The following is a 57,671-nucleotide window of genomic DNA, read 5'->3' as shown; positions in this document are numbered from 1 at the left end:
AAAAAAAACTATCACAGGGATAGTGTAAGTAATAATAGGCTTAAATTTATCAGAGACTGAGTATAAACTAATTTTTAATTTAAAGCTTAGAAAGTATCCCCCTGCAAATCCACATTTTATTTGGTTTAAATATTAGAATTTACATTTACTTATGATAGAGTTCACCGTAACGTTGGATAGGATAAAATTAATTTATAAAGGGAGATACCCAAGCCCAATTAATAAATAACAAATTGGGTTCTCCCTAATGTTTATGAGTTTAAGTAGAGGCAGATGGATCTTTCATATCTGATCTAGATAGAGTTACAACAGTAGGGTGCTCAGCAATAGTAACTAACATTTCCAAAATTCCTAATAAAAATTCATCAATATATGACCATTTTAGTTGAACTAGGTTACCTGATGTAAAGTTATACGTTATCCTACCATAAGTAATATTCTTAGTAGCATTACCATAGACCCCATTACTATGAATCGAATTACGAATATTTCTAATTACATCTAAAAGATTCATGTACTCATTTTTTTTCGTTGGGTTCAAATTATTCAATAATTCTTTATATGTATCATAAAAACTATCTTTCTCTAATCCTAATGCTCTAGCTATGACTCTAATCGTACTCTCTATTGACATATGCAATGAAAGAAAAAGGCCTCTTTTTATTCCATGATGAAATTGATTTAAAATACTCTTTTTGACTTTATTCTTCTCATCCTTTTCTAACTTTTGATCTGGTAATAAACTTCTTTCTGGAATCCTTTTATAATACCTAGCACGACCAAGGTAAAGACCCGTTCTTGCAAAATCTAATGAATTTGCTACTTTGCTTAATCCAGTTAATCTTATATCCTCTCCTGAATCCCATCCATAAATAGAAATTAAACGCTGATGTTGTATATCGAATTCAATACGAAATTTAGTTAATCTATCAGCTATATCCAATTGGCTAGAATCTACCATAAATAACATCCTCTCAAATTATTCAAAAACAAAAATAAGCCTTTAATTTCCTATCTTAATAAGGAAGTTGTCTAGCTAGTACCTGCGACATTCTCTTAATAGCAAGCTCTTTCAAGTGTTTTTCTGTTCTCCAACGTCTTGGATGAGAATATCGATTTTTGTCATCTATAGCTACTATTAATCTATCTGAAAGTGGCCGTGACCATTTGATTATATCAGAAACATTATTAGAAAAAACTTTATCCACAAATCCCATAATTACAAATTGCGATGATATACAAGTATCTATAAAAGCTTGCTCATTATTAGTAACAGGATCCGTTATTAGGTTTTGATCGAACTCATTACTTTTTTCTATAAGCATTTTTACCTTTTTATGATAATCTTCCGCTTTTTCACCTTTACTTTGAACCACATTGGATATGTTAAAAATTTGAACTATACCATCTGGAGTACCAAGATTTGCAGATTTATAACCTTCTCTGATTACTTCAATTATATTTTGTATAGTAAGGTCTGCATAATCTTCAGCGTCAAAAACTTCGAGGTGACCTTTTCCATTTTTGAAGTCGTCCCATCCCTTAGAATTCTTAAAATCAAAAGAGCCAGGGTTGGTCATAATAACAGTGCCTATTATAAAAGCAGACGTACCGAACTTTATATTTGTATGTTGACGGATGAGAAAAACTTTTTTCTGATTTAAAATACGTATCATTCGTGCAGATATTCGCTCTGGAAATTTCCTTACCATGAAAATCACCCCTTGAATATTGTTTATTTTAGTATTTTTCATGGTGTACTTTCTTGATTGGTAAGTTAAAATCCAATAATATTAATCCACTGAAACTAATTGCCCATACTTACAAATCTCACAAACAATTAACAATGCCTCAGTATCTCAGTGTGTGACAAGTTTGGTGACCAGAATATTTTTTATTTTTACATTTAAATTTCATTGAATATATGATTATCTTCTGTAAAAGTTTTCCTTAGAGGAAAAATCACTTAAATTTAAATGTCTCTTCATATTGATTTTTATTTAATTTCAACTTGAAAAACCATATTTTTTCTCCCTTTGAGAAAAAGCATCCACGCCACCCTCTAGAATTTCGCAGACATGGGATCTAATTCCCTTTGAACTAATTTTTGTATTATCCCTTGTATTAAAATCACATTCAAGAGCACCATTAATATATTCAAATCGATGGTGTTCATTTTGAATTAGCTGGGGATCTTGGTTAGCCACTATTACATTTTCACTATCTGTCAAAACCACAAGATTTGCATTATGGGTTACAATTATTATTTGACGATTTAAACTTTTATCACGAATAAATTTAACTAAATCAGTGGTAATCGTTCTATTATCTAAATTATCTTCTGGTTGATCAATAAGAATAGGGTGGCTCTCATCACTTATATTCAAAAATAATTCTATTAAAACTAAACCTCGTTTCCCAGGTGACATCTCCGATAAAGAATCATTATCTTTTTTTAAATCGAATATTACTTCTATATAGTTTTCAAATAATGCTTGAATGGCTTGTTTCTTTGAATATCCTTTTTTTAATTTACTTTCATCATTTTGTAAGATTGATAAGAGTAGAAATTTAATTTTATCAATAAAGTTTTCCTCATCAAAAATAAAGAAACCATCGGTTGAAAAAACATCATTATCATCACACCGGGGAAAAGTATTACTCATTCTTCCTCGTCTTACAAACTTACTTAGAAAATTCTCTTCAAAAAATTCATCTTTAAAGGTAATCTTTGTATTTATCTTTATATCATTTAAATAATCCGAATTATTGAAGTGTTCTAAAATACTCCTATTTATTCTTAGAGATTCTTCCTCAAAACCTATTAAACCATTTATAATTGACTCAATTTGACTATCGATACTATTTAATTTATCTCTTTTTTTTAATATTTGGGTTAAAGATTTTTTCTGTATCTCAAGTTTACTTCTTAAATGCTGTATTTCTTCTCTATTTTTTGCTTTTTTAATTAACGGGTCTAGTAAATCTTGTATTAGTGATACTTTTTCATCAACTTCCACTTTATAACCATCTAACCTACTTAGTCTTTTCTGCATATTTAGATGTGCTTTTATAAATGATTCACTAATTTCTTGACGTAATTGTTCAAAAATAACTGCCAAATCCTCATCTATTTGATCAATTTGTTTAATGTTTTCATTTACTTGATCATAAATGATGTCCAATCTCTTTTCAGCCTTTTGTGTGTAAATGCTTTTAAAATTTATTGATTCTAAATCTTTCTGAAGTTCACTTTTTAATTCTTCTTTTTCTTCTATATATTTTTCATCATCATCATTCAATTCAGATAAAGCTATTTTTTCTTTTATATCTGCTTCTAATTTAGTTATTTCAAGTTGAACCGAACGTTCATCTCCTATTTTATCTATATCCAATAATATTTCGTTTTTGTTTTCGAGGTATTCGAATAAATTTGTGATTGCTTCAGTTTTTTTCCGTTTGTTATGATTTAGTTCATCCTTTTTTTCATCCATAAAAGTACTATTCTCTGAGTTTTGTAGCAGAATAGAAATTATTTTTTCTTGTAAAACATCGTTAGCCGTATCTTCCGACAATGAATTAATATACATTTGAGGAATATAGGTAACTTTTCCAATTTGTTCATCAGAATTGTTTTTAGTTGTTGAACCATTCCTCCATTTCACTTCAAATTCTGTCTCTTCAATAAATGTGTTTGTATATGGGTTTCGCCATAGTTCTTCTTTTTCTCTGACTTCAATTTCTTGCTTAGAAATTGACTGAGCAATTTTATATAATAATAAAGATTTACCAGATGACTTTCCACCAATAATTGTGTTTAAACCAGGATTTAATTGTATTTCCCTTTTACTGAAAACATTAGTATCTGATTGGAAACTAATAGAAGAAATTACATCGTAGTCATTTTTCTGGTCTGGATTTTGAGTTTGTATAATTACTCTGCTTTTAGGTTCGTGAACAATTTGTTTTAACCCTTCAAAAGTTGGTTCTGATTTAATCCAGGTAAATCTATCGTCATCCGGACTACCGATTTTTTCAAAAGAGTGTGCGTCCGAACCGTGAATACATGGCATTATTTTTCCACACTGTTCAATAGTTTTTTCCATGTCTGTCTCACCAAGAAAAAATTCACGATCTCTTGGATTACTACTAAAAATCATGTCTGAAAAATGATATATTTGTCTTCTTACTGCTAAAAAAGAGTCATCTCTAAGCCCTGAATTTCCATCGACATTACTATTTGGAACAACTATTAAATATTTATTATGGAATTTACTTCGATGCTTTTTTAATACTTTGTCTATCATTTCAATAGAAACTTTGAACTGTTTCATTCCCGATCTTAGTGCTTTTTCCTCAGAATACTCTTCATTTAAAAAGATTTCACCTAAGCCAATTAAATCTCTTCTAACACACTTATATATTGCGTCTTGATATTTAAATTCGAGCTCACCTAGAAAATAGCTTTCTATATCTTCTGGATCTATTTCAGGGTCAAAGAGGATATGGATGTTTATCGGTTTTCCTCTATGTGTTGTTTTATCTAACCTAAGTTCAATATTTGGTATTATTAGATCTATATTTTGAACTCTACCATCTTCTCTAAATTTTTTTATTTTTTTATATCCTTCTATTGAAAAATAGTCAGTTATTCCAATTACACTAAAATCTGTGAGGTTTTCCAAGGTTTCCAAGTATAGATCCCAATTCCCTGAATACTCACTATGCAAAACTGACTCTGGCGTATGTATATGTAAATCCCATTTCCTCCAGATTGATCCACTTGTGTTTAATAAACTTTCCATAATGCACCTCTACATTTTATCCAAATTTATTCTATCATTTAACTTAAATCCTTTAGTAGCAGGCCTTATTTACCGTTACAATAAATTCGTCAAGCTTCAATCAAACTATTAACTTTATTAAGTGGGTAAATATTACGGCTTCTGAATTCCCACCTTTTGTGGAATAATCCTTTTAGTAAGTTCTTGACTGATTTTCTCCGCACGTTGATCGAAGAAAACGTCGTAATCATCTTTCCAAATACCAAAAGCATCCAGGTCATCTATAAGGTGTGTTTTCATTACTTTATCAAGTTCTTTGTTCTCTTTCTCAAAAGTTTTCATGTATTTAGAAGGTGCTTGTGCACGAATTCTATTCTTATTTAAGAAGTCATCGACGATTGTGATATTTACTATATGATTAATATAAAATTCATTCTCACCACGATTTTTTAGATAAGCACGCGGGAAGAAGTGATGGTAATTTCGACTATTTGCTTGCTTTAGCCAATCATTATTAATTCTTACAATTGAATTGTCATTAAATGATTTTGGTTCCTGATACGCCATAAGACACAATATTGCTTTAATAAAGCTCCGATTTGCACTAAACCCACCGTTATTGATAATGTTTTCTTTACTTGTATCCGGTTGAAAATCATAGTTTGGTAGTCTACCTTTAAGTATTTGATCAACCCTTTTAATATCCTGAGCTAATTTTGTTTCAACACCACTTGAATAACGTTCTGATAATGAAACACGCCAGAAGAAGTCGTCCAAATGCTTCCTCATTTCGTTTACTGGTTTAACTGGATGGTGGTAAAAGAAGTATGAAAATGGCACTATCAAAGCATTATATGGTAGTATTTTCGAAACAGGTATACGATAATAATTTCTAAAATATTCAACTGCCTTTTCAATTGCATCAACTGCTTCATCCCAAATGCTAATTAATGCTTGTTTATCTAATTTTAATATATTTTTTCTTGCACATTCTCCTACAAGTAAAATAGAAATTGTTTGCAAAACCGTACTATCTGAAATTGTCTCATAACCGACCTGTTCTAGCGTCTCAATCAGCCCTTCAAACTTTTCTGCTAAATCAAACTCTAGTTCCGCATCATATGTTTTGGCAACCATAATCTCAAATACAGTTAAACTTTTTCCACCAACATTTAGACGCGTAAATACTTCAGTTGCAACGTCAATTGAGGCACCTCTAAGTAGAATAGTTGAGAAACGATATGTATATAAACGGTTTTTATAGTCTTCTAATTTTTGATACATGGTTGCAGGATATGCAGCTAATACAGAAATACCTCCATTGAGCAAATTTCGTAATGAAATTACTTCCGATGGATCCCGTTCTTCAATAGATGTAATAATGATTGGATCATCCTCATTAGCAACTAAATCTACATAAATGGCTGAGAAATCATCCAATCCTTTATCTCTTTTTACTTTTAAACCTTTTAAACTAGCATACAAACTGGTCATACGCTGCTGGCCATCTAAAACATACTGAACCATAGATCCTGTAGGGGTATCAGGTAAATTTGCTCCACCTATATTTCGTACCGATCTGAGCTTTTCTTGAGATTCCCAAAGAATAAACGTTCCGATCGGGTATCCCTTAATAATACTGTCAATTAATTTTGCCGATTGATCAATAGACCACACAAAGTCCCGTTGAAATTGTGGTATTTTTATTATTCCTTTATCAATTTCATGAATTAAAGTAGAAAAGGTTATTGACTGGGGTTCCGGTTGATACACTTCCATTTCCTCCTAATCTTTTTGTTGGTTAAATTTACTTTCGTAATACTCAAGAAATTGCCTTTCCAATTCTTCTTCCTCAGATAACACTTCTTCAACAGGCAACTTAATTTCTTTTATATATTTTTGTTTATCTCCCGTCTCAGATATAAATTCAAATTCATTAACGATTGATAATCCTAAACTTTTATTTATTCTAAATTTATGTATTAAAAAACAATAGCCAAATGTTATTTCTGACTCAAATTGAATTAAATTAGTACCATTAATGAATCCTACTTTAGTATGATCCTCATAGAGTTTAAAAGTAGTACAATCATACAATGTTACTTCATATTTTTTTAGCTCTCCTTCGAGAAAACTTAATATATCTGAATCAATGTAGTTTGCGAGAAATTCCTTGAAGTTTGGTTCAATAGATTTTTTGAGGTAAACATAATTAATTTTTTCTACTTCAGTTACATCCATAGTTTCTGAGGAATCTCGGAAATATCCAATTGAATCTTTGTTCTTATATTCTCCATCTGACATACCCTTAAACATAAGTTTCATACCATCTGTAAGCAAAATATTAGTATTGCTTTTTTTATCAATAAAATAAACTTCCAAATTTTCATGATCAATACTAATACTACCTGTAAGCCACATTGGCTTTTCTAAATCCTTTTTTAGCATTAAAATGTCTTCCCTCCATTCACCCCATAAAAAAGCCCTAGCAATAATAATTATAACTTATTGCTAGGGCAGGGTTGTATATCTATTGTATAAAATTAGAAGAATTTGAGTAATTAACCAACACCCAACGCTTTATACACCGCATCAATCGGATCCGAAAAGAATATTGGTTGAACTTTAATTAACAAATCCGCTGGAACTGTTTGAAAATCCACTACTGATGATGCTGGAATTAATACTTTTTTAGCCCCCGCATCCAGGCAAACTTGTAAAACGTTCGCAAGTTCCTCTACCTTTTCAATTGTTCCTCCAACAGTCATATTTCCTAAAATAACGGTGCTTTCTTGTACAGGCTTTTCTAATGCTCCGGAACACAATCCAATTAATTCAGCAATCGCTAATTGTGGAGTTAAACCAATACCTCGTAGATCTGCAATATGCATGAGGTAGTCTTTTGTTTTGATTACTATTGAACCGCTGATACTCTTACTGTTAGCAGTAAAGTATCGGTAAGCTGTATCTAAACTTTCTTTAACGGATCGATTAGACCCAACTCCCGACTTTTCAAATTTCCCAGAGCCAGATACAACCTGGTTTTCCAATTTAAAGACTCCAATCATTCCAGATTCACCCACACCGACTGTGTAAACGTGTCCTGGTTTGCCCATGCCTTCAGGAATCAATTTGCCTCCACCCTGCTCAGGAACAGATACATATTCCTCTTGCAATGTTTCCCTATCTATATAAGAGAACATAACATCGTAGAATTCCATGCCACCGATCTTCTTTAGTTGTTCTTTTACACGTCTACGACCTTCAAGAGCATATTGAAGAACTTCTTCAACGTCTTCTCTTGTGTATTCTCCATGTGGATATAACAGCTTCATAAAACCTGAAACTGTTTTTCTTACAGCGATAACATCACGCTGATTCAAATTATTTCCGAGTTTAAAAAACTGGTCAATAGAATCACCGAAGGATCTCTTTCTCATTTCTCTAAAATACTCAGCTAAATAATCGACAATGAACCCATAACGATCTGTGAAGAAGTCTGGTCGCATCTTTGGAATTTCCCATCCTGGAAGGTAGTAGTGCATCCGATCAAAGAAAGCAGAATCGTTATTCATCTCTTCAGGAAATGGTGCAAATAAGTGTGATGTTTTGATTAAAGAATCAACACTTTGATTAATATTTCCGACAAAAACCATAGAAGCAGATGCCGTTTTCTCTTCTTTTCCTCTGGCAAAGGAGCCACTTGCCATAAAGTCTTTCATTATCTGAATTCCGTCTTTATCCTTGAACCTGATTCCAGCAACTTCATCGAATGCTACCGTATCCCACATCCCTACAAGACCAACTGTTCTTGAAGACATATTGTAAAACAGATTAGCTACAGTAGTTTGTCCACCAGACACTAAGATGGAGTTTGGCGAAATCTCCTTATATACATGTGACTTTCCTGTTCCTCTTGGGCCGAGTTCGCACATATTGTAGTTATTTTCTACAAGCGGTACGAGGCGAAGAAGTAAATGCCATTTAACACGATCATTTAGTTGAGTAGGCTCCATACCAGTAGATCGGACAAGTATATCAATCCATTCATCCTTGGTAAATTCCTTTCTCCCCTCAATGATTTCGTTAAGATCCATATTCGGCATTTGAATAGGTTTTAGATTGCTGATGCTAAATGGACTCATATTCTTTTGCTCTTCATCATAATAGTAGTCCATTTTTAACATACACCAAATTCCACCAGCCAAGAGCTTGTCATATTCCTTAACGTAGTTGCTTGAAATCGGCACATCCTTTAGACCTAAGTTAGAGAACTCCGCTTCATATGTGTCTTTCTTTGGATTTAATCGGACTGACACCTTATCAATTATGGAATACTGACCTATCTCTCTAATCTTACTTTTAATCTTTTCTGCCTCATCTGGTCTTACAAAGTTTTCTGAAAGGATTTTCTTAACCCTTGCCACACCTTCTTTGATACTTTCATCATCATCAGTGGCCGCATACATACCTAATAAGTATTCAAGTACATAAATAGGTACGTTAGCACCTTCTTTAATGAGCTTTGTAAGATCTTTTCTAACCACACGGCCTGCAAATACTGAATTTAGCTTTTTATCTAATTCAATCACATTCACTTCATTCATGTTTTCCAAAGGACTCCCTCCCTTACTTTAGAAATCGAAGTCGCTGACAATACCCAAATTAATGTTAAACGGCATCTTTTCCAGGACTACACCAGTCTCTATGTCTTTTATGGTTAGGTAATAATACTTGTTTTTATCATATGTCGTCGTTTTTAGGGCAAATCGTAGTTTAAATGTCCGTTCTTCAGGGTTTTCAGATGTTCGATCACCGATGATTGTCTCTTCATTTGAAATAACCGTATCATTTCCATCTGCCATAAAAACTAATACCGTTCTCGGAACAACCTTATCTTCTACTTTTTCCGTTTGGAAGAAAGAAAGATGGAATAAGCTATTCGTAATTTTACGTAAAGAGCTTGTCAACTTGATATCCACTTTAACAATTTCTCTGCTGTTAGCTTGTCCCTTGCGAATATTTTTGTAATTGATTAAAGGAACAACAACTTCCTGTAGACTTGCTCCCCCATGAACAAAATTCACACCAGAACCCTGTATCTTAAAACGGATGGTTGATTTCGGAACATGAACCCTTAGTTGATGATCATTTTTAATGATAGAATCCATATTTATGTTGAGAATCCCATCCATCTGTCTATTTTCCTTTGAAAGAATGTATCTTCTTTTCAATTCTATAGCCTGGATATCCTCTTTTTCAATTTTATCACTTTCTACTAACGGCTCTCTTTGATAGACAAATCCATGATCAGCTGTTATTAAGATGTTTGTTCCAGACAAATCATCTCGAATGATTTTTATAAGTGTGGAGATTTCATCGATCGCCTTTTCAACCGCATTAAACGTATAGATTTCAGTAGATGCTTTGTCCCCCATGGCATCGATTGTATCATGGTAAATGTAAATCAACTTTTTCCCTTTAAAATGCTCTCTTCTGCCTGCTTTGTTCATGGCAAACACTTCTTGTGCATGGATGCCAACACTATCTGCAACTGTAGATTCAATGATTGCCTTCCGATTATCCAGACCACTTGATGACTTTCCATCAACCAAAACCCTTACGTTTTCATCGATATCTAAAACCTTGTGCGGTAACAAAGAAGCCATGCCGAGTTTTGTAACAGAAGGAAGAACACTAAGGATTGGTTCGATCTCACACGCACCTAACGTTTCTGCATTCAGCTTCTCCACTATCTCTACTCCGACTTCGTATCTTAAAGCATCTGAAACAATGACAAAAGTCCGTTCACCCTTATACACTTTTGGAGCAACATATTGCTTATAAAATCCCTGCTGATTTGTAATCCCTGGAAGAACCCACTGATCTTTCATATCCGTTTCTACAGCCATAGACCAATGTGAGCTTAAATCTCCCATATACCAATTAGTATAGAGGTTTTCTACCATTGTTTTTAACTTCTTCAAAATCTCACTATTTGGCTCATTATCGAATGCCACATAAAACTTACGATAATATGTATCCATGGAGTGATACTCGTTCACATAGTTCTTCCAAATATCAATCGCTGATGCTTTTGGAATGCCTGAGCTGTATTTCTTATGGAACTCGTACATCTTCACTGTGTAGAATAACGCATCAAAGATGTATTGGTATCTTTCGTAAAAATGTCTCACTCTTCTGAGATTAATGAGTTTGGTGTATTCCTCATAGTCTTCGTGCAATGCTTCAAGACTATTTGCAATATAAATGATGATAGCTTTATCGAAATAAGGGAACGTATCTGCCTTCTTAAACGATTCAATCGGAAGTTGGCGAACAAGATCCGATAATTGTAACTCTTGCTCTATCATTTCTGCCAATTCATTGTAGATCGCATAGTCTACCTTGTGGTGCATCCAATGATCAATAAATACTAAGGAATTTGACTTGTTTCTTTCGGCAATAAAACTCTTTACGTTTGTAAGCATTGACTCCTCAACCGAATGACTAAGTGCAGTAAGAGTTAGATGCATAAAAAGAGTCTTTAGAGTCTTGTTTTCCCTATCGTAGTCATATAAATAAGAGACGTACTTCCAAAACACATTAATATCAAAATACTTCACCATTGAAGTTATGTACTTATTTTCTTCTTCTGAAAGGCTTTCCTTTAATACTGTTTTTAGCACTTCTTCAAAATCAGGTGTTTTTAAATTACACAAAACACTCATGATGGCGATATCAATGATCTCTTCCGAATAGACCTGAATCCCATAGGACTTAAATCTATGTGTATTCTTTTTGTTGAAAAATTTCTCATACTTCTTCACAATCGCTCGCAAGGATGGATCAATTCCCAAGTCGCTTAACAACAAAGATATCTTATCTGCATAAAACGTCTTTGAATAGTAAACCGTATCCATAAGCCAATTTTCTTCCCCACTCAAATCATCGTTGGTATAGATAAGGTAATGGGATGTCGTATCTTCCTCTTCAAGCAGATATTTTGTGTAGAAGTTGTTCTTTTCCGTTAGCTGATGAATCTTTACCTTATCGAGAAATACTTGTTGGATTTCCTCAACAAATTCCCTATCCTTATCCAACCAAAAAACAATCTTTCTTTGTTCACCATCATTAAGCGATTCATTAAATGTGGCTGTTAATGTGGCAATCACCTGTTCTAAATTCAAGTCCACTCACCCCTCTACAATAAACTCCATAAAACAAGGATACACCAGTCATCACTGATATATCCTCATGACTGCTTATATTTTTGCTACAAGACCTTTAAACATTTCATAATTTTGCACTACACCTTCATCCAAATCAATTTCGATTTGCATATCAGCCATGTGATGCAACAATTCATCGTACTCTTTTAGTTCTTCTATCTTCTTGTCTAATACCTTTAGTTCCTTCTTAGCATTACTAATCTCTTTTGTTGAATAATCGCCTTCAATTATGCTTAATAGATCCTTCTTCTCAGCGTCAAGCCTAATTTGGTATTCGTGGAGATAATCAGTACGAATACGAGATAAAGTTGTCTTGTCATATCGGTGCATATAAATTAGGCAGTTAAATGCCTTCTGTTTACCAGAAGTAAATAACCAGTAAATCGGACGCTTTTGATATGTTTTAACATGATCCTTGAAGAAATCATTTAAGAAATAACGTCTAATTGTTTCTTTTGCGGTCTCACCTTTTTTCTTCCCAAGTATATCTGCAATAAATTCAAGATTTTTGAACAAATTTCCTTCACCAAATGTTACTTGAACAAATTCAATGAACCTTGAAACAATATCATCTTCAAAATAAGTACCTGGTAATACAGGGAGTATATTGTCTTTATCTGCTTTGAATAGTTCATATTTATTATGCTCGAACTCTCCACCTGCATATATTAGACCATCCTTATCTAAAGAATACCGACCAAACATACAGCCAACAGAATAAGAAATGAAAGCCCTTATATCACGCTCTAAATCAGCATTTCGAATTGTTAAGTCTTCATGATTAACTTCTGGTTTATAATCATTTTGTAAACCATAAATATTAATAAATATTCTATTCAACTCTTCCTCATTATTTTTAAGCAGTTCAAACTGATCATCGGTAAAATTCTTCCATTCATTAAACGCATCTTGTAGAATTATTCCTTCTCTATACCTACGTACAAGAGGGTTGCACTCAAAATCCCAACTTGTTTCAAAGCTATCCCAATCAGTTTTGGAGATACTAATGTTTTGATATGTCAATTCCAAGACTTTTTCTTTAAATTCTTCGTTTATTATTATTGGTAGCTTTGCAATTTGTCCTACTCCATAATGGATTGTTGGTGCTATGAGTTTACATATTTCCTCAGAAACAATACTATTCCCAAATCCAAGTAAATATATCAGATCGTCTAAATTCCCAAATATACTGGGCCCAGCATCATTAAAAATCTGCCCTGCTTTCTTATATCTAAATGAAACTTTTTTAGAAGTAATATCATTCCAAGTAATACATTCTTTAAAATAATAATCTGAATTCCTAATTACTGCATTTTTATAATTTTTCAATTCACTTCCATCTTTTCCCCAATTTACAACATATTCATTATTGCCATACCATTTACGATATTCTCCTCCTTTGTTAAGAGGAAACCATTTTTTGTTACTTATTTTTACTTGTTCATTACTATAACAATTAAAATCCAAATTATTAGTAGATACCTCAGTCCAGAGCCTTACATAAACTGCATCATTAGCAGTAGTTAATCCCTTTTTAGGATTCACAATATCATCTAATCTGTTAGCATTCTGAAAAATATTTATTATTCTATCGCTTACCCAGTATGCAATCGGATTTCCTGGGATTTTACTGAAATCATTAAGGTCAAATGAATAGCGATACGAAACTTCTGGATTTTGAACTGCTTCTAAAGTTTTTTTAGGTTGATTCTCAGCACCTCTAAAATCAGAGAGTCTAATATATTCTCCTTTTATAGAACTATGATAATTACGCATTGTAAAGGTACATATAGGCACAGTTGCTTCATTGAATCCTGAATATTCTAACTGCACCAAACTACTTATAGACTTGTTATTTATTATGTTTTGACGTAACTTTTCATAGGATAAAATAAACATCCATACAAAAGGAGTCATAAAACCTATAAGGCCATGTCTTTTTGTAGAATAAAAGCTGTTTTCAATAAAAGCTGAAAACATATCTGCCTTTACTTCTGAATAATTTTTTGCCAAATAGTCTGATGCTTCATTGTTTAAATATTTGTTGGCTAAATAAGGCGGATTTGTAATAAGTACGTCATATTTTTGCTCTATAATTATTGCTTGCTTTAATAGATTATCTAATAATCCTTGCGTTCTTTCCCTAATCTCATGCTCAAATAAATCCACAGAAGATGTATCATTTATCTGCTGTATTCTATTCTTGATAAACTCCTTATCTAATTTCTCGATTTTTATTAATGAACCGATAGACTTTGCATTTTTAAATTGTTCAAGAAAGCTCTTCATCCTATCAAAACTTCCGCCTATATTTTCTCCTGCCAAATACTCAATATCTTCATTCGATAATTCGTTTGTTTCTTTAAATGACGCTAAATTTAAAGTCAGGCCCTCTCTTTCGATACTTCTAAAGAATCGACTATTATACTCTAATGCCTTCATAACAACAGAAAAACAAGCAAGTTGATAAGCTCGATCATCTATATCTAAACCATAGAGGTTTTTCTCTATAATTAACCTTGGTATTTCTCTTTCCATATATCCACACTTGCTGTATATTTCGTACAGAACATCGAACATATAGACAAGAATATGTCCACTACCCATTGCAGGATCAAAACACTTGATATCCTCTACTTTAAGTTCTTTATTAATGTAAGGAGCCAGTTTCTCCTCAAAATCTGGTTCTGGATTTGGGTTCTCAAGATAGAATTCCCAATTCCCTAATAGATCTCGGTGTTCAGGATGTGATTCCACCCAATAACGACCTAATGAGTTTTGAACCATATAACGAACAATCCAATCAGGAGTAAAGAGTTGAGTTGCAAATGGGATTTCTTCTGTTTTATATTTCTTTTTGGCTTGTATTACTCGATCTTTTTCTTCGGCAATATAATATTGATACAACCAACCAATAACTTCAACCTTTTGCCAATTGTCCGCTGGAATGAAATCAATATCAATCATTTGGCGAATAAAGGAGTCCTTTGCTAACAATCCTTCTGGAAAAAGAATCTCCGTATAATCATCAATAGTTTTAAACATAAATGGTAAGAACCTATTTAAATCGTTACAGTGCTTAATAATTAGATACTTGAACAGTTCTTCTGTTTCATTGTTTAATTTCAGATTATAGATATGCTCTTTATCCAATTCAACCTCTAAATCCAATTCCAATGCCTCATTTATCATGTCCGGATCAGCACTATTTGGATTTGAGGAAGATAATACCCTTACTCCAGATGGTAAGTAATCATTTACTTCCATGAAACGTAATGCTGTAAAACGGTTAAACCAAGTATAAGCAACTTCCTCCATTACCTGTTTAAACCCAATTTGATTAATACGAGAAATTAACTTATCCCTTTGAATTTTCTCTTCTTTTAAAAGCTGCCTGCCATCTATAAAGATGGCATCCGAGCTTTCAACGTCTGCTTTTTTTATTGTGTCTTCGGTAATTCCAATTTTCATTGCCTTTGCTTCGACTTTTTTCAGGAGTTCCTTTCTGGCACTTGTCGCAAAGGTCTTCAGGGCTGATTTATTCATTCTTACATCTCCCGACTAATCAATGAACTCGATTTCTTTATTCAACTTAATGATTTGTTTTAACTTATTTGATAACGTGCTGATGTACTTGTCTACATCCTCTTCTGAACGTAATTCCTTCACTACAATTAGTTCTGAGGCTTTAACCTTTTGCTTTTGAACGGTTGCAACTTGTCCACCGCCAGTTTCGTTACCGCCCCCATCAATTACTACAGGAGGTGTAACGACAGTTCTTCTATGCCATTCCTCTATTTCAAGATTAATCTTCCGTTCGTATTGTTCTTTAAAACTTGTGCTTTGAGAAATTGTCGCATCTACTTTATAAATATCAACAAACTCTTCCACTTGTGCTATTAAGTCAGGATAATATTGTTCGACTCGTTCTTTTGTTTCGTTCGATACGCCATACTGCTTCGCTTTCAGAGAAAGGTAATCATAATCCAACTTGATTTTCTCTTTTGCATTTTCTTTTTTCTCCGATAGGACAAGATTAATTTGATCCTCAATACCTTTTACGATTTCAGGGATCAGCTTTATTTTCCCGTAAGGAATTGAATCATTTAAGATGTCTGTCAATTTCTTAATGTGATTTTCTGCTTCGTTTCCAATGAGATAGGCTTTGTTTTCTTGATACTTATTGATAGCTGATAGACCTTTATCAAATATATCCTTTTGATCTGTACCAAAGAAACTCTTGACGTAAGTCATGTCCTCTTCCCAATAACTAAGGTCTTTTTGTAGTTCTTTCATCTTTCCAAAGAATGATGCATTATCTAAACCCTTGTGGAACTCACCGAAATAACTTAATCCTTTGTCAAGTAAGCTCATACCTGGGTATTTTCTGCCTTCGTAGCGAGCCTTGTATGCATGAATTTCATTCATTTGTTTTTCAATCAATGATCGCATTTCTTTTACTAAACCGTCTTCGTCATCTGGCAAATCGGTTTTGTTAAATACCTCTTTGCACACCTTCTTTGCTACCTTAATGAGTGCTTCATCTACTTTTTTTCTTTTTAAGATGATGCCTTTGTCGGCTTCAGATGTTTTTGTTAAAACAAAGACAATCTTGCTTGCATCTACTGCTGGCTCCAGGTACTCCGAGTTATAGCGAATTCGAATTTTTTGATCCCTCAGTAGCTCAGCAATAATCCCTTGGATATCAAGCTCTCTCCATCCATAAGGTTTGTCGTTGAAACGCTCTACAATCATTTTGACTCGAATTTGCTTTTGAATCGAATCTTGAAGGCTAATAAAATCAGAAATTTCTTTGATGGCTAGCTCATTTGGTACTTGTTTCATGACTGTACTTAATGACAATTGCTCTTCTTTAGAGTTTAAAATTGAGCGAAGTTCATTTTCAGTTCCTATAAATTCTTTTACATAGGTTAATTTTGTATAAACATTGTCTACCAATGAGTGTAAGGCTGTATTCATTTTCTCTTTTACTGTTGAGCCTTTGACAGCCACTTTATCCCCATTGATAAAAAATTGACCGCTTTTAACCGCCTCTTCTAATAATTCACGTACTCTACGTCTTCTTTCTCGTACCTCAGCCTGTTTGTTGTTCAAGATGTTCTGAATGCTCTCAGGAAGTTGAGTGATATTTTTTTTCTTACGATACTCCTCAATTCTTAGCACTTCTTCCATCTCATCGATATACGATTCATTTCCACCCAATTTCAGTAGTAATTCACCGTTTCCAGACGACATCATCATTAATTCATGTTCTGATTTTCCATAGTGGTCTGATAATGGAGATAGAATATTCACCCCAATATTGGATGTTTGATTTCCGTAATTCTTTTCATCCATTTTCTGATTGTAAGAAAATGAATATTCGGATGAATAACGGTACTTTTTCTCTTCATAAAGGTCTAGGAAGATATAATTGGCAAGTTCTCTTTTAATCACATCTTCATCTACATTGATTGTCTTAATTTCTCGGTTGATATCTTGTTCATCATCGGTTAGGAAGATATAGAACTCTCCGTTTTTCTGAACAAGCGTTTGAGAAATGAGCTTTCTTAAAGATACTTTTATTTTTTCTTTTAACTCTAATTTATCTTCATCAATGCTTGTCACCATAAGGGTAGCAATATTTTCAATATTCGCAGGAAGCTCTTTGATGTATTTGATCATAAACAACACTTTCAAGAGGTTTATGTTAAATTCATCATCTTTAAGTGCAGGATTTTCGTATGCTCCCTCAATGACTCTTGAAATAGTCGGATTGAGGAATTCTTTAATCGTGTCGTAGAATGCATAGAATGGAATTAACAACCCTTCATCTGCATCCTTATAACGCAGTCCTGCCTCTTTAAATGCGGATAGCATGGATCGTTCCCCTTCTGATAAATGCTTACCAGAAGAACCATGTCGTCTTACTTGCTCAAATACATTTTGCAGTAGTTTGAATTGATATGGAATAAAAGGGTAAACATCTGCAAATTCTTGTTCGTTGTCGTAGCCCCTTAAATCCGCAGTGCTTTCTTTGAAACTAATTAAATTCTTCAAGATGGCACTTTTCTCTGGATAAATGACTTTCAACTTATCGTTAGCAAAGTCTTTCTTCAAGAGAATACGCTTCTTAATTACTTCATCTACTGAAATCGATGAAAGCGATAATCTCGTATCAAAGCGGCCCTGAATACGGGAGAAGTCATCTCCTTTTACCTTAACGATGCTATCAATGCTCTCTTGGGAAGTTACCATGATCCAAACTTTCCCTTTGGCAAAAGTACCCAAGTCCTCCGCAACTGTTTGCAGATTAAGCATGAGACTACGGCTGTCCCCAATAAACTGACCGATTTCATCCACTAAAAACACAAGATGAAAGTTCTTGCCCTTTTGATCGATGTACTCCTTTACATCCTTAGCGAACTTTTCAATGCTAATCTCAAAATTATTTACACCGTTCTCAAACCAATTTCGAGCTGATTCTTCTGACATATCTGTTACCTTTGTTAAGGCTCCTATCACGTAGTCAGCATCGAAATAGAAAGTGTTGCGACGATCAACCCATTCTTCACCTGAAAGAGCATTAAACTCGGTTTTAAACTGTTCGTAGACACCTTTTTGATCTAAATATTTCTCCATTTCGGCAACGCCAGGTATGTCTCCAAAATACCCTCTATGTTCATAGAACACCTTCATAAATACACGTAAAATCGAATCATCTTTCGACTTACTATCCATGGATGCCTTTGAATCTATATTGAACAGAATTACTTCTGTCTCAATATCGGCAGTTCGATTCATGTTTGCCAGAACTAAAGGATCTTGTATTTTATCTTTGAAGAACTCAATGGCTTTTTTGTTTTTTACTTTCTTGTTTTCAATCAAGTACGCAAGGATTTTCAAGAAGTGAGATTTACCAGATCCGAAGAATCCGCTAATCCATACCCCCATTTTATCTGTAGTTCCATCTATGCCCTTTTGATAATTCTCATAGAATTTGGATAAGTGCTTATGTAACTCTCTTGTCACAACATATTCATCAAGCTCTTGATAGATATTGTCCTCATCTGTTTGTGCGACTTTGATAACACCTCTTATATCTCTTTCTATGTCTTTCTGAAACATATCTCTTATGATCATTTTGTATCCCCCTCTTCTCTAATCGACTAACGGAAATGCTCGGTAATAGTTATCATCCTTGAACTTATTAAACAAGTGAAGCGATTGACCATCATATCTTCCAGGGAAAAACATGATAACAGGTATCTTATCAATGACTTCTTGAAGATTGTTTAAAATCGTATGCGAGCGAACAAATGGATACACCTTGCCCACACCTGTAATAAATACGACATTGTGATCACCCAATTGCTCTTTTATTTTGCTCAAAAAGATATCGGGCTTGGCAAAGATAGACATGGCTTTAAAAAGGGCATCCTTTCCCTGCTTTTCCTCAACCTGAAAAACTCGATCAAAGATCCGCTTCTCTCTGGCAATGTCAATCAACATTTTGTATAAATCGAATTCGATGATTTTTCTCCCAGAGCCTTCAAATCCAAATTCTTTATGTATATGCTTCACATAATCCCGAACCACTAACTCCTCAGTTGGTTCATAATCAAAGATGTAAAAACTAATCTCATTACCAAGTCCTCGACCTTGGATAAACTTGTCCTCTTTAATTTTCGGGATAATCTTGTCCAATCTACGGTTAATATTCGCCATTTTTCTATTCCTTTCACTCACCCATTGCTTTCAAATAAACCATATCACCGTTTTTCGATATATGACGCTTTAAGTTTTCATCAAATAACAGCCTATAAAGCTCACCTGTTTTTTTATTTTTTAGTAAGCCTGCCTCAAAGAGTAATTTTATATATACCTGTTTCAATTTATTTACCGTCAGTTCAGTCCACTTTGCCATTTTCTCGTCTTGCTCCGCCTTTGAAATAAAAAATACATTCAAATCTTTCTTTTCAAGCAGATTATTATTTGCTTCCAGCTTTTCACGAATAACTTCGTTCATAAATTCAAAGAAAAGCCTATCTGTCTTCATAATTGCATATAGGTTTATAATCTTACCCTCTTCTAATGGATTATCTAGTATCCATTCCTGCAGTTGATCATCTAAGGCATTTGCCCTTCTAATGACAGATGGTACAATTCGTTTAAGACTGGAAGTAAATTTATATTCGAAGACATTATCCTCGATTACCTTCTTCTTAATTTCATCATCTGACAGCCCTTGCCTTTTAAGCTTCAACACTTGCTTTAATTCGTACAATAAAAAAGAAGCCCCAGTGAGTGTCGCACTATAATCTAATTCTTTAGTCATGCATCCAAATCCTTCCTTACCCCTATTTGCCTATAAGTTTGTTCATTGTTAAGATCTGTGCAACTACTTCCAGTCTCCTTTTTCCACATTGTTGCTTTAAAACAGTAGTGAAATCATTGCCCTTTAACAACTTTTTTGAATTATTCAAGTAAATATCCGAAACATTTTTTATTAGTACTTCCTCATTTATTTTGCTTTCCCAATAAGCATCTAGAATTTCATTCAAAGAATTTGCAAGCTCTCTCTGTGTTTTATAGAAAAGTTTCACTTCCAAAAATACCACCTCAAAAATTACTCAACTCTTACTATAATCTTATTTTATTCTTATTGATTTGTTTTTACAAATACTAACAAGAACTTTATAAGGAAAAAAATCACACAAAATTTTTCTCTCTACCACCATTAAATATACGAAAGGGGTACCCTACCGTTTCATGCCCCATCCCTTTTTTAAAGCCGTTATTTATCCACTTGGATAGATAGCGGTTTTTTGCTTTACAGAGAAGATACGCGCGGTGAGAGGAGCGCATTTAAGAAAGGAGGAAAATTATATGGATGAATTACTAGCACGTGTCCTTATTAAGGCAAAGGAAATGACCAAATGGGTGCCTATCAAGTATTTAGTTATGCACCGACCTCATTCAATCGATCTTTTAAAACTTGAAGATGATGGATTAATACTTGTTAAACGTCGATCACCAGATGGAATTCTAATTATGCTTACTTTAAAGGGTTATCACTATTTCAAATAATGAAGGGTAGTGAATCTTTTTATCTTTTGTTCTATCAATAAAAAAGATCATCAATCATTAGGAGGATTTAAAAAATGAGGAAAAACATGTGGGAAGATTATTGGACTCAATATGAACGGTTTAATGGTAAAAATATTTCACTTACAGAAGCACAGATGATTCACCAGGAACTTCTTAAGCAGCATGAAGAAATCGCACAAGAAATAGTAGGTTCAATTGATCGAAATGACTATGTTAAGTTGTCTCTTTTAATCACAAGGAGAAAGAGAGTAAAAACTGCACTAAATGAGCTTTTATCTTTGTATGCAGATGAACTAAGTTCTGTACAGTCCTTTAGAGATCAAATTTCCACTGGTTTAAGAGACTGCGCGCAAATGATCGAAGAAAAAGGTGAAGAGCTTTTACTCGATCTTGGCGATACATTAGATATGTTAAATCAATCTGCTCATACTAAGGCGTCAAAAGCACTTGACTACACTTCGAAAGTTTTCAGTCGTAGTAATCAGTTACACCATAAAGCAGCTCTTTTTGTAGTGAAACAGACTTCTACTAGCCTTACAAAGCTTGCAGACATTATCAAGAAATAATTATGAAGGGATGACGCCAACACATGAAAGATGAAAAGAACACTAAAAGGAAGGTTGTACCATTTATCTTTAACCATCCAAATCCATCTTCACTTCCTAATTTAGTAGTTTCATTGTCGGAATCAAAGGAACGAATTGAACAGTTAAAAGAATTCGTACAGGAGGTAATGGTAAGAGGCGTTGATTATGGCTTGGTGGCTGGATTCTCCAAACCAACTCTATTAAAGCCTGGTGCTGAGAAATTGTGTGATGTGTTTGGATTTTCAAAGGCGGTTGCAGTTGTTAATCGAATTGAACATTGGGAAACCGGCATCTTTGCCTATGAGGTGAAGATGACTCTTACAAGAAAAGAAAATGGTGTTATTGAAGCTGAGGGACTTGGTTCATGCAATAGTAAAGAGGCAGCATTCCATGGTCAAGATCCGTTTACCATTGTTAACACTGTTCTGAAGATGGCAAAGAAGCGGGCGTTGATCGATGCTGTGTTGTCAGCAACGCGAGCAAGTGGATTGTTTACGCAAGATATTGAGGATTTTCCTAAAAGGGCAGTAAATAAAAGTAGCGATGATAAGGTATCCAAACGACAGCTACAAACAATATTTCAAATTGTTTCTGAGGTTAAAATACATCATGAAACAGCAAAGGAAATGATGCGATCAACGTATCACGTAAATCACAGTACACAACTTACTAAAAAGCAGGCATCAGACTTCATCCAGGAACTTCTCTTATTAAAACAAGCCTTTGAGGAGGTGAAAGATATTGATATGTCAAAATAATGAGTTTTAATCTGCCCATAAATTGCATTTGCGGTTTATGGGTTTTTTATTGCAAAAAAAGATGAGCTCATCTGCCAATGAACTCATCTTCGAATTAACATTTCTAAACCAATTGTAAATGAAAACAAGATTTAACTCAACCGCAGGGACGTTGATCGTCTCTCCTTTTTTATTTCAAAATCAACTACTAATGGAGGAATTAATAATGAATACATTCGATAAAATGACTTTTAAACTCTTGCTTGCTACTACAATCCGTGAGAAAGAAGACGGTTACGTTGTTAACGAAATCTTCAGCCGCTTTCCTTCCATACAAGAACTACTTGAAGTTACAGAGGAAGAACTTCTTCAAATTAACGGTATCGGCAAAGTAAAGGCAAAACAAATCGTCGCAGCATTAAAACTTGCACGTATGAATCCAACTCCTGTTGAAAATCGTTTTACAATCCGCTCTCCTGAAGATGCATATAATTATTTAAAAGATATGGCGTATCTTACACAAGAGCATTTCATTGTTTTAGGCCTCAATACAAAAAATGAAGTACAATTTCGTGAAACAGTCTTCATCGGCTCATTAAATGCATCGATCGTCCATCCACGTGAGTGCTTTAAGCATTTGATTCGTCGTAGTTGCGCAAGTGCTATCGTTGCCCATAATCATCCAAGTGGGCAGCCAGATCCAAGCCGGGAAGACATAGAGGTGACGAATCGTCTTTCAGAAGCCGGAAAAATAATGGGCTGTGAAATCCTCGATCATATTATTGTAGGTGCTGAAAAATTTGTTTCATTAAAAGAAAAGGGATACCTATAAACCTTAAAATTAAAGAAGAGGAGAAAGTTTAATTTAGCTTCCTCCCCTTCTTTTTTAATTATATGGGCGAACATTTATGTTTTTTATGAAAATTTCCATCAGTACCACTATCAAAATAAACCAAACCGTTGGTAAATAAGGGATTGAAGTGAAGTATAAAATTGGAGAATAATTATGAAAATGCTGAAAATCTCCTTACTTTGTATATATCCGTTATTTAGTGGAATTGTTACATTGAAATGAGATATTCAAAATTAAATTTATCTGTTTCATTTGTTAGTATTTCTAGTTTTGTATTCCTAAACTTATTAAAAAGATAAATACCATGAACACTCTATCATTAGTTGATACCATGTAATAGAAAATGACCCCGTATCCCTTGCTACTCCTAGATTCTTAGGACATGCAATTATCCCAGCAAGATATTCATCGTAGTGCAGTTATCACCTGTCGTATTGCCATCACGTTTATATAGTCCTATGGAGATTAGTTGATCTTGAACAGGCAGCAATACTTTACGGATGATCGGCATATACATCAAAGCCATATTATCTGCATCGTTTAAGTGGTTCAATGTATCAAAACGCAGATAACAACATACTTTTTTGCCTACACATAATGATTGAAAAGGAGCGAGCACCGTCGTCATTGTACGATGGAGATCAGCCTGGTAATCTAGCTGTTTCTGATTATATGAGCTTTGGCGCCAATATCGTAAGAGATTGGGATTCGTTTTTCGGTTAAGAAAACATCCCCTGACCACGTCAAGATTTGAGATTCTAAGGTGTCTTTTATAATGATCTCGATATGATCTGCAACTATTCTTTGATTCTTTGTTGTGGACGCTTGAACAATAATGTTACGAACTTGACGATCATCCGCAATGACATGTTTATTGCATGCATCCATTATCGCTTTTAAAACATATTCAAGACGGATATTTAGCAACGATTGTTTCGAGCATAAATTGATGATTATATCCACTTCCGTCTGAAACACTTGCAATCCTTGATTACGCATTTGCGAAAGGAACGCATATTGTAGTTTATGTTGAAAAAACATCATTTTCTCGTCCTGCATCACATTTGTGTTTTGAAAATCAGGGCGTTCCCAACTCTTTGGATCATCTTGTATCTTCAAAACAATTAGATCATTATGTAGGCTCGCTGAGATCTCAGCCCCGTTGTGTAAAGTGACTTTATGAATCATATATCCAACCCTCCATTCGTCCTTATTTGAGCATTTTGAAGCTTTAATGACGGTATAATGGTAAACCGAAAAAGGGTGTAATGAATGTCACCTGATTGTGAAGCAACTTTTCCAACATCACCGATGTATTGAAGCTCGTATTCAGCAGCATTTTGGTTCTGACGATAAACACACTTTACCTTCGTCAAAAGCCCTTGTTTCTCAAAAAATGCAATATTATTTGTGAATCTGTTTTCCGTTGTTTGTAAATCAATTAAAATCGACTGATCAATATGTAATTTCCCAGTATTTTTGATATGTAAAATATTTGGATCAATCCCACCAAATACATCAATCCAAAAGTATAAATAAAGTAGACCCAAGGTAAGAATCCTTAAATCTGTCCAATCACTATGATTTGATAATATTGCGCCTTGTAATAATTCTATAGGCATTTCAACATATCCATATCCGCCTTGCTTGAGTATTTGTCTATCCCTTACAATGTGTTCTCTTGAATAATAGGTTTGACCATCAAATAAAGGTAAGAACATTACACGATAAATGTTAGCTCGACCCATTTTATTATTCTCTTTTTTAATAAAGTGATTTGATTCAAGCCATTTAAGTGCACTTTTATATTTACTTTCAGTCATATTTAGCTCTTTACTGGCTTCCTTATATGACTTAAAATATCGACCATTGGGGTTAAATCCCACAACTCTACACATATACAAATACAGTTTTAATCTATACCCAGTTAAATCTTTAAATTTCCTTGTAAAAACAATTCTATCTACCATAAATGTGTTATTAGATACAAGATAATTAGTCATATATCCTCCCGATGAATGGCCAAATGCCATCGAACGCACGTACTCAAATTGTGGATAAATATTACACTATTAGATGATACAATAGAACTATAAAGGAAACTAGTGATTCCTAGAAAATAGAATAATAAACAAGAGGTGAAATCTTTTGACAGAAGTTAATCAATATCAGTCTGCCTTAGATGTGGCGGACATCCAGAACATTTTAGGAATTGGACGAAGACAAGCATATGAGCTTGTAAATTCAGGGCAGTTTCATATTGTCCGGATTGGGAAAAGAATAAAGGTTTCTCGTGATGTTTTTTTTAATTGGTTAAATGGTGGAGAGGAATAAAACCCTCTCCCCCTTTTTTATATAAGATTCAAAACAAAAGGAGATGTTTTTAGTGAATTATTCAGGTTCTGTAAGAAAGGAAGCAAGTAAATGGTATTATGTCATCGAGCTTGGTAAAGATTCAAAGGGTAAGCGTAAGCAAAAGAAGAAGCGTGGATTTAAGACAAAAAAAGAGGCTCAGGCAGCCCTTACAAAAGCATTGCATGAATTGAACTCAGGAATCTATATTGAGCCTTCTAATCAGAAGCTTGGGGAATTTTTAGAGGAATGGCTAAATTATAAGAAGACAAAGATCGCTGACAGCTCTTATTCAACTTACTACATCAATTTAAAAACTCATATACTCCCTGAATTTGAAAATATGCCTTTAGCCAACTTGAAGCCGTTGCATATCCAGCATTTTTACACAATGCTGTTGAATGAGAAAAAATTGCATCATAATACCGTTAGAAAGATTCATACGATGCTCGTTAATGCGTTAGATCGTGCTGTAAAGTTCGATATGGTGGTGAAAAATGCTGCTAAGCTCGTGGATCCTCCAAAAGAATCAAAGGCTGAAATGAAGGTTTGGAGTGTCGATGAAGTTCATTCTTTCTTAGATGCAGCCAAGGACAGTCCCTTCTTTATGGTATATAATATTGCGATTAACACTGGAATGAGACAAGGTGAAATACTAGGCCTTTCATGGGATTGTGTGAATTTCGAGGATAATCTCCTTTCGGTAAAGCAAACACTAGGCCATGACGGTAAGACTTTGAAATCCACAACCAAAACAGCTGCTGGTATGCGTTCCATTGCCATACCAGAAGAGCTTGTCGAAGAACTAAAACGTCATAAGCTTGAACAAAAGAAACAACGTCTCAGATTAGGATCAATTTACACAGATATGAATTTTGTAAATGCATCAGAGGTTGGTACACCCATTAATCCTAGTAACCTTAGAAGGAATTTTAACAGCCTTATAAAAAAGGCGAATGCGGAAAAGATTCGTTTTCACGACCTCCGGCATACTCATGCCACGCTATTATTGCAACAAGGAGTTCATCCTAAGATTGTTTCTGAGCGACTTGGACACGCTGATACACGAATGACACTGGATCGCTATAGTCATCTTCTCCCAAATATGCAACGGGAGACAGCACAAAAATTCGGTGAACTACTGTATAGACGAAAGGATCATCTACCTAATTGTGACCAGAATAAAATTAATGAATCACAATTAGAGTACGTGACCAATTGGTGACCAGATGCCTATATATTGATGGATAGGGAAAGAGGATAAAACAAAAAAGCCCTTGATATCAAGGACTTTTGATGATGACCTGTGAGGGGTTCGAACCCCCGACCTCAACCCTGTCAAGGTTGCGCTCTCCCAGCTGAGCTAACAGATCTCTTATTAACTTACAAATCTAATTATAGTAAAAAAACTAAGAATGTCAATACCATTTTTTCTCCTTACTCACAAAACAAAAACGGAACATTAGTTCCTATTTAACTTGAATAAAGAACAATTGTTCGGTTATAATATAACTATAAACCAAAAGGAGTGATTACCATGGATGGGCTGCTAATCCGTTCAATTGAAGAACACATGCCAATTGAAATGATTTATCTTGCTGAAAACCAAGAACTTTCCCAAAGAAAGCTAATTGTAAAAGAAATAAACGATGACTACATCCGTGCCTATTGCCTGCTTCGCAAACAAATGCGCACGTTTAAGCGAGAAAACATCTTATCGATTATGCCGGAAACCCGTTCTCCTGGATCATACATCCATTAAATCTACCCTACCCTATCCTCCACAACCATTACCTTTCCTAGAGAATTACTACGTATTTATGATAAAATGCAGTTGTAAAAATGAACTACGGGGGACAATCCATGCAGTATCCAAAAGGCACAATCAAAGAATATAGTTTTTATAGCTCCGAACTACAAGAATCCATGCAGTTACTTATCTATCTACCTGCAAACTACTCACCATTGTACAAATACTCACTGCTAATTGCTCAAGACGGCAGAGATTATTTTCAGCTTGGACGAATCGGGCGATTAGCAGATGAGCTACTTTTTAAACAAGAAATTGAAAATATTATCATTGTTGGGGTACCCTATAAGGATGTAGCGGACCGTCGGCGGAAATATCATCCTAAAGGGGACCAAAACCAGCAATATATCCGTTTTCTTGCCCATGAATTAGTTCCCTTTCTCGATAAGGAATTTCCAACCTATCAGATGGGTTCCACTAGGGCGTTAATCGGTGATTCTCTTGGTGCGACCGTTTCTTTAATGACGGCATTACAATATCCGCATACATTTGGAAAGATATTACTCCAGTCACCATTGGTTGACCAGCACATTTTTAAACTGGTAGAAGACTTTAATGAAGGTCAACTTGTTGAGATTTACCATGTAATCGGTAATCAGGAAACGGAAGTCCAAACTACGGACGGGAAAGTACAAGACTTTATAAGTCCAAATAGGTTACTGGCTAAAAAAATACAAGCTAAACCAATTACATACTTTTATGAAGAATTTAATGGTAATCATACATGGACCTATTGGCAGCCTGATTTAAAACGGGCGCTTAAACTGTTTTTTTAAACTCCTATAGAAATTTTAATTTATTTAATGTATTTAGAAAATTTGCTATAATGATTGAAAGCGATTTTATTAATATTTTTCTAAAATAATTTTAATCTTTGGAGGTAACCGCATGAAATTTGGTGTTGTGATTTTCCCATCGAAAAAGCTTCAAGATGTAGTGAATTCTTATCGTAAACGTTACGATCCGCATTATGCTCTTATTCCTCCACACTTAACATTAAAAAGTGCTTTCGAAGCAACAGATGAAAGTGCCAAGAATTTTGCTGATAAACTGCGTAAAATTGCTGAAAAAACTAGCCCATTTTCTTTAAAAACGGCAAAAATCAGTTCCTTCAAACCAGTAAATAATGTAATTTATTTTAAGGTAGAGCCAACGGACGAACTCTTCACCCTACATTCGGAAATTAATCGTGAATTAAATGATGAAAATACAGAATACGCCTTTGTCCCTCATATTACGATTGGCCAAAAGTTGTCAAATGATGAACACTCTGATGTTTATGGGTCACTCCGGATGACAAAAATTGATCATGAAGAAACGATTGACCGCTTCCATTTGCTTTATCAATTAGATAATGGTTCTTGGACCGTTTATGAAACATTTCGTCTTGGAAAGGAATAGTAAAACGTGATAATTAAAGTTGTTGAAAATCAAAAAGAGCTTGAAGATGCTTTCTCTATCAGAAAAATTGTATTCGTACAGGAGCAAAATGTTCCAATCGAGGAGGAAATAGACCAATACGAGGATGACGCCACTCATTTTATTATGTATAGTGATAGCAAAAGTCCCATTGCTGCAGGAAGATTCCGTGTGGTTGAAGGTTATGGAAAAGTCGAGCGGATCTGTGTGGTAAAAGACGCCCGCAAGACCGGAGCTGGCAGATTGATGATGAACGCAATCGAAAACTTTGCCAAAGAACAAGGATTACACAAACTAAAACTACATGCCCAGACCCATGCAATTCCCTTTTATGCTGGACTTGGCTACGAGGTTGTATCAGAGGAATTTTTGGATGCTGGTATTCCTCATAAAACGATGGTCAAACAAATTCCTACAGAAGCACTTGCCGAATAAACGGCAAGTGCTTCTTTTTACTGGATAAATAATCAAATACTTCCCGAAGCCAGCTTGTTTTGTTAAGATAGAACATGTGTTATTTTCTTGAAATAGAGGTTTTAAAATATGAAAACAGCTTTCTATCAACAACAGCTTATCCGACTCTCACAATTGTCTCGAGATCAGTACCAAAAAATATATTTAGCAGGGAAAAATGGAGAACTTGTCTGTCCCACCTGCCATGAAAAAGTAAAATTATTTCTCGGTATCCAGATGGAGCCGCATTTTTTTCATGTCCAATCACCTGAAAAAAAATGCCTTGAACCTGCCCCCATTATAGTTTCGGATGATACGCCACATTATATTGAACGGAATGGTTTTAAAATCCCTCAAGGACGGACCATTACCGAGACACACACAAACCTAGAACTATTCCAACCTGCTAAACCGATTGAACACTCTGTTCCTTATACACCGCCTATGAAAAATATAGAGCAAGAATTGCCGCCCTATTTACGATTACTTGCTGAAAAAGGTGTGGTCCTTGATAAAAGCCAAGTAGAAGCCGTCATCCAAACAGATGGCTCATTACTAGTCCTAGCTGGGGCTGGAAGTGGAAAAACGCGTGTTTTAACAGCAAGGACGGCTTACATGCTTGAGGTGAAACAGGCAGATCCCGGTTCTATTATGCTTGTAACTTTCACCTCCAAGGCCGCTGCAGAAATGAAACATCGCCTACTATCCTATCCAAATATGCAGCAGCGAAAGATCAATCAGCTGGTGACCGGTACCTTCCACAGTATCTTCTATCGTATCTTAATGTTTCATGATTCCGCCAATTGGTCCTCTAATCATTTGCTTAAGAAAGATTGGCAGCGCGATAAAATTCTTAAAGAGGCTGGGAAAGCCCTCCAATTATCTGATAAGGAATTTGCCTATGATTTAGCCCTGCAGCAAATAGGCTTTTGGAAAAACTCCCTTCTCATGCCGAACGATGTCAAACCTACATCTGATTGGGAAGAGAGCGCGCTATTTTTATATAAAAAGTATGAGGAATATAAACAAACAGAAGGATTATTTGATTTTGACGATATGTTAATTGGCTGTTATCAATTATTTATTTCGTCCCCTTCCCTCTTAGAGTATTACCAGGAGAAGTTCCAATACTTCTTAATTGATGAATTTCAAGACATAAACAGGGTTCAATATGAGTTGATTAAACTGTTATCTGAAAAACATAAAAATGTATGTGCGGTCGGTGATGATGACCAGGCCATCTACTCCTTTAGAGGCAGTGACCCAAGTTATCTTTTAGATTTCGAAAAAGACTTTCCTAATGCAAAATTAGTTACACTTGAGCAGAATTATCGCTCTTCACATGAGATTGTCGCTGCTGCAAATCAAATGATTGCTTTAAATAAAAAACGCCGATTAAAACGCATGGAGGCACAATACACCTCTGGTATCCTTCCTCAATTATTTTTTCCTTATGATGAAGAAGAAGAGGCCACGATGATTGTGACCGATATTCAGGAGAGGATTTCCCAAGGTGCAAAACCCGGTGATTTTGCCATCCTTTATCGGACAAATGTCAGCTCCCGCGCCATCTTTGAGAGACTAGCAGCCTCAAACCTGCCTTTTAGGATTGACCAAGATGCCGAAGCATTTTACGATCGATTTATTGTTAGAAGTGCTCTTGCCTTTATGAAGGTCAGTTTAAATGAGGATGACCCGGGTGCCCTCGGTGATCTTTTGCCTTTATTATTTTTAAAACAAACGGTCCTAAAAGATTTAAAGGCCGAGAGCATCCTGAAGGATTGCAGCCTTCTTGAGGCACTTTCTCACTTAAAAACCGCCCACGCTTTTCAAGAGAAAAAATTAAAAAAGGCGGTTACTCTCATCCGCGGACTTAAACATTTAAGCCCATCTGTGGCAATTGAACAGATCGAGAAAGAAATAGGATTTCTTGATTTTCTAAAGAAACGCGGGAATGAATCGAGCAAGCTCGAAAAAGGCTCTGATGATCTAAAGGATCTTAAAGTTGCAGCAAAAAGCTTCACAACAATTGAAGCTTTGTTAGAACACGCGCAGCATATGTCGGCCATGAATAAAGAAATTAAGAATATGAGTAGGCATTTCACTGATGCGATTACGCTTAGTACCATTCACCGGGCAAAAGGGCTGGAATATAAAACCGTCTATTTGATCAGTGCAGTAGACGGCAGTTTACCGCACGATTTTGCTCTTGAATCTTACCGTGCTGGCGATCCTGACCCGCTGGAAGAAGAAAGAAGATTATTTTATGTAGCGATGACAAGGGCAAAAGAGGAGCTGTTAATCTCTATTCCAAGTAACAGACGAGGAAAGAAAGCAAATCGCTCCAGATTTTTAGCTCCCATTAATAAAAAGAGGAAGACCAATTAATTTTTATGTACAGTTTGGTCCTCTTTTACTCTCGGCATTAGCCAGTTTAGATGGTACAAGGATTCTCTTGTACCATTTTCACAAAAAACTTTAATGCTTTAATACTTTATTAACAAATTTCAGCATAATATTAACAAAAATTTGAGGATATTAACAAATTTCAGAGCAATATTAACAAAATTCGGTACGTTATTAACAATTTTCGGGATATATAAACAAATCCCCTAAAACAAAAAAAAGACAGTCGCACTATACGCACGCCTATCCTGATTCCTTAATTCGAACAAACCATACCGCCCGGAAACGGCTTTCTTTTTATTTTTTATTCATCATTTGAGCAATTGTATTAAAATCAAGCTGTTTGCCATCGTTAACAATGGATTTCACAATTTGGTCTTCCATCTCTTTGCTTACCGGTTTATTAGCAATTTGCGATACTCTCTGAATAACATTACGGACTGTTTTCTCATCTTTAAAATTCGCATTTTGTAAAGAATTAGCTAAATCAAAAATATCTTTCATATTAACGCCAGTTTTCTTTTCAATGTTCTTAAAAAATCCATTATCCATGTTTGAATGTCACGCTCCTTCATAAACTACTTTATTCTATGAAGGAGTAAAAAAAAGGTGATGAAATGGGTTGAAAACCCTAACCCACTAAAACAGAAAGGGCTGGCCCTTTTTAGGTCCAGCCCCCTCCATCATTGTTGATTAATAGAAGCTTGCGCCAACAATGATTAAAAGAATGAATAATACTACGATAAGCACGAAAGTGGAACCGTAGCCATAACCGCCGCCGTAGCCGTAGCCGCCATATCCGAAGCACATAGACTGTCACCTCACTTTCGGTAATCTCATTAATAACATATGAAATTACTTAATCATGTGTACTAGGCATGACTCCTAATGGGAAAATTGGCTATAAAAATGAGTATTTCACCCTTTTGGCTTAAAAATTAATGCGCCAATAAACCCAAATATAATGGCTGCAGAAATCCCTGAGCTCGTTACTTGGAACATCCCTGTTAAAACGCCGATAATTCCATGTGCTTGAGCATCCTGGAGTGCCCCATGAACCAAAGAATTTCCAAAGCTGGTAATCGGAATGGTCGCTCCTGCACCGGCAAAATCAACCAGTGGCTCATACAACCCCAATCCATCTAAAACCGCACCAGCCACCACCAGCAAGCTCATCGTATGACCCGGTGTGAGTTTAGCGACATCAAATAATAATTGCCCCACCACACAAATTAACCCGCCTACTACAAAAGCCCAAAAGAACATTGCGAGCATGGACTCACCCCTTTTCTCCATTCATCTCGATTGAGACCGCGTGGGCGATACATGGAATGGAATCTTTTTGCTGAAAGCTAAGCGGGGACAATAATGCTCCTGTAGCAACGACTAATATTCGTTTATATGTCCCCTTTTTCATTTCATTTAGTAAATGTCCGTATAATACAGTTGCCGAACATCCGGCTCCGCTGCCGCCAGCCATTACCGGCTGGTCTTCCTTATACATTAATAAACCACAATCCTGAAACTGTCCTTGTGCCAATTTCAATCCACTTTTATTCAACAATTCAGCCGTAGTATTATGACCTATCCTCCCAAGGTCTCCAGTTACAATCAAATCATAATAAGACGGATCTAATTTGAGGTCTCGAAAGTGCGCGATAATGGTATCCGCTGCTGCAGGCGCCATCGCCCCGCCCATATTAAAAGGGTCAGATAAACCCATATCAATGACTTTTCCAATTGTTGCCGATGTTGTTACCGGATGATCCATACCAGGTTTATTCGTTTCCACAAGAGCTACTCCTGCTCCGGTTATTGTCCATTGTGCAGTAGGTGGTTTCTGCCCGCCATATTCAGTAGGATAACGGAACTGCTTTTCAACAGCGGAATTATGGCTTGATGCCCCAGTTAAAACATAGTTTGCTCCCTGATAATTTACCACAAAGGATGAGAGTGCTAATCCCTCCATGGATGTGGAGCAGGCACCAAACAAACCAAAGTAGGGAATCTGCATTGTCCTTGCAGCAAAGCTTGTGGGAGTTATTTGATTAATCAGGTCACCGGCAAATAAAAACTGAACCTGCTCCTTTTGGATTTTCCCTTTTTTAAGAGCTACCTTAATCGCTTCTTCAAGTAATATTCGGTGGGCTTTTTCGTAAGATTCTTGTCCCATCCATAAATCGTCGTACAGCAAGTCAAAGTCACTTGAGAGGTTACCGTTTGCTTCAAACGGTCCCCCTGTTACCCCTGTTGCTGTAATCATTGGCCGATTGTCAAAAACCCATGATTGCTGCCCCTTTAACAATTACAAAACCCCCCACATCACAAGTAGCGTCTTAATTAATGCAACAACAAATGCCGAAAATACTCCGAATAAAATAACTGAACCTGCAAGTTTAAACATATTTCCACCTACACCGAGTACAAATCCTTCCGTCCGGTGTTCAATAGCTGCAGAGATCACAGAATTACCGAATCCCGTTACCGGTACAGCACTTCCTGCACCAGCAAATTGGCCAATATGATCATAAACTCCAAAGCCTGTTAACAGCATCGAGAAAAAGACCATGGTTGCAACGGTTGGATTTCCTACGTTCTGCTCGGTGAAGTTAAAATAATATATGTAAAAATAACTAACCGCTTGGCCAATCAGGCAAATTAGCCCGCCAACTAAAAATGCCTTAATACAATTTTTTAAAACTGGACGCTTCAGTTCATGCTTTTGTTGAAGGGTTTGATAGTTTTTCTGCTGAGGGGTCATTTTTTTCTGCTTGCTGGCCATTCCGATACATCCTTTCTTACTTCATATCTTCCGTCATTTTCACAATTTCCTCTAAACGTTTTTCAGCCTTGGAATGTGATAACCTACCCGATTTCATTTTTTCATTCAGTCTCACTGCTTCCAGGAAAATCTTATAATCGCTTGATACCGTAAAGTTTTCCTTTGGATGTTCTTCTTCTAACTTCTTATTTAGATTTTTTTCGATTGTCTTCATCTTAAATCGGTGCATATGCTTTACTTTATAGACCACTAATGTATCTTTATCACCTTTGACGACAGCGACATCATACAGCTCCGGTAAAGAACTTACATCTCTTTTAATATCCTCTACCCGATCGTCATTCTTTTTCCTCTCGGTACTAAGCGGGGTCGGGTTTGTCGTTTTCATCAACGCCATTTGGCTTTCTTTAACAGGCTGATTCTGAGTACATGCTGTCAAGAATAACAAACTCGTCCATACAAACAATTGATAGGCAGATTTCATCTTGTTCACTTTCCTTGTCTCGTTAAGTGGTTGAATACTACTTTAGTTTTTTCGAAAACCGGTAAAATTATGACTGAATCCCATGCCACATTAAATAAAAAAACTACCAAAATTACCAGCAGTTTACCATTACTTTTAATTTGGTTCGCCTATAAACTTCTTTAGGCGCTGGAGCTGATGTCGACAGTCCGAAATTTTATATTTCCTAAACGATAAAAAAGCCTGCTAAAAAAGATAGCAGGCTTTGACTTTCTAAAGAATATGGTATCCAGAGTCAACATGGATGTTTTCACCAGTTATGCCGCGAGAAAAATCACTGAAAAGGAATACAGCCGTGTCACCGACTTCTTCTGGAGTTGTCGTTCTCCGTAATGGTGCTTTTGCTTCAATCTCACTTAAAATCGAATTGAATTCTCCAATTGCTTTTGCTGATAAGGTCCGAATCGGGCCCGCTGAGATGGAATTCACACGAATACCATCTTTTCCTAAATCAGCAGCCAAGTAGCGGACACTAGCATCCAATGAGGCCTTTGCAACACCCATAACATTATAATTTGGAATAGCGCGCTCACCGCCTAAGTAGGTTAGCGTGACAATACTTCCCCCTTCAGTCATCAATCCACGTGCTACCTTTGCTACAGCAGTCAACGAATAGGAACTGATATTTTGGGCCAGCAGGAATCCATCTCTTGAAGTATTAGCGAATTCACCTTTTAAATCCTCTGTCTTTGCAAAAGCGATACAGTGTGCTAGACCGTGAATGGTACCTACTGCTTCCTTAATTTCAGCAAAGCAGGTTTCAATTGCTTCGTCACTTGTTACATCGCAAGGAAGCACAAGGGTTCCCTCTGCTTCTAGTGAGTCAGCTAACTCACGAACACTACTTTCAATTCTTTCTCCAGCATATGTAAAAATTAATCGTGCGCCTGCAGTATGAAGCGAACGGGCAATGCCCCAAGCGATACTGCGTTTATTAGCTACACCCATCACAACAAAAGTTTTTCCAGAAAGATTCATATTTATAAAGTCCTCCTACTATAATTACATGATATTAGTACTTGGTACTAATTTTACACTAATTCACTATAAATGAAAAGGTTCGGTTACTATTCTTCCCAAAACTCTTTAGCGCGTCTCACAAAATTCCAATTCCCGTTTCAATTCCACTACATACTCCTTTGACCCAGTGACAATTAATCGATCATCTAGTTCCAACTCTGTATCACCATGTGGGACAATAGAATCCTTTCCTCTAAAAATCCGAACAAAAATCACGTCACCTGTAAACGGAAATCGCCGCAAAGGCATTCCACTAAAATGGCTGTTTACCATCCTGATTTCGTATAAGCCTGTCTCTTGATTCGTTAAGATATTCATAACGGTTGGAGATTCGATCAAGGCACGGAGCAGTGTTTTCGTCGACATAAACGAAGAGAACACTTCAATATTTTGAGCACGAAGGGTTTGTTCCAACTCGATGCTCTCAATTCGGGCTATGACCCTGGAAACTCCATGTTCCTTGGCTTCAAGTGACAAACTTGCATTTAATTTCTCATCCCCAGTAGAAACGACTACAATGTCTGATTTGAAAGCATTTGTTTTAGAAATAGACTCACTCGAATAGTCGATGATTTCGACAATTTCAAAGAGTGAATCAGCAATTTGTTTATTTGATTTTTCCATTTTTGTATGATATAGAATCGGATCATACAGGCCTGACTTTAATTCTTGCGATAAAGATAGCGTTACCTGGTTTGCCCCTAATAATGCCACACTTACCTTTTTACTCGCTGCCGCCTCCATTGGGAAAAGTTTTTTGAAAACAATCGGTGTAAAAATTGATGTTATCACAGCCACCAAAATTAAAGTACCACTCATTTGTGAGGTTATGACTTCCATTCTTTCCCCAATCGTTGCCGCAGCGATCACAAGCGAAAGAGTAGAGGTTAGCAAAAAGCCGGAAGATAGAACTGTTTTGGTATCATACCAAATTTTTAATAGGTACACTGGCACAATCTTTGATAACAACAGCCCGATTAATAAAAGCGGTATGAGCAGAAGGAGCTTCTTTTCGCTAAAAAGTGACCAAACATCTAGATTTACCCCGACCATCACGAAAAAAATAGGGATTAAAAAGCCATAACCAAAGGAGTCCAGCTTATGGACCAGTTCTTGGTTTGGGGATAGTAAGGAAACTAATACACCTGCTAAAAAAGCTCCCAGAATATTCTCCGCTCCGACTGTCTCCGATAACCCTACCAATACAATAATCAGTGTAAAAACTGCCCTAGTACCAATTTGCACAGTTCCCGTCGATAATGTTTCAATAAAGGTACGTGTTTTAAATTTCTTACCAATAACATAAAGAACAATTCCAGCTCCAAATAAGATCAAGAGCAGCCATGTATTTCCATGCCCTGCCTCATTTATGGAAACAAAAACGGCTAATAAAATCATGGTTACTAAATCTGCTAGGACCGCAACAAGCAAGATAATTTGCCCAATAACTGTTTTCATTAAATGGGCCTCTTTTAAGGTTGGTACTACTACTCCTAGAGAAATGGTTGAGATAATTAAGGTCATTAAAAAGGCATTGTGAATAAATCCTGCTAAAACAAATAAATAAGAGAGAATTAAGGAAAATATAAAAATTCCGGCAAAAATGGCCGTTGCTGCTACAAAGGTATTGGGTTCCCTTTTTCCATTCGCCAGTATTTCCCTTTTTTTGCTGCCGCTGAAAGCTGTAAAATCAATTTCCAGTCCGCTTAAAAACATAAGGAAAATGAAGCCAAGGGTCGAAAGAGTGGATAGCCAGACATCTTGATGGACAATATCAAAGCCGGTTTTTCCAATAATCAGACCCATAATAATTTCAGCAACCACCACGGGTATAATATTCAATTTAAATCGATGGAGGATAATTGGCGTTAAAAATGCGGTTGTCACAACAATAAGCAAAGAAAGAACAGAAACATGTTGTTCCATTATGTTACCACCTTTCAAACCTAGATTTCTTTCTTATAAAAGAAAACGATTAAACTAAAGATAAAATACGAACTAAAAGGGGGAAATCCTATGAAAATTGATATAATCGGTGACATTCATGGTTGCTTTGATGAGTTTAAAGTCTTAACCTCACAACTCGGTTATAGTTGGGAGACTGGGCTGCCCGTTCATCACAACGGGAGGAAGCTGGGCTTTGTCGGTGACTTAACTGACAGAGGCCCAAAATCCCTCCAGGTTATTGACACCATTTGGCAGCTCGTCGTAAAACAGCAAAACGCCCATTACACACCAGGTAATCATTGCAATAAGCTCTACCGCTATTTTCTAGGCAATAAAGTACAGGTGACGCACGGACTTGAAACCACAGTGGCAGAATATGAATCATTATATAAAAAAGAGCAGGATTCCATTCGAAAAAAATTTATCGAGCTTTATGAAAAAGCCCCACTTTATTTAGTATTAGACAATGGTAAGCTTGTTATCGCCCATGCTGGAATTAAAAAAGAATATATTGGTCAAACACATGGAAAAGTAAAAGAATTTGTCCTTTATGGTGATATTACTGGTAAAAAAAATCCGGATGGAACACCCGTTAGGTTGGATTGGGCAAAAAGTTATCATGGCGATGCCTGTATAGTTTATGGTCATACTCCGGTAAAAGAGCCCCGTATTATTAATAATACGTATAACATTGATACAGGAGCTGTGTTTGGCGGTAAATTGACGGCATTACGTTATCCAGAAATGGAATTGGTTTCTGTTCCTTCTACTATGCCATACATTGAAGAAAAATTTAAACAATTTGATTAGAAAAGCGGAAGCACCTTTTAGAGCGTATGGCCTGGAGTTCAACTAAGATTAAGGAAGTAACACGGAGAGCAAAAGCGATTCGATGTTGACCTATTGTAGGGAGACGTGCGATGGGCCCCTAGCCGCCGGGTGCTGGAGCTGGACAATTCTTCTCAAAGCAAGACCAAAAGGCTGACTGCTAATTAAGCTGGTCAGCCTCTAATAAATGAATCATATCTTCTGGCGGAACAGCCGAGAAGGACATTTGCTCTTTATAAAAGGGATGAGGGAATTGAATTTTTTTACAATGAAGGGCTTGCCGTTTGATTAAGGCGGTATCTCCTCCATATAAATCATCTCCGAGCAGCGGATGTCCAAAATAGGACATATGAACTCTTATCTGGTGGGTCCGGCCTGTTTCTAGTCCTAGCTCGATATGAGTAAATGTTGAATACCTCTTTATGACCCGATAATGGGTACACGCATATTGACCATCAGTCCGTACTTCCCGTTCAATAATGCTATCCTGCTTTCTTCCAATCGGTTCAATAATGCTTCCATGATCAGAGACAAGTAAACCTCCCGCAAAAGCTTCATATGTTCGTTTCACTAATCCATTTTGCTGCATTTTACTAAATAAATGATGAACATGGCGGTGCTTGGCAATTAATACAATTCCCGACGTGTCACGGTCCAGTCTTGTGACGATATGGGAAGTGGCTTGTATGCCCTTTCTCTGGTAATAGCCCACAAGTGCATTTGCAAGACTGCCATTCGGATGTTCACGGGAAGGGATTGTATTCATCATTGCCGGTTTGTTTACTACAAGTAAAAAATCATCTTCATACAAAACGGACAACGGGATATCCTCTGCCTTTACTCCCTCACTTGGGATTTCAGCAGGAAAAATGACCGTTAACGAATCACCTTCGTTTAGGCGATATCTTACATTTACTTCCTCATGATTTACAAGAATAAAGCCGCCCTTAAATTTAATGTCCGTTAAAGCGATTCGGGAGATTTCCTTTTGTTTTAAGAATTCCTTTATTGGTTTACCTGCACTGGACTCATCAATGATCCAGTTCAATTTAAAACGTGTTTCCATCAGTAAGGTCCTCCGGCTTAATCAGAGATAAATGAATCATGGACCCTTTTCCAAAATGGAAACGGTCTGAAACGGGCAAAACGGATTTTTTCCTCAGGCACCCTGAATTGAATTGATTTTACATCCTTATGAAGTAACGTCAGGTGATCAATCGTAATTTGAAAATCTGATTTTTTAACTGGCTTAAGCATACAGGTATGATGTGCTGGCAGAATTAGCGGTGAGCCAACTGTCCGAAACACTTTGTTATTAATGGAGGCCATTTCCGCAACTTGTATGGCTGAGATGGACGGATGAATAATTGCGCCGCCAAGCGCTTTATTATAAGCTGTACTTCCAGATGGAGTAGAAACACAAAGGCCATCACCACGGAAACGTTCAAAATGTTGTCCACGAATTTCAACGTCCATGACAAGGGTACCTTCCACACTTTTCACCGTTGATTCATTAAGCGCTAAGTACCGGGATTCTTTTCCGGCATGGGTGTATCGGATAATGACTTCAAGGAGAGGGTATTCTACGACTTGGAAGGGAGTTTTCGCAATAGCGATGACTAGCTTTTCAATTTCATCCGGTATCCAATCTGCGTAGAATCCTAGATGCCCAGTATGTATTCCGACGAAAGCTGTTTTACTTAAACGGCTGCTATAGCGATGGAATGCATAAAGAAGGGTCCCGTCACCGCCAATGGAAACAACAATATCAGGCTGGTCTTCATCGTAGATAAGGTCAAAATCAAGTAAATATGTCCTCATTTTATGCATTAAGATATTGGACTTTTGATCTCCTTTTGATGTAATCGCAAATTTCATCTTATTTTCTCCTTCAAAATAGGCTTTCAAAAGGAAAACAGGCTTTTACGTTAGTTTTTTTCCTCTTGTGTCAATTCCTTTTTCCGTGTAAAAAATGCTTGTGCTTCCTGAATCTCACCTCGTATTAATGACATTTCCTCGTCTAAACGAAATGCTGCTTCTGCTGCTCTTTGTAATCTCATTTTAATATCGGAAGGAAATACCCCTTTATATTTATAGTTAAGGGAATGTTCGATTGTGGCCCAGAAATTCATCGCCAAAGTCCGAATTTGTATTTCAGCAAGGATTTTCTTTTCCCCATGAATAGTTTGGACGGGATATAGAATGACCACATGGTAAGAGCGGTACCCACTTGTTTTTTCATGAGAGATATAATCTCTTTCTTCAACAATTTCAAGATCATTGCGGTTCCTTAATAGATTAACCACAGTATGTATATCATCAACAAACTGACACATAATCCGCATTCCGGCAATATCCTGCATTTCCTCTTCCAGGCTTTCAAGCGGAATCCCTTTTTGATTCGCTTTATCGAGAATACTGGCTATTGGTTTAACTCGTCCTGTTACAAACTCAATCGGTGAATGAGAAGAATCAAACTCGTATTGCCCCCTCATTCCTTTTAATTTCACCTTTAATTCTGATACAGCCTGCTTATAAGGGGCTAAAAATTGATCCCAGTGCTTCATGGTTCCACCTCGAAAAACAATATCGTTAGAAAGGGGCAAACTTTTACTATTTCGCCTTTATTCAAGCTAAACGGATAAGAAAAATTCCTCAACCTTCGTTACCAATTCATCACCATAGTTACTGTTACCTTTAATATTACTTAGGATATACTCTAATTCGTCATGAAAATTTATAAGTTCAATTTGTTGCTTATTTGATCTAACTAAAACAGATAGCCTTCGCTCATTTGCCGTTTTTAAATAAGACCATAGATCTTCTGATAAAACAATATATGTATAGTCTTCTTGATCTTCCATAAGATAAATAAATGCGCTATTATCCGAATCAACAAGTATTTGTTCACCGGGAATTAACCCGTTAATAGGTTCATTCGTTTCTAAAATTAGCTCTGAATCCGTTAAATCTGCTGTTTGAATTATTATTTTCTTCTTCATGATTTAAACCTCCATCTTTCACCTTCCTATTTTAGCATAATCAGACCATTTCTCCCAAGGATTGCTTTTTTAAAATGCACAAGAATCAGAAACTAGACAACAGCCAAAGTTCATCGGTATGATGAAATCATCTATTTGGTGAAAGGAAGAAATCGGATGTCACAAAATATCGAAATTGAGTTTAAAAACCTGCTCACAAAAGCAGAATATGAAAGAATTTTAGTGGCGTTTAACATAACGGACAATCAGATTTTCACACAGGAGAACTTATACTTTGATACAGCTGATTTTGCGTTAAAGAATATTAAATGTGCATTAAGGATTCGAAAAAAAGGCACAGACTATGTAATGACTCTTAAACAGCCAAGAGAAATTGGGCTTCTTGAAACTAATCAAAGATTAACCATTGAGGAAGCATCTGCAGCTATTCATAATGGCAGTCTGCCAGGGGGACAAATAAAACAATTAATTGAAGAAAATAACATCCCGTTTGCCAAGATTGAATATTTTGGCTCACTGGTCACCAATCGGGCTGAAATTGTCTATGAGAATGGACTGCTCGTTCTTGACCACAGTATTTATCTCCAGCACGAAGATTATGAAATAGAATATGAAGTTAAAGATTATCAGGAAGGCCTAATAAACTTTCATGCCCTTCTAAACCGATTTAAGATCCCAGAACGTCATACCGACAATAAAGTCCAACGCTTTTATAACCAAAAAAATAAACAAACAAAATGAATTAGCCTCAGCTTTTTTTTATATAAAAAAATATACAGCTTAAAAATCCGTCCTCTCAAGGCAATTCATTTGAGATATGAATTGGGCATTGTTAAAATATGAATACAATATAGATGAAAGGAGTTGTCAACATGATTGATAAAAAGCTTACACCATTCGAAGTAATTGGTGAAGATACATTACACCGTCTTGTCGACACTTTCTATAGCCTTGTTGCACAACATCCTGACCTTGCGCCCATATTTCCAAATCAATTCTCAGAAATTGCCCGGAAACAAAAGCAGTTTTTAACCCAATATTTAGGAGGTCCTCCTCTCTATACAGAAGAACATGGTCACCCGATGATGCGAGCACGTCATTTGCCATTTCCAGTTACCCCCACCCGTGCAACGGCTTGGTTGTCCTGTATGAAGAAAGCAATGGATTTCATCGGATTAGAAGGACCGGTAAGGGAAGAATTTTACGCGCGGCTAAACCTTACGGCTCAACATATGATTAACACGCCTGATGATGGTGAGATTATGGGTGAAAATCGTGAATAATTCTTCATCCCCTGTTCCCAAGAATCATTTCAGAGGCAATGAAAAAAAGCCAATCGAAATTTATATGTTTATTGATCCGTTATGTCCCGAATGCTGGGCATTAGAGCCGATTCTCAAAAAACTTAAAATTGAATACGGCCGGTACTTTTCCATAAAACATGTATTAAGTGGCCGATTAGCAAATTTAAATTTGAGTAAAAAGAAGAATTATGAGAATATCGCTCAAGTTTGGGAAAAAACAGGCAGCAGATCAGGAATGTCATGTGATGGTACACTTTGGCTGGAGAATCCGATTGATAATCCTTACATTGTTTCAATTGCGATTAAAGCTGCAGAATTACAGGGTAGACGAGCGGGATTACGTTTCTTCCGCAAAATTCAGGAAATGTTATTTTTAGAAAAACAGAACCCTTCAAACCTTGAGGTATTAAAGAAATGTGCGGATCATTCTGGTTTAGATGTCGAGGAATTCATGAAAGATATTCATTCCGACAGCGCGGCCAAAGCCTTTCAATGTGATTTAAAAATAACTTCTGAAATGGATGTAAATGAAATTCCAACCCTCGTATTTTTTAATGAAAATATTGAGGATGAAGGAATTAAAATTACCGGTTCGTACCCCTATGAGGTATATGTACAAATTCTAGAAGAGATGCTTTCTGAAAGCCCTGAAAAATCTCCACCACCGCCACTAGAAGCTTTTCTTAAATTTTTTAAGCTTGTTGCTTCTAAAGAAATTGCTGTTGTTTATAATATGTCTATTTCGCAAATTGAACGGGAAATGAAGAAGCTTTTGTTGAAACAGGTGGTTGAGCAAATACCGGCAAAATACGGTACCTTTTGGCGATATATTGATGAATAGACAAATGTCATCACAATGATTGACATTTGTTTTTTTTACATTAATCTCGTCTGTTCAATTCCCCTCCAGATGCTTCAATCAACAGAGTAAGTAAAATTTATTCATCAATCACCTTCTAGTTCAGCCTCAGAGCTGTTCTTAAGGTCTTTACTTATATCCATTGGAAACGAAAATGCCTTGCAGCTTTACGGCTGCAAGGCATTTTTCTATTATTACGAACAAAGGGGATGGGAGAAATTTTTCACGGTCAAACAAAGGGGTATATGTTTGTTGTGATCAACTTCACGTATAAAATATACCATGCGGGATTAGCATGTGACAATAAGTTTGTGCTTTATTTCACATAATTGTCAAAAAGTAATAAATTCACCTAATCGACAATAGATATTACTATAAGTAATAGAAAAGGTGGAAGTTTTATGAGCAAATTACCTTATATTATCATGATTCTTTTTATTATTATTGCCTTTTTTCTTAATCTCCTGGCATTGATACACATTTTCCCCATGCTGCTGAGTTTTCCTATTCTGTTTATATCCATTCTAATTTTAATTGTTTATCTAAATGATCGGAGGCGGTTTAGAGGTTTTTAAAAGGATGGAGCCCTTGAGCCCCATCCTTTTTTTGATAAGCTATATCTTGGTTCGTTATCCAGCTTCAGCGTCCCGCTACTATTAAATTGCGCTAATCGGGTGCCTTTGCTTTTCTTATCCTAATAGTTTTTCTAATTCATTTAATTTTTCTTCAAATACCTTACATGCATCCTTAATTGGGGCAGCACTGGTCATATCGACTCCTGCTCTTTTAAGGACTTCAATTGGATAGTCGGAACTTCCAGCACTTAGGAATTCTTCAATATACCGCTTCACAGCCGGCTCGCCTTCTTCTAAAATCTGTTTGCTTAATGCTGTGGCTGCACTAAACCCAGTTGCATATTGATAGACATAATAATTGTAATAAAAATGCGGAATTCTTGCCCATTCCAAACCGATTTCTTCATCAATCAAAATATCTTCTTCACCATAATACTTCTTATTTAAAGCATAATAAGCCTCAGTCAAAGAATCAGCAGTCAATGCCTCATTATTTTGTGCCTTTTGATGGATTAGATGTTCAAATTCAGCAAACATAGTCTGACGGAACACAGTTCCTCTAAAGCCCTCTAAATAGTGATTCAATAGATAGATCCTTTTTTGTTCGTCCTCAATGGTTTTTAATAAATAGTCATTAAGCAGTGCCTCATTACAAGTTGAAGCCACTTCTGCCACAAAGATCGAGTAATTCCCGTATGCATACGGCTGATTTTTACGTGTATAAAAGCTATGCACAGAGTGGCCAAATTCATGGGCAAGCGTAAATAAATTATTTACATTATCCTGCCAGTTCATCAAGATATATGGATGAGTACCGTAGGCACCGGATGAATAGGCACCACTGCGTTTGCCCTTGTTTTCATGGACATCCACCCAGCGGTTTTCGAATCCTTCTTTTAGGATTTTCGAATACTCCTCCCCTAATGGTGCGAGACCCTTGATTACCAAATCCTTTGCATCCTCATACTTGATTTCCATCTTTACATCCTTCACCAGCGGTGTGTACAAATCATACATATGAAGTTCTTCAAGCCCAAGTACCTTTTTCCGCAGCTTTACATAACGATGTAACAAATGAAGATTTTCCGTTACGGTTTCAACTAAATTATCGTAAACACTTTCTGGTATGTTATTTGCTGATAATGCCGCATGTCTTGCTGAATCATATTTCCGAACTCTCGCATTAAAATTATCCTTTTTTACATTCCCACTAAGTGTACTTGCAAATGTATTCTTAAATGCTCCATAGGTTTTATATACAGCCTGAAAAGCATCACGTCTAACACGCTGATCTGCACTTTCTAAGAAGCGGCTGTATCGCCCATGAGTTACCTCAACCTCTTCTCCGTTTTCATCTTGAATGGTTGGAAATTCTATGTCCGCATTATTCAACATACCAAATGTATTACTTGAGGCATCCATTATTTCACTTGCCTCAGCCAACAGTGCTTCCTGTTCTGCACTTAGCACATGCGGTCTTTGTAAATTGATTTCTTCCAGCGCGTGTTTATATAATTTTAACTCTGGCTGTTCATTTAAGAAGTTATTTACCTTCTCCTCGTCAATTGAGAGAATTTCCGGGACAATAAAGGCTAGCTGACTTGCTGCTTGGGAATAGAGATTTTTCATTCTATCATCTAAGCCTTGGTAAAAGGAGTTTGTTGTATCTTGGTCGTAGCGCATATGTGAATATGTATAAAGCTTGCCGATCCGTTCTAACAATTTGTCTTGAAACTGTAAGGCTTGATAGAGCGTTTCAGCACTCTCTCCTAATTTGCCTTCGTACTGCTTTATCTGAGATATTTGATTCTTAATTTCTTGATATTCTTTTTCCCAATCCTGGTCACTAGCAAAGATATCTTCTAATTTCCATGTGTCCTCAACTGGAATTTCACTTCTTGCTGGCAGCTGTTTTACTTTAGTTTCATTGGCCATTTATTTATCCTCCATTCATTTTACTTGGAAAAACTTACTATTAACATATTCTCCTTTTTTACCCTTTTTCCTCTAAAACTAATCTAAATACCCTCCTACTATATTATGCCCAAAAGGCGATTATTAGTATTAATTTCCCACCTTTATGACTTCGCTAACATTTTATCATATTGAGCTAAGAAAACCTGTTTGGCTTCATCTCTTTCACGATTTGTTTGCGGGATTAAGATTTTCCTTTGTACTTCAAATATCTTGTCGTCCCTCCTATTTAGGAGGTTCAATTTCTCAAGAAGCTCTAAATATTCAATTATTGCCGAGAATGGATTTACATGATCTAGTTGAGGGTAGTTGCGAATGGTAAGCTGTTTTTTATAGATTCTCTTTTGAAAGGAAGCATAAATTTCCTTTAGCGAGATACGGTCTTGAGGATTTTTGTTAACTAAAATATCAACGAATAAATAAATTTGCCAAATAAACGGAGGTGTTTGAATAAGAACAGAATGGGCAACTGGCAGACCAATTTCAGGTGGGAGCAGAAAGAGGTTTAACCCCTGGTTATAGACCTCCTGCAGAAATGGCCTATCCCCTGCACTTGGATGAAGCGCCCAGTTGAAAATATATCTTTCCATTTCTCTATTCCAGCTTACTAGGGTTGGGGGATAATCATGATTGGGTTCTAGTATAGAATCTAGTGCAAGGGTTTGAATTGGTAGTGATGATACATGTGCGAAAGAGTTTTTGATGGAGATGGGAGATATCGACTCCACTAGTTGAAAGAGTTGTTTTTCGGGACCATAAGCGGGGATATAGAGTCGTCCGGATGATGAAGGTCTTAAAAATGAATAATGAAAGTTTGACAATGTGATAAGATTTTTACGTTTTTGATGAAGATGGCTGCTAGATAGGACCCAGAACGGTGTGTAACCATTCTCTAAATAAGCAATCGTCCTTTTCCTAAAAACTTTATCTGGTAAGGAAGAACATTGGTACTCTAGTGCAAACTTCTGTCCTTTATATTTGAACATTATATCTGGTCGTTGCTGGATGTTACGGTCATAATATTCTAACACGGACGGAATATTTTGTTTAACAAGCCATTGGAAAAGCTGCCTCTTCCCTGCTAAATGTTCAAATGATTCATTTTCAAAAAATTCACGGCATTGGGTACCCTGTTTATGGGCAAAATGAAAGATTCTTTGATCTCCCAGTTTTAACAGAACCGTTTCCCTGCAAATCGGACAAACGAATTCTTCTTTGCTACGCAATGACATTAGTGTTTCTTTCCTATAATCAAAGCCTAAACAAATCTTTTTACCTGTTTTGGTTAATGCAGTTAACAAATCATTCCCCTCCTTTTATACTATTAATTCGACTATCGCCCTGTATTTCCTTTTAATTATAAAAAAAACTCGTCAGTTTTTCGACGAGTTTCAACATTTCACGACTTAAAGTAGTGGTGATAAGAGTCTAGCAGTTGATTCTAAGATTCTAAATCCAATATGCCGTTGCTGAAAAGTTTCCAAATCGAGCTCTCGTGCAAACTTTAAATCATTGATATATTCCTCAACAAGCTCTTCTGTACTTTTTGTCCGAAACAAAAACGCATTAACTTCAAAATTCAAGTGAAAGCTTCTCATATCCATATTAGAGGTACCAATCGAAGCGAGTTCGTTATCGACAATAACAATTTTGCTGTGCATAAACCCGCGTTGATATTCGTATACCTTTACACCTGCTTCCAGCAGTTCCGGAAAATAAGACCTTGATGCATGAAAAACGATTCGTTTATCTGGCCGGTTGGGTACCAGCAGTCTTACATCAACACCGCTCAAAGCAGCCACTTTGATGGCTGAGAATATATCTTCATCTGGAATAAAGTAAGGGGATGCAATCCAAACAGATTTTTCTGCAGAAGCAATCATGGAAAAAAAGATGTTTTTAATGACACTCCATTCATTATCAGGACCGCCTGCAATAAGCTGAACTCCACCATGATGTTTATAATCTATTTGAGGTGAAAGGTATTCGGCCGTTAAGAAACTATGATTGGTCATATAATACCAGTCTTGTAAAAAAATTAATTGGAGTGTTCGGACTGCTTCGCCCTTGAGCATTAAATGGGTATCGCGCCAAAAGCCAATTTCTTTGTTTCTGCCTAAATATTCATCACCAATATTCAAGCCGCCGACAAAGCCAATGTTTCCATCAATGACAATTATCTTTCGATGATTACGAAAGTTAAATTTATTATTTAAAAAAGGCAATTTTACAGGACCAAACGAAACGGCCTCAATGCCCGCATTTCTCAAAGCATTAATATAGTTTTTAGAGAGCTGCCAAGAACCGACAGCATCAAAAAGAAAACGAATCTTAACCCCTTCACTTGCCTTTTGAATTAAGATTTCTTTTATTTCTTGGCCAATCTGATCATGACGAACAATATAATATTCTAAGTGAATATGATGCCGGGCCCTTTTTAGTTGTTCGATAATATGTTGAAAGGTTTCTTCTCCATTAGTTAAAACCTTTGTAGCGGTATCAAAGGAGATCGGACTATTCCCTAGTTTCTGAGCCAGCTTAAATAACTTTCCTTGATGCTGCCCCATCAAATTGAGTTTCTCCGGACCTCTTGGATCATCCTCTCCCTCAACTGTTAGGAACGCTTGTTTATCAAGGAAATATTTCTTTCGGAACATCTTTTCCTTCCGATAATTCCGGCCAAATAATAAATAAAAAATAAATCCTATAAGCGGAAAACTCCCTAAAACCACTAACCAGGTAATGGTTTGTGTCGGGTGACGATTTTCAAAGAAAATGACAAAACCTATAAAAATAACAGACAGTGTTATTAATACACTTAAAAAACCAAAAATGCCGCTTTCTAGTTGATCTTTAAATAAAAACAATAATCCGGACAAAACCGCTAAAAATAAGATCACCCTCACTGTGTTTTTCAGGGTACTCACCTGCCAAAATTTTCAATTATTCATAATGATAAAAAGACCGATTTCACATTTGAAATCGGTATATTTATTAGCTGAAATATTTTCGTACTTCCGCAAAAACATCTTTCGCCATGATCTCTTTTCCATATTCCTGAATTCGATGAATGGTTAATTGTGTTTCATAACCATATTCCAGTAAAATACTTAGAATATCATCAATTTCATCTTCTTCATATAAATCTTCCGGAAATTCTGTATATAAATAATATCTTCCTTCAAAGTGATAAAGCTTCGTATCTAAATTATCTAAACCTTCCCGATTCGATAGGCTAATAATATCCTCAAAATCCTTAAAGGCAAGGAGAAATTCCAAAGATTCTTCCTCAAGCATTAAATCATCTTCATTGGTATGAAGAGGGCTAAAATGCTGATCTAAAATCTCTTCAATTTTGTCATCAACGGGAATGTCCTTTATTTTTTCATTAGGGATAGGGAGCTCAAACTTTTGTCCGTCTTTTGAAAGTTGGGCCTTAGTAACAAGAACCTCTAACCCTTTATCAAGTGCTTGGACTTGGATCCATAGTGGGCCTTCAACGACAAAATCTTCCTCACCATGAACTTCATCCATCATTTCCCAAAAGAGTTCCTCACTGCGTTCTCGATTGTACCAGATTTCCTCACGGTCAAAGCCTCTCTCCTCAATATCACCATAGGAAATGTAGAACTTCACAGTATATTCATCGATTCGTTCAATCTCCATCATAACCTCTCCCTTCCGTTTCCATATTGAAGGGACTAAATACCCCCAAGCAGATAATACTATTATGATTTACATCTAAAAAAGGAAATACTCTTGTACTTTCATTTTATGATAAAAGTTCTGATATGGGAAATAAAAAACAATAAAATCTTAAAAACCGTGTTTTTGCCTAACGATTAATATAGGATATTCCTTTTATAATAGCAAAATGAGTAATATTATACAAATTTATTGGTTATACAAAAGAGACCTCCATAAAGAAGGTCTCATTAATTAATTAACCATTTTTTGAGCTTCACGTAATTGGAAGGTTCTAACCCTTCTAGGTAAGAAACGTCTAATCTCATCTTCATTATAACCAACTTGCAAACGCTTTTCATCAATGATAATTGGTCGTCGCAATAAACCTGGATTTTCTTTTATTAATTTAAATAAATCCTGCAATGGCATGGTGTCTAAGTTTACATCTAATTTTTGGAAGGTCTTCGATCTGGTTGAGATGATTTCATCCGTACCATCCTCAGTCATCCGTAAAATTTCTTTAATCTCCTCCATGGATAGGGGCTCTGAGAAGATATTTCTTTCAGTGTATGGAATTTCATGCTCTTCTAACCATGATTTTGCTTTTCTACATGATGTACAACTTGGTGAAGTGTATAGTGTTACCATCTGTTCTTCACACTCCTCTTTAATTTACATAAATGTAATCTTATATAGTCATGTACCCATTATTATTGTGGAAGAAACCCTTTTCGTAATTAAAATAATTATAAATAAGTAATTTCTATCATAAATTATACACCACTGTTTCCAAAAAAGGTATCCCTTTTGAAAAAATTATATCGACAGAAAAAACGTTCTATTTTTCTTTGGATACATGATATTAGACGATTAATAAACAAAAAAGTTTCATATTTTTTAAGTATATTTGCTAGCAAATTAGAATAAATATTACTTTCAATATTACAATGTTCGTAATTAGCATCATCTCTTTGTGGGTAATATACATAAATAATTTTACATATCTTTCAATGTCTTAATTTTATAAATCCTCTCTTAATTTACTCTTAACTTTTTTTCTCAATTAAATAGCTCCAAATGAAAACGCATTCAATCTTTGGGGAATTTCTTATAACTTTTCCTTTCAATAAATTACGAGTTCTTTTACAATAAAGAAGAGAATGATTTTTCCTTACTTTTATTTAGTCTAATTAGCTTTTTTGGAGGGATTCATGTTGGGTGATTACATAAAAGATTTGATGATTGTTGCATTATTAATTATTGGGATTACAGCATTTATGGGGGTAATAACCAACGGTATTGGGGAAAAAATATTCGGTGGTAAACGGAGAACTGAATTTACAGATGAAAGTGCTAAATATAGAAATGGCTGGAAAATGGTGGGCGGCAAAAAACATTAATCCACTTTTTAGATAAAAAGAAACGATCTCAATAAATCGAGATCGTTTCTTTTTTTATTTTTTAGAACTTGCTTGATATTGTTTAAACTCTTTTTCTGAACAAAGAACAAAGTGACCAGGAGTTACTTCCCTAAAGTCAATTACTTCATTTTCAGCATATTGGTGAGATGCTGGGTCGTATGATCTCCGTTTTCTTGTTCGCTCACTAATTGGATCTGGAGCAGGAATAGCAGATAATAGTGACTGTGTATAAGGGTGTAGTGGATTTTTATAAAGCTCATCTGCAGGTGCAAGCTCGACCATTTTACCAAAATACATTACACCAATTCGGTCACTTATATATTTAACCATTGATAAATCATGTGCAATAAACAGGTAAGTTAACCCTTTTTCTTTTTGAAGTTTTTTCATTAAGTTAACTACTTGTGCTTGAATGGAAACGTCCAATGCAGAAATCGGTTCATCTGCAATAATGAATTCAGGCTCAACAGCAAGAGCACGGGCGATTCCAATCCGTTGACGCTGTCCACCGCTAAATTCATGTGGATAGCGATTGGCGTGTTCTCTATTCAAACCAACCGTCTCAAGAAGATCGTAAACCCGATTCATTCGCTCTTCCTTAGTTTTTGCCAATCCATGAATATCAATGCCCTCAGCAATAACATCTGCAATTTTCAACCGGGGATTTAAAGAAGCATATGGGTCCTGAAAAATCATTTGCATCTTACGGTTAAATTCTTTTAATTGCTTCTTGGACTTTTTCCCATGAACATTAACACCATCATATAACACTTCTCCACCTGTAGCATCATATAATCGAATAATCGTTCTGCCTGTAGTGGATTTACCGCAGCCAGATTCACCTACAAGTCCCATTACCTCGCCTTTAAAGATATCAAAGCTGACATTGTCAACTGCCCTTACTTCATTTGGCTTACCGGGATTGAAATATTGCTGTAAGTTTTTAATTTCAAGTAGTTTCTCTCTCTGTGCCATATTATTTCCCCTCCTTTGAACCAGGGAATTTGCCTGCACCTGTAGTGCCTACATACTGATTTTGGCGTCTTTTAACTGCTTCAGGCGGCTCAACTTTAGGAGCATCCGGGTGTAATAACCATGTTGCAGCATAATGAGTATCGGATACTTTAAAGAACGGAGGCTCCTGCTCTAAGTCAATTTTCATGACATAAGGGTTCCTTGGTGCAAATGCATCACCTTTAGGCGGGTCCAATAAATCCGGGGGTGTACCAGGAATAGAGAATAATTCTTCATCATCTGTATCCATATCCGGCATTGAACTAATCAGTCCCCAAGTATAAGGGTGCTGCGGGTTATAGAAAATTTCATCCGCTGTACCAATTTCAACAATTTTCCCGCCATACATCACCGCAACGCGGTCAGCCACATTTGCAACAACACCTAAGTCATGCGTAATAAAGATAATAGAAGTATCAATTTTCTTCTGCAAATCCTTCATTAATTCTAAAATCTGCGCTTGGATGGTAACATCAAGTGCCGTTGTAGGTTCGTCCGCAATAAGAACCTTAGGATTACAAGCTAATGCAATGGCAATTACTACCCGCTGTCTCATACCGCCTGAAAATTGATGCGGATATTGTTCTACACGAATTTCAGGTTTCGGAATGCCAACAAGCTTTAACAGATCGACCGCTCTTTCTCTTGCAGCATGCCTGCTCATATTTTGGTGCTTAATAAGTGGCTCCATAATCTGGTTGCCAATTTTCATTGTTGGATTTAATGAAGTCATCGGATCCTGGAAAATCATTGAAATATCTTTCCCGCGAATCTTTTGCATGTCTTTATCTTTTAATTTTGTTAAATCTTTGCCTTCGAAAAGAATCTGACCGCCTTTAATTTCTGAATTATGTTCAGGAAGTAAACGCATGATTGATTTTGTTGTGACCGATTTTCCTGAACCGGACTCGCCCACAATGGCTAAAGTTTCTCCATTATATAAATCAAAACTCACACCACGAATAGCTTTAACTTCACCCGAAAAGGTATGAAACGATATATTTAAATCCTTTACCTCTAAAATTTTCTCCATTTACAACCACCTGCCTTCTAATCACGCATTTTTGGATCCAATGCATCACGCAATCCGTCTGCAACAAGGTTGAAGCACACCATGATTAACGCAATCATAATGGAAGGAATAATCATTTGATATGGAAAAGCAATCATTGATTTAAATCCTGAATTGACTAATGTTCCTAAAGATGCATGAGGTTCTTGTAATCCTAGCCCGATAAAACTTAGAAATGCTTCAAAGAAAATAGCATTCGGAATGGAAAACATCGTATTAATAATAATGACACCAAACATATTTGGAATCATATGTTTAAAAATTATAGATGAATTTGAAGCACCTAAGGTTTTAGCTGCCAAAACAAATTCTTGGCCCTTAAATTTTAACACTTGCGCACGTACCACACGAGCCATACTTGTCCATCCAGTAATGGTTAAGGCGATAATAATTGGGATAATTCCGGGTTTTAACACCAGAATCATCAAAACAACGACAATTAGGTTCGGAATACCGACGATAACCTCGATGATCCTCTGCATTACACTGTCTGTCCGACCGCCCAAATAACCGGATATGGCCCCATAGGCAACCCCAATAACCATATCAATTAATGCAGCCATGAAAGCGATAAATAGAGATACTTGTGTACCTTTCCATACACGTGCAAATTGGTCACGGCCTAAGCCATCGGTACCAAACCAATAATAAGCATCTACTTTGCGTACTTCATAGGCGTTATATTCAGTGCCATCTCTTCTAGTCAAGGTACCATCAAATGGAAGCCAGTGAACATTTTCTAATCCTTGTATACGCGGTGGCAAATTATTATGTTTAGTGTTTTGCGTGTCATAGGCATAAGGTGTAATCATTGGGCCAACGAATGCCATGATAATCATAATTACTAGGATTATCATGCTGACTACTGCACCTTTATTTTTCCGGACCCTTAGCCATGAATCCTGCCAAAAATTTAAACTCGGCTTTGCAATTTTTTCACTTTTTGATGGATCTATATGGGCAGGAGCAAACATATCCTTTGAAATTGTTATGTCTTTGTTGCTCATTTAGTTTTCCCCCCCGATACACGAATACGTGGGTCGATGATTCCATAAAGAATATCAACAATCAAGATCACGACGATAAATAGTACTGCAAATAAAATGTTAGTTCCCATAATTACGGGGTAATCATTCATATTAATCGATTTAACAAATTGCTCACCTATACCTGGTATACCAAAAATTTGCTCAATAACTAGTGACCCGGTCATTAAGCTAACTGCTAGTGGTCCCAAGACAGTTACAACTGGAATTAAAGCATTTCTTAAGGCATGCTTAAAGCTAATTTGCCAGCGGCTTGCCCCTTTAGCTCTCGCCAAAGTGATATAATCTGACCCTAAAACCTCCACCATTTCCGTACGCATAAAACGTGCCGCGATCGAAATTGGGAACATAGCGAGTGCAATTGTGGGAAGGATCGTGTACTCCGGCCCTTTCCATAACATTACTGGCAGCCATCCTAATTTGACCGAGATATAGTATTGCATCAAACCAGCAAAAATAAAGGATGGAATAGACTTACCTACTACTGCGATAAAAGTAGAACCATAGTCAATCCAAGTATTTTGTTTTAGAGCAGCTAACACTCCTAATAGGATACCTAAAATGGAACCTACAATCATAGCCTGCAAACCTAATTGAGCAGAAGGCCCAAGACGGTTACCGATAAGTTCTGTTACAGGGGTATTATCAAATTGGAAGGAAACTCCTAAATCCCCTTTTACCAAGTTCACCATATAGTTGTAATATTGAACAGGCACGGGGTCGTTCAAGCCATATTTATTCAGTAAGATATTACGCTGAACTTCAGTAAGCTTTTCGAAGTTATTAAAAGGGCTACCAGGAATTAGCTTCATGAGGAAAAAGGTAAGCGATGTTACGACAAAAAGTGTAATAATCATATAGCCAACACGTTTTAGTATATATTTGACCATGCCTACACCTCCTAATTAGTTAAATTTTCGACATATTACGACAATTCTCGTACAGGTAAAAAGAGAGTATATCGATAAAATATACTCTCTTAATATTTGATTAGTTATAGCTACTATTTCGTGATTTTAATCCACTGGTAACTATAGTCAGGACCAAATGCATGGTGCGCAAAGCCTTTAACTTTTGGATTGATCAAAAGGTTAACAGAACGTTGGTAAAGTGGTGCAATAGCAGCATCGTCCTCTAACAAGATTTTCTCAGCATCTTGAAGTGCTTTCCAACGGTCTTGTGGCTTAGCAACAAGATCTTCGTTAGCTGCTTTGATTAATTTATCAAATTCAGGGTTGCTATAGCTCATATGGTTTTGGCCTCCGCCAGTAACCCATAGATCCATGTATGTCATTGGGTCAGCATAGTCTGGTCCCCAACCACCCATTAATAAATCATAATCTTCAGCATCTTCACGAGCAATACGAATTTTGAATGGTACAGCCTCAATCGTAATCTTCAACCCTGGCAGGTTCTTTTCTAATTGGTCTTTGATATAGGCATCAGTAACTTTTGAAGTTTCAGTGTCTTGACCAACATAAGTAAAGTTTACTTCTTTAAGACCAGTTTCAGCAAGTCCCTTTTTCCAAAGTTCTGCTGCTTTTTCTTTATCAGATTTTAGGTAAGTTCCAGCAGTATCACGGAAATCCTTACCATCTAAGAAAGCGAAACCTTTTGGAACTAGGAAGTCAGCAGCGATTGAACCATTTGCTAATACATCATCAACCAACGCTTTTTTATCAACAGAAAGTGCGATAGCTTTACGGATGTTAACATTTTTCAACGCTGGGTTCTTTTCGTTCATTTTTAACCACCAGATAGATGGCTCTTGGTAACGAAGTAGATCATCTGCTCCTTCAAATTGTGAAAGGATTGCAGCTTGAGCTAGCTTTGGTGTAATATCAGCTTCGCCGGCAGTATATGCGTTTGCGGAAGCTTGTGGATCTTTAGAAACGTTGAAGTTGATCTTTTTTAGAGTAACTTCTTTTGCATTCCAGTAATCTGCATTTTTTTCTAATACCCATTCAGTTCCTGTTGGGCCATCCCACTTAGTCATTTTGAATGGACCATTGTAAAGAATGTGAGCAGCATCTTTTGCATAATCAGCGCCTTGTGCTGTAACATACTTTTCGTTTTGTGGGTAGAATAATGGGAATGTTAAGTATGATTCGATGTATGGAAGAGCTCTTACTAGCGTGATTTCAACTGTATTATCATCTAATGCTTTAATTCCTAAATCTTCAAGCTTAGCTTTTCCAGCTACGATTTCAGAAGCATTTTTGATTTTACCTTCCATGAAGTATGCACCGTATGGAGCAGCTACTTTAGGATCGATTGCACGTCTCCATGCAAATACGAAGTCATTTGCGGTAACAGGGTCACCGTTTGACCATTTAATATCTTTTTTCAATTTGATAGTGATAACAGTTTTGTCATCATTATAAGTTGGCATGCCGTCAGCTACACCAGGAATAACTTTTTGATCTGGATCCAAACGATATAGACCTTCGTTTGTAGCATTAAGCGTTGTAAAGCTTAATGTGTCTTGAGACATTACACTGTCCATTGAAGGAATTTCAGCGGATTCCAAAACATTAAGTTCTTGTTTATCTGCTAATTGCTCTGTTTTACCAGTGCTTTTGCCATCAGATGAGCTTGTGTCTTTTTTACCACCGCCAGAACATGCTGCTAAGAACATGCTAAGTACTAGTGATAGCACTAAAAGTAGTGAAAGTTTTGATTTCTTCACTAGTAGACCTCCCTTTTCTATTATTCTGAAAAATTACTACATTCTCTATTATACATATTTTCAACTAATTGTACATTACTTTTTGAAAATTAATTTTCATTTTCGAAACATTCATTACATAATCATGTCAATTGCCTATGTTATAATTTAGACTTATACAGTAATTTTTTGTATACTATAGCCT

At 36.1% G+C, this 57,671-nt stretch carries 53 protein-coding genes and 1 tRNA gene; 16 read left to right on the top strand and 38 right to left on the bottom strand.

Annotation, left to right across the window (positions count from 1 at the left end):
* Positions 1–259 precede the first annotated feature (259 nt).
* The 12 genes from V7077_RS04805 to V7077_RS04750 all read right to left on the bottom strand — a co-directional run bounded on the left by V7077_RS04805 (position 260) and on the right by V7077_RS04750 (position 20,622).
* On the bottom strand, positions 260–961 hold the full coding sequence (locus V7077_RS04805; protein WP_335498828.1) for a hypothetical protein: 702 nt from the start codon (positions 959–961) through the stop codon (positions 260–262).
* Positions 962–1,016: 55 nt separating this feature from the next.
* Positions 1,017–1,712, bottom strand: coding sequence for a hypothetical protein (locus V7077_RS04800; protein ID WP_335498826.1), 696 nt, complete (start codon positions 1,710–1,712; stop codon positions 1,017–1,019).
* 294 nt (positions 1,713–2,006) lie between these two features.
* The gene (locus V7077_RS04795; RefSeq protein ID WP_335498824.1) at positions 2,007–4,805 is read right to left on the bottom strand and encodes a TrlF family AAA-like ATPase; all 2,799 of its coding nucleotides are present in this window, start codon (positions 4,803–4,805) and stop codon (positions 2,007–2,009) included.
* A gap of 132 nt (positions 4,806–4,937) precedes the next feature.
* Positions 4,938–6,557, bottom strand: coding sequence for a GmrSD restriction endonuclease domain-containing protein (locus V7077_RS04790; RefSeq protein ID WP_335498822.1), 1,620 nt, complete (start codon positions 6,555–6,557; stop codon positions 4,938–4,940).
* Between the two features lie 12 nt (positions 6,558–6,569).
* Positions 6,570–7,232: a hypothetical protein gene (locus tag V7077_RS04785; protein ID WP_335498820.1), complete on the bottom strand. Its 663-nt coding sequence runs from the start codon at positions 7,230–7,232 to the stop codon at positions 6,570–6,572.
* Between the two features lie 113 nt (positions 7,233–7,345).
* Positions 7,346–9,391 carry a protease Lon-related BREX system protein BrxL gene (brxL, locus tag V7077_RS04780; protein WP_335498920.1) on the bottom strand — a complete coding sequence of 682 codons (2,046 nt, stop codon included), beginning with the start codon at positions 9,389–9,391 and terminating at the stop codon, positions 7,346–7,348.
* Between the two features lie 27 nt (positions 9,392–9,418).
* Positions 9,419–11,980: a BREX-1 system phosphatase PglZ type A gene (gene pglZ / locus V7077_RS04775; protein ID WP_335498818.1), complete on the bottom strand. Its 2,562-nt coding sequence runs from the start codon at positions 11,978–11,980 to the stop codon at positions 9,419–9,421.
* 69 nt (positions 11,981–12,049) lie between these two features.
* Positions 12,050–15,562 (bottom strand): BREX-1 system adenine-specific DNA-methyltransferase PglX, encoded by a 3,513-nt coding sequence (gene pglX / locus V7077_RS04770; protein WP_335498816.1) that lies wholly within the window; start codon positions 15,560–15,562, stop codon positions 12,050–12,052.
* A gap of 15 nt (positions 15,563–15,577) precedes the next feature.
* Positions 15,578–19,159: a BREX system P-loop protein BrxC gene (brxC, locus tag V7077_RS04765; RefSeq protein WP_335498814.1), complete on the bottom strand. Its 3,582-nt coding sequence runs from the start codon at positions 19,157–19,159 to the stop codon at positions 15,578–15,580.
* An 18-nt stretch (positions 19,160–19,177) separates the two neighbouring features.
* Complete coding sequence (locus tag V7077_RS04760) at positions 19,178–19,744, bottom strand: DUF1788 domain-containing protein (RefSeq protein WP_335498812.1); 567 nt, start codon at positions 19,742–19,744, stop codon at positions 19,178–19,180.
* 13 nt (positions 19,745–19,757) lie between these two features.
* A complete protein-coding gene (locus tag V7077_RS04755) occupies positions 19,758–20,354 on the bottom strand; it encodes a DUF1819 family protein (RefSeq protein WP_335498810.1) in 597 nt (198 codons plus the stop codon).
* Between the two features lie 22 nt (positions 20,355–20,376).
* A complete protein-coding gene (locus V7077_RS04750; protein WP_335498916.1) occupies positions 20,377–20,622 on the bottom strand; it encodes a TIGR04540 family protein in 246 nt (81 codons plus the stop codon).
* A 283-nt stretch (positions 20,623–20,905) separates the two neighbouring features.
* On the opposite strand from V7077_RS04750, the gene V7077_RS04745 reads away from it, so the two are divergent.
* The 4 genes from V7077_RS04745 to radC all read left to right on the top strand — a co-directional run bounded on the left by V7077_RS04745 (position 20,906) and on the right by radC (position 23,283).
* A complete protein-coding gene (locus V7077_RS04745) occupies positions 20,906–21,106 on the top strand; it encodes a hypothetical protein (protein WP_335498807.1) in 201 nt (66 codons plus the stop codon).
* Between the two features lie 74 nt (positions 21,107–21,180).
* The gene (locus V7077_RS04740; protein WP_335498806.1) at positions 21,181–21,693 is read left to right on the top strand and encodes a hypothetical protein; all 513 of its coding nucleotides are present in this window, start codon (positions 21,181–21,183) and stop codon (positions 21,691–21,693) included.
* Positions 21,694–21,716: 23 nt separating this feature from the next.
* A complete protein-coding gene (locus V7077_RS04735) occupies positions 21,717–22,472 on the top strand; it encodes a hypothetical protein (RefSeq protein WP_335498804.1) in 756 nt (251 codons plus the stop codon).
* Positions 22,473–22,677: 205 nt separating this feature from the next.
* On the top strand, positions 22,678–23,283 hold the full coding sequence (gene radC, locus V7077_RS04730) for a RadC family protein (protein ID WP_335498802.1): 606 nt from the start codon (positions 22,678–22,680) through the stop codon (positions 23,281–23,283).
* A 409-nt stretch (positions 23,284–23,692) separates the two neighbouring features.
* Here radC and V7077_RS04725 read toward each other — a convergent pair whose 3' ends face one another.
* From V7077_RS04725 to V7077_RS04715, 3 genes are all read right to left on the bottom strand, one after another.
* A complete protein-coding gene (locus tag V7077_RS04725; protein ID WP_335498801.1) occupies positions 23,693–23,830 on the bottom strand; it encodes a hypothetical protein in 138 nt (45 codons plus the stop codon).
* A 128-nt stretch (positions 23,831–23,958) separates the two neighbouring features.
* Positions 23,959–24,492: a RusA family crossover junction endodeoxyribonuclease gene (locus V7077_RS04720; protein ID WP_335498798.1), complete on the bottom strand. Its 534-nt coding sequence runs from the start codon at positions 24,490–24,492 to the stop codon at positions 23,959–23,961.
* Entirely contained in the window at positions 24,489–25,307 is an 819-nt protein-coding gene (locus V7077_RS04715; RefSeq protein ID WP_335498796.1) for a hypothetical protein, read from the bottom strand. Before V7077_RS04715 ends, V7077_RS04720 begins: the two co-directional genes overlap by 4 nt.
* A 145-nt stretch (positions 25,308–25,452) precedes the next feature.
* On the opposite strand from V7077_RS04715, the gene V7077_RS04710 reads away from it, so the two are divergent.
* Positions 25,453–25,638: a helix-turn-helix domain-containing protein gene (locus V7077_RS04710; protein WP_335498794.1), complete on the top strand. Its 186-nt coding sequence runs from the start codon at positions 25,453–25,455 to the stop codon at positions 25,636–25,638.
* A 52-nt stretch (positions 25,639–25,690) separates the two neighbouring features.
* Positions 25,691–26,881, top strand: a complete 1,191-nt coding sequence (locus V7077_RS04705; protein ID WP_335498792.1) for a tyrosine-type recombinase/integrase — start codon at positions 25,691–25,693, stop codon at positions 26,879–26,881.
* Between the two features lie 75 nt (positions 26,882–26,956).
* Here V7077_RS04705 and V7077_RS04700 read toward each other — a convergent pair.
* Positions 26,957–27,029 (bottom strand) — tRNA-Val (locus V7077_RS04700).
* 164 nt (positions 27,030–27,193) lie between these two features.
* Here V7077_RS04700 and V7077_RS04695 point away from each other — a divergent pair.
* The 5 genes from V7077_RS04695 (at position 27,194) to V7077_RS04675 (ending at position 31,726) form a co-directional block, all read left to right on the top strand.
* Positions 27,194–27,418 (top strand): hypothetical protein, encoded by a 225-nt coding sequence (locus V7077_RS04695; protein ID WP_335498790.1) that lies wholly within the window; start codon positions 27,194–27,196, stop codon positions 27,416–27,418.
* 101 nt (positions 27,419–27,519) lie between these two features.
* Entirely contained in the window at positions 27,520–28,242 is a 723-nt protein-coding gene (locus V7077_RS04690; protein WP_335498788.1) for an alpha/beta hydrolase, read from the top strand.
* 112 nt (positions 28,243–28,354) lie between these two features.
* The gene (locus tag V7077_RS04685; protein WP_335498785.1) at positions 28,355–28,867 is read left to right on the top strand and encodes a YjcG family protein; all 513 of its coding nucleotides are present in this window, start codon (positions 28,355–28,357) and stop codon (positions 28,865–28,867) included.
* 6 nt (positions 28,868–28,873) lie between these two features.
* Positions 28,874–29,320, top strand: a complete 447-nt coding sequence (locus V7077_RS04680) for a GNAT family N-acetyltransferase (RefSeq protein WP_335498782.1) — start codon at positions 28,874–28,876, stop codon at positions 29,318–29,320.
* Between the two features lie 108 nt (positions 29,321–29,428).
* Positions 29,429–31,726, top strand: coding sequence for an ATP-dependent helicase (locus tag V7077_RS04675; RefSeq protein WP_335498780.1), 2,298 nt, complete (start codon positions 29,429–29,431; stop codon positions 31,724–31,726).
* A gap of 315 nt (positions 31,727–32,041) precedes the next feature.
* Here V7077_RS04675 and V7077_RS04670 read toward each other — a convergent pair whose 3' ends face one another.
* The 8 genes from V7077_RS04670 to V7077_RS04635 form a co-directional block, all read right to left on the bottom strand.
* Positions 32,042–32,296: a stage VI sporulation protein F gene (locus V7077_RS04670; RefSeq protein ID WP_215040267.1), complete on the bottom strand. Its 255-nt coding sequence runs from the start codon at positions 32,294–32,296 to the stop codon at positions 32,042–32,044.
* Positions 32,297–32,437: 141 nt separating this feature from the next.
* Entirely contained in the window at positions 32,438–32,554 is a 117-nt protein-coding gene (locus tag V7077_RS04665; protein ID WP_098528384.1) for a YjcZ family sporulation protein, read from the bottom strand.
* Positions 32,555–32,662: 108 nt separating this feature from the next.
* Positions 32,663–33,019, bottom strand: a complete 357-nt coding sequence (gene spoVAE, locus V7077_RS04660) for a stage V sporulation protein AE (protein ID WP_335498774.1) — start codon at positions 33,017–33,019, stop codon at positions 32,663–32,665.
* A 4-nt stretch (positions 33,020–33,023) separates the two neighbouring features.
* On the bottom strand, positions 33,024–34,049 hold the full coding sequence (gene spoVAD / locus V7077_RS04655; protein ID WP_335498772.1) for a stage V sporulation protein AD: 1,026 nt from the start codon (positions 34,047–34,049) through the stop codon (positions 33,024–33,026).
* On the bottom strand, positions 34,050–34,526 hold the full coding sequence (spoVAC, locus tag V7077_RS04650) for a stage V sporulation protein AC (RefSeq protein WP_335498768.1): 477 nt from the start codon (positions 34,524–34,526) through the stop codon (positions 34,050–34,052).
* Between the two features lie 16 nt (positions 34,527–34,542).
* Positions 34,543–35,010 (bottom strand): YhcN/YlaJ family sporulation lipoprotein, encoded by a 468-nt coding sequence (locus V7077_RS04645; protein ID WP_335498913.1) that lies wholly within the window; start codon positions 35,008–35,010, stop codon positions 34,543–34,545.
* Positions 35,011–35,262: 252 nt separating this feature from the next.
* Positions 35,263–36,027, bottom strand: a complete 765-nt coding sequence (gene fabI, locus V7077_RS04640; protein WP_420489609.1) for an enoyl-ACP reductase FabI — start codon at positions 36,025–36,027, stop codon at positions 35,263–35,265.
* A gap of 108 nt (positions 36,028–36,135) precedes the next feature.
* A complete protein-coding gene (locus tag V7077_RS04635) occupies positions 36,136–37,995 on the bottom strand; it encodes a monovalent cation:proton antiporter family protein (RefSeq protein ID WP_335498766.1) in 1,860 nt (619 codons plus the stop codon).
* 90 nt (positions 37,996–38,085) lie between these two features.
* On the opposite strand from V7077_RS04635, the gene prpE reads away from it, so the two are divergent.
* The gene (gene prpE, locus V7077_RS04630; protein WP_335498763.1) at positions 38,086–38,826 is read left to right on the top strand and encodes a bis(5'-nucleosyl)-tetraphosphatase PrpE; all 741 of its coding nucleotides are present in this window, start codon (positions 38,086–38,088) and stop codon (positions 38,824–38,826) included.
* Between the two features lie 178 nt (positions 38,827–39,004).
* On the opposite strand, the gene V7077_RS04625 is transcribed toward prpE, so the two are convergent.
* The 4 genes from V7077_RS04625 to V7077_RS04610 form a co-directional block, all read right to left on the bottom strand.
* Positions 39,005–39,910, bottom strand: coding sequence for an RluA family pseudouridine synthase (locus V7077_RS04625; protein WP_335498760.1), 906 nt, complete (start codon positions 39,908–39,910; stop codon positions 39,005–39,007).
* A 17-nt stretch (positions 39,911–39,927) separates the two neighbouring features.
* The gene (locus tag V7077_RS04620) at positions 39,928–40,722 is read right to left on the bottom strand and encodes an NAD kinase (protein WP_215040253.1); all 795 of its coding nucleotides are present in this window, start codon (positions 40,720–40,722) and stop codon (positions 39,928–39,930) included.
* A 50-nt stretch (positions 40,723–40,772) separates the two neighbouring features.
* Positions 40,773–41,411: a GTP pyrophosphokinase gene (locus V7077_RS04615; RefSeq protein ID WP_335498755.1), complete on the bottom strand. Its 639-nt coding sequence runs from the start codon at positions 41,409–41,411 to the stop codon at positions 40,773–40,775.
* Positions 41,412–41,477: 66 nt separating this feature from the next.
* Positions 41,478–41,846 carry a hypothetical protein gene (locus V7077_RS04610; RefSeq protein WP_335498751.1) on the bottom strand — a complete coding sequence of 123 codons (369 nt, stop codon included), beginning with the start codon at positions 41,844–41,846 and terminating at the stop codon, positions 41,478–41,480.
* Between the two features lie 156 nt (positions 41,847–42,002).
* On the opposite strand from V7077_RS04610, the gene V7077_RS04605 reads away from it, so the two are divergent.
* The 3 genes from V7077_RS04605 to V7077_RS04595 all read left to right on the top strand — a co-directional run bounded on the left by V7077_RS04605 (position 42,003) and on the right by V7077_RS04595 (position 43,991).
* Positions 42,003–42,587: a CYTH domain-containing protein gene (locus V7077_RS04605; RefSeq protein WP_335498748.1), complete on the top strand. Its 585-nt coding sequence runs from the start codon at positions 42,003–42,005 to the stop codon at positions 42,585–42,587.
* Between the two features lie 131 nt (positions 42,588–42,718).
* Positions 42,719–43,129: a globin gene (locus V7077_RS04600; protein WP_335498907.1), complete on the top strand. Its 411-nt coding sequence runs from the start codon at positions 42,719–42,721 to the stop codon at positions 43,127–43,129.
* Positions 43,113–43,991, top strand: a complete 879-nt coding sequence (locus tag V7077_RS04595; protein ID WP_335498744.1) for a ClpXP adapter SpxH family protein — start codon at positions 43,113–43,115, stop codon at positions 43,989–43,991. Before V7077_RS04600 ends, V7077_RS04595 begins: the two co-directional genes overlap by 17 nt.
* Positions 43,992–44,698: 707 nt before the next feature.
* Here the strand turns inward: V7077_RS04595 and pepF are convergent.
* From pepF to spxA, 5 genes are all read right to left on the bottom strand, one after another.
* A complete protein-coding gene (gene pepF / locus V7077_RS04590) occupies positions 44,699–46,519 on the bottom strand; it encodes an oligoendopeptidase F (RefSeq protein ID WP_335498742.1) in 1,821 nt (606 codons plus the stop codon).
* A gap of 143 nt (positions 46,520–46,662) precedes the next feature.
* A complete protein-coding gene (locus V7077_RS04585; RefSeq protein WP_335498739.1) occupies positions 46,663–47,859 on the bottom strand; it encodes a competence protein CoiA in 1,197 nt (398 codons plus the stop codon).
* Between the two features lie 105 nt (positions 47,860–47,964).
* The gene (gene cls / locus V7077_RS04580; RefSeq protein ID WP_335498904.1) at positions 47,965–49,476 is read right to left on the bottom strand and encodes a cardiolipin synthase; all 1,512 of its coding nucleotides are present in this window, start codon (positions 49,474–49,476) and stop codon (positions 47,965–47,967) included.
* A gap of 76 nt (positions 49,477–49,552) precedes the next feature.
* On the bottom strand, positions 49,553–50,224 hold the full coding sequence (gene mecA, locus V7077_RS04575; RefSeq protein WP_335498902.1) for an adaptor protein MecA: 672 nt from the start codon (positions 50,222–50,224) through the stop codon (positions 49,553–49,555).
* A 273-nt stretch (positions 50,225–50,497) separates the two neighbouring features.
* Positions 50,498–50,893, bottom strand: a complete 396-nt coding sequence (spxA, locus tag V7077_RS04570; RefSeq protein WP_205178781.1) for a transcriptional regulator SpxA — start codon at positions 50,891–50,893, stop codon at positions 50,498–50,500.
* A 563-nt stretch (positions 50,894–51,456) separates the two neighbouring features.
* On the opposite strand from spxA, the gene V7077_RS04565 reads away from it, so the two are divergent.
* Positions 51,457–51,645: a hypothetical protein gene (locus tag V7077_RS04565; RefSeq protein ID WP_335498733.1), complete on the top strand. Its 189-nt coding sequence runs from the start codon at positions 51,457–51,459 to the stop codon at positions 51,643–51,645.
* Between the two features lie 54 nt (positions 51,646–51,699).
* Here V7077_RS04565 and V7077_RS04560 read toward each other — a convergent pair whose 3' ends face one another.
* From V7077_RS04560 to V7077_RS04540, 5 genes are all read right to left on the bottom strand, one after another.
* On the bottom strand, positions 51,700–52,641 hold the full coding sequence (locus V7077_RS04560) for an ABC transporter ATP-binding protein (protein WP_335498730.1): 942 nt from the start codon (positions 52,639–52,641) through the stop codon (positions 51,700–51,702).
* Between the two features lies 1 nt (position 52,642).
* Positions 52,643–53,713 (bottom strand): ABC transporter ATP-binding protein, encoded by a 1,071-nt coding sequence (locus V7077_RS04555; RefSeq protein WP_335498727.1) that lies wholly within the window; start codon positions 53,711–53,713, stop codon positions 52,643–52,645.
* 17 nt (positions 53,714–53,730) lie between these two features.
* Positions 53,731–54,759, bottom strand: coding sequence for an oligopeptide ABC transporter permease (gene opp3C / locus V7077_RS04550; RefSeq protein ID WP_335498725.1), 1,029 nt, complete (start codon positions 54,757–54,759; stop codon positions 53,731–53,733).
* Positions 54,756–55,688 carry an oligopeptide ABC transporter permease gene (opp3b, locus tag V7077_RS04545; protein WP_335498723.1) on the bottom strand — a complete coding sequence of 311 codons (933 nt, stop codon included), beginning with the start codon at positions 55,686–55,688 and terminating at the stop codon, positions 54,756–54,758. The genes opp3C and opp3b overlap by 4 nt, the downstream gene beginning before the upstream one ends.
* A gap of 113 nt (positions 55,689–55,801) precedes the next feature.
* Positions 55,802–57,487 carry a peptide ABC transporter substrate-binding protein gene (locus V7077_RS04540; protein WP_335498721.1) on the bottom strand — a complete coding sequence of 562 codons (1,686 nt, stop codon included), beginning with the start codon at positions 57,485–57,487 and terminating at the stop codon, positions 55,802–55,804.
* Between the last annotated feature and the right edge of the window lie 184 nt (positions 57,488–57,671).

Origin of the sequence: Neobacillus vireti (assembly GCF_036962465.1) — a bacterium.
Taxonomy (GTDB): Bacteria; Bacillota; Bacilli; order Bacillales; family Cytobacillaceae; genus Neobacillus; species Neobacillus vireti_B.
This window is presented reverse-complemented; position numbering and strand designations above follow the sequence as displayed.

Coding starts and splice junctions, on each gene's coding strand:
- V7077_RS04805 (WP_335498828.1), bottom strand. CDS start 961: ATGGTAGATTCTAGCCAATTGGATATAGCTGATAGATTAACTAAATTT.
- V7077_RS04800 (WP_335498826.1), bottom strand. CDS start 1,712: ATGGTAAGGAAATTTCCAGAGCGAATATCTGCACGAATGATACGTATT.
- V7077_RS04795 (WP_335498824.1), bottom strand. CDS start 4,805: ATGGAAAGTTTATTAAACACAAGTGGATCAATCTGGAGGAAATGGGAT.
- V7077_RS04785 (WP_335498820.1), bottom strand. CDS start 7,232: ATGCTAAAAAAGGATTTAGAAAAGCCAATGTGGCTTACAGGTAGTATT.
- brxL (WP_335498920.1), bottom strand. CDS start 9,391: ATGAATGAAGTGAATGTGATTGAATTAGATAAAAAGCTAAATTCAGTA.
- pglX (WP_335498816.1), bottom strand. CDS start 15,562: ATGAATAAATCAGCCCTGAAGACCTTTGCGACAAGTGCCAGAAAGGAA.
- brxC (WP_335498814.1), bottom strand. CDS start 19,159: ATGATCATAAGAGATATGTTTCAGAAAGACATAGAAAGAGATATAAGA.
- V7077_RS04760 (WP_335498812.1), bottom strand. CDS start 19,744: ATGGCGAATATTAACCGTAGATTGGACAAGATTATCCCGAAAATTAAA.
- V7077_RS04755 (WP_335498810.1), bottom strand. CDS start 20,354: ATGACTAAAGAATTAGATTATAGTGCGACACTCACTGGGGCTTCTTTT.
- V7077_RS04745 (WP_335498807.1), top strand. CDS start 20,906: ATGGATGAATTACTAGCACGTGTCCTTATTAAGGCAAAGGAAATGACC.
- V7077_RS04740 (WP_335498806.1), top strand. CDS start 21,181: ATGAGGAAAAACATGTGGGAAGATTATTGGACTCAATATGAACGGTTT.
- V7077_RS04735 (WP_335498804.1), top strand. CDS start 21,717: ATGAAAGATGAAAAGAACACTAAAAGGAAGGTTGTACCATTTATCTTT.
- radC (WP_335498802.1), top strand. CDS start 22,678: ATGAATACATTCGATAAAATGACTTTTAAACTCTTGCTTGCTACTACA.
- V7077_RS04725 (WP_335498801.1), bottom strand. CDS start 23,830: ATGGCTTTGATGTATATGCCGATCATCCGTAAAGTATTGCTGCCTGTT.
- V7077_RS04720 (WP_335498798.1), bottom strand. CDS start 24,492: ATGATTCATAAAGTCACTTTACACAACGGGGCTGAGATCTCAGCGAGC.
- V7077_RS04715 (WP_335498796.1), bottom strand. CDS start 25,307: ATGACTAATTATCTTGTATCTAATAACACATTTATGGTAGATAGAATT.
- V7077_RS04695 (WP_335498790.1), top strand. CDS start 27,194: ATGGATGGGCTGCTAATCCGTTCAATTGAAGAACACATGCCAATTGAA.
- V7077_RS04690 (WP_335498788.1), top strand. CDS start 27,520: ATGCAGTATCCAAAAGGCACAATCAAAGAATATAGTTTTTATAGCTCC.
- V7077_RS04685 (WP_335498785.1), top strand. CDS start 28,355: ATGAAATTTGGTGTTGTGATTTTCCCATCGAAAAAGCTTCAAGATGTA.
- V7077_RS04675 (WP_335498780.1), top strand. CDS start 29,429: ATGAAAACAGCTTTCTATCAACAACAGCTTATCCGACTCTCACAATTG.
- V7077_RS04670 (WP_215040267.1), bottom strand. CDS start 32,296: ATGGATAATGGATTTTTTAAGAACATTGAAAAGAAAACTGGCGTTAAT.
- V7077_RS04665 (WP_098528384.1), bottom strand. CDS start 32,554: ATGTGCTTCGGATATGGCGGCTACGGCTACGGCGGCGGTTATGGCTAC.
- spoVAE (WP_335498774.1), bottom strand. CDS start 33,019: ATGCTCGCAATGTTCTTTTGGGCTTTTGTAGTAGGCGGGTTAATTTGT.
- spoVAC (WP_335498768.1), bottom strand. CDS start 34,526: ATGGCCAGCAAGCAGAAAAAAATGACCCCTCAGCAGAAAAACTATCAA.
- V7077_RS04645 (WP_335498913.1), bottom strand. CDS start 35,010: ATGAAATCTGCCTATCAATTGTTTGTATGGACGAGTTTGTTATTCTTG.
- fabI (WP_420489609.1), bottom strand. CDS start 36,027: ATGAATCTTTCTGGAAAAACTTTTGTTGTGATGGGTGTAGCTAATAAA.
- V7077_RS04635 (WP_335498766.1), bottom strand. CDS start 37,995: ATGGAACAACATGTTTCTGTTCTTTCTTTGCTTATTGTTGTGACAACC.
- prpE (WP_335498763.1), top strand. CDS start 38,086: ATGAAAATTGATATAATCGGTGACATTCATGGTTGCTTTGATGAGTTT.
- V7077_RS04625 (WP_335498760.1), bottom strand. CDS start 39,910: ATGGAAACACGTTTTAAATTGAACTGGATCATTGATGAGTCCAGTGCA.
- V7077_RS04620 (WP_215040253.1), bottom strand. CDS start 40,722: ATGAAATTTGCGATTACATCAAAAGGAGATCAAAAGTCCAATATCTTA.
- V7077_RS04615 (WP_335498755.1), bottom strand. CDS start 41,411: ATGAAGCACTGGGATCAATTTTTAGCCCCTTATAAGCAGGCTGTATCA.
- V7077_RS04610 (WP_335498751.1), bottom strand. CDS start 41,846: ATGAAGAAGAAAATAATAATTCAAACAGCAGATTTAACGGATTCAGAG.
- V7077_RS04605 (WP_335498748.1), top strand. CDS start 42,003: ATGTCACAAAATATCGAAATTGAGTTTAAAAACCTGCTCACAAAAGCA.
- V7077_RS04600 (WP_335498907.1), top strand. CDS start 42,719: ATGATTGATAAAAAGCTTACACCATTCGAAGTAATTGGTGAAGATACA.
- pepF (WP_335498742.1), bottom strand. CDS start 46,519: ATGGCCAATGAAACTAAAGTAAAACAGCTGCCAGCAAGAAGTGAAATT.
- mecA (WP_335498902.1), bottom strand. CDS start 50,224: ATGGAGATTGAACGAATCGATGAATATACTGTGAAGTTCTACATTTCC.
- spxA (WP_205178781.1), bottom strand. CDS start 50,893: ATGGTAACACTATACACTTCACCAAGTTGTACATCATGTAGAAAAGCA.
- V7077_RS04565 (WP_335498733.1), top strand. CDS start 51,457: ATGTTGGGTGATTACATAAAAGATTTGATGATTGTTGCATTATTAATT.
- V7077_RS04560 (WP_335498730.1), bottom strand. CDS start 52,641: ATGGCACAGAGAGAGAAACTACTTGAAATTAAAAACTTACAGCAATAT.
- V7077_RS04555 (WP_335498727.1), bottom strand. CDS start 53,713: ATGGAGAAAATTTTAGAGGTAAAGGATTTAAATATATCGTTTCATACC.
- opp3C (WP_335498725.1), bottom strand. CDS start 54,759: ATGAGCAACAAAGACATAACAATTTCAAAGGATATGTTTGCTCCTGCC.
- opp3b (WP_335498723.1), bottom strand. CDS start 55,688: ATGGTCAAATATATACTAAAACGTGTTGGCTATATGATTATTACACTT.